Source organism: Pseudomonas fluorescens, assembly GCF_001307155.1.
GTDB classification, from domain to species: Bacteria; Pseudomonadota; Gammaproteobacteria; order Pseudomonadales; family Pseudomonadaceae; genus Aquipseudomonas; species Aquipseudomonas helvetica.
In genome coordinates this window covers 1,582,157-1,639,827 of record NZ_CP012830.1, presented here as the reverse complement: position 1 = coordinate 1,639,827, position 57,671 = coordinate 1,582,157, and the positions used below count along the sequence as shown (strand labels likewise).

Annotated in this window: 49 protein-coding genes and 1 tRNA gene (2 of these 50 running past the window's edge); 19 read left to right on the top strand and 31 right to left on the bottom strand. The window is 58.9% G+C overall.

The features are described 5' to 3' along the window. The 17 genes from pqqE to rpsU all read right to left on the bottom strand — a co-directional run. Positions 1-450 carry the start of a pyrroloquinoline quinone biosynthesis protein PqqE gene (pqqE, locus tag AO353_RS07450; RefSeq protein WP_054594333.1) on the bottom strand. It extends 726 nt beyond the left edge of the window, so only the first 450 of its 1,176 coding nucleotides appear in the window; its start codon is at positions 448-450; the stop codon falls past the left edge of the window. Then, positions 422-697 carry a pyrroloquinoline quinone biosynthesis peptide chaperone PqqD gene (pqqD, locus tag AO353_RS07445; RefSeq protein WP_054594332.1) on the bottom strand — a complete coding sequence of 92 codons (276 nt, stop codon included), beginning with the start codon at positions 695-697 and terminating at the stop codon, positions 422-424. The genes pqqE and pqqD overlap by 29 nt, the downstream gene beginning before the upstream one ends. Next, on the bottom strand, positions 694-1,446 hold the full coding sequence (pqqC, locus tag AO353_RS07440; protein ID WP_054594331.1) for a pyrroloquinoline-quinone synthase PqqC: 753 nt from the start codon (positions 1,444-1,446) through the stop codon (positions 694-696). Before pqqC ends, pqqD begins: the two co-directional genes overlap by 4 nt. Before the next feature lie 165 nt (positions 1,447-1,611). Continuing rightward, positions 1,612-2,523 (bottom strand): pyrroloquinoline quinone biosynthesis protein PqqB, encoded by a 912-nt coding sequence (gene pqqB / locus AO353_RS07435; RefSeq protein WP_054594330.1) that lies wholly within the window; start codon positions 2,521-2,523, stop codon positions 1,612-1,614. 85 nt (positions 2,524-2,608) lie between these two features. Next, positions 2,609-2,683 carry a pyrroloquinoline quinone precursor peptide PqqA gene (pqqA, locus tag AO353_RS29560; protein ID WP_003194766.1) on the bottom strand — a complete coding sequence of 25 codons (75 nt, stop codon included), beginning with the start codon at positions 2,681-2,683 and terminating at the stop codon, positions 2,609-2,611. Between the two features lie 138 nt (positions 2,684-2,821). Continuing rightward, positions 2,822-5,305: a pyrroloquinoline quinone biosynthesis protein PqqF gene (pqqF, locus tag AO353_RS07430; RefSeq protein ID WP_054594329.1), complete on the bottom strand. Its 2,484-nt coding sequence runs from the start codon at positions 5,303-5,305 to the stop codon at positions 2,822-2,824. Positions 5,306-5,353: 48 nt separating this feature from the next. After that, entirely contained in the window at positions 5,354-6,148 is a 795-nt protein-coding gene (locus tag AO353_RS07425) for a carbon-nitrogen hydrolase family protein (protein ID WP_054594328.1), read from the bottom strand. Positions 6,149-6,160: 12 nt separating this feature from the next. After that, positions 6,161-7,843: a flavin monoamine oxidase family protein gene (locus AO353_RS07420; protein ID WP_054594327.1), complete on the bottom strand. Its 1,683-nt coding sequence runs from the start codon at positions 7,841-7,843 to the stop codon at positions 6,161-6,163. A gap of 140 nt (positions 7,844-7,983) precedes the next feature. Continuing rightward, complete coding sequence (locus AO353_RS07415) at positions 7,984-8,445, bottom strand: Lrp/AsnC family transcriptional regulator (protein ID WP_008067391.1); 462 nt, start codon at positions 8,443-8,445, stop codon at positions 7,984-7,986. Positions 8,446-8,552: 107 nt separating this feature from the next. Further along, a complete protein-coding gene (locus tag AO353_RS07410) occupies positions 8,553-9,347 on the bottom strand; it encodes a hypothetical protein (protein ID WP_054598193.1) in 795 nt (264 codons plus the stop codon). A gap of 1,085 nt (positions 9,348-10,432) precedes the next feature. Further along, on the bottom strand, positions 10,433-10,675 hold the full coding sequence (locus AO353_RS07405; RefSeq protein ID WP_054594326.1) for a hypothetical protein: 243 nt from the start codon (positions 10,673-10,675) through the stop codon (positions 10,433-10,435). A gap of 10 nt (positions 10,676-10,685) precedes the next feature. Continuing rightward, on the bottom strand, positions 10,686-11,186 hold the full coding sequence (locus AO353_RS07400) for a hypothetical protein (RefSeq protein WP_054594325.1): 501 nt from the start codon (positions 11,184-11,186) through the stop codon (positions 10,686-10,688). Between the two features lie 346 nt (positions 11,187-11,532). Beyond that, a tRNA-Ile gene (locus AO353_RS07395) sits at positions 11,533-11,609 on the bottom strand. 15 nt (positions 11,610-11,624) lie between these two features. Beyond that, positions 11,625-15,368, bottom strand: a complete 3,744-nt coding sequence (locus AO353_RS07390) for an EAL domain-containing protein (RefSeq protein WP_054594324.1) — start codon at positions 15,366-15,368, stop codon at positions 11,625-11,627. Between the two features lie 123 nt (positions 15,369-15,491). Further along, on the bottom strand, positions 15,492-17,339 hold the full coding sequence (rpoD, locus tag AO353_RS07385) for an RNA polymerase sigma factor RpoD (protein ID WP_019693936.1): 1,848 nt from the start codon (positions 17,337-17,339) through the stop codon (positions 15,492-15,494). A 67-nt stretch (positions 17,340-17,406) separates the two neighbouring features. Next, complete coding sequence (gene dnaG / locus AO353_RS07380) at positions 17,407-19,368, bottom strand: DNA primase (protein ID WP_054594323.1); 1,962 nt, start codon at positions 19,366-19,368, stop codon at positions 17,407-17,409. Between the two features lie 489 nt (positions 19,369-19,857). Beyond that, entirely contained in the window at positions 19,858-20,073 is a 216-nt protein-coding gene (gene rpsU / locus AO353_RS07375) for a 30S ribosomal protein S21 (RefSeq protein ID WP_002551877.1), read from the bottom strand. A 199-nt stretch (positions 20,074-20,272) separates the two neighbouring features. On the opposite strand from rpsU, the gene tsaD reads away from it, so the two are divergent. Continuing rightward, positions 20,273-21,298, top strand: a complete 1,026-nt coding sequence (gene tsaD, locus AO353_RS07370; protein ID WP_054594322.1) for a tRNA (adenosine(37)-N6)-threonylcarbamoyltransferase complex transferase subunit TsaD — start codon at positions 20,273-20,275, stop codon at positions 21,296-21,298. 36 nt (positions 21,299-21,334) lie between these two features. Here the strand turns inward: tsaD and plsY are convergent, their stop codons facing one another. Further along, positions 21,335-21,904 (bottom strand): glycerol-3-phosphate 1-O-acyltransferase PlsY, encoded by a 570-nt coding sequence (plsY, locus tag AO353_RS07365; RefSeq protein WP_054594321.1) that lies wholly within the window; start codon positions 21,902-21,904, stop codon positions 21,335-21,337. A gap of 74 nt (positions 21,905-21,978) precedes the next feature. On the opposite strand from plsY, the gene folB reads away from it, so the two are divergent. After that, the gene (folB, locus tag AO353_RS07360; RefSeq protein WP_054594320.1) at positions 21,979-22,332 is read left to right on the top strand and encodes a dihydroneopterin aldolase; all 354 of its coding nucleotides are present in this window, start codon (positions 21,979-21,981) and stop codon (positions 22,330-22,332) included. Beyond that, complete coding sequence (folK, locus tag AO353_RS07355) at positions 22,323-22,841, top strand: 2-amino-4-hydroxy-6-hydroxymethyldihydropteridine diphosphokinase (RefSeq protein ID WP_054594319.1); 519 nt, start codon at positions 22,323-22,325, stop codon at positions 22,839-22,841. Before folB ends, folK begins: the two co-directional genes overlap by 10 nt. A gap of 107 nt (positions 22,842-22,948) precedes the next feature. On the opposite strand, the gene AO353_RS07350 is transcribed toward folK, so the two are convergent. The 11 genes from AO353_RS07350 to AO353_RS07300 all read right to left on the bottom strand — a co-directional run bounded on the left by AO353_RS07350 (position 22,949) and on the right by AO353_RS07300 (position 37,132). Next, positions 22,949-24,178, bottom strand: coding sequence for a multifunctional CCA addition/repair protein (locus tag AO353_RS07350; RefSeq protein WP_054594318.1), 1,230 nt, complete (start codon positions 24,176-24,178; stop codon positions 22,949-22,951). Between the two features lie 63 nt (positions 24,179-24,241). Then, on the bottom strand, positions 24,242-25,804 hold the full coding sequence (locus tag AO353_RS07345) for a SpoVR family protein (RefSeq protein WP_054594317.1): 1,563 nt from the start codon (positions 25,802-25,804) through the stop codon (positions 24,242-24,244). Beyond that, positions 25,801-27,072: a YeaH/YhbH family protein gene (locus AO353_RS07340; protein WP_054594316.1), complete on the bottom strand. Its 1,272-nt coding sequence runs from the start codon at positions 27,070-27,072 to the stop codon at positions 25,801-25,803. The genes AO353_RS07345 and AO353_RS07340 overlap by 4 nt, the downstream gene beginning before the upstream one ends. A 207-nt stretch (positions 27,073-27,279) precedes the next feature. Beyond that, the gene (locus tag AO353_RS07335; RefSeq protein WP_054594315.1) at positions 27,280-29,202 is read right to left on the bottom strand and encodes a PrkA family serine protein kinase; all 1,923 of its coding nucleotides are present in this window, start codon (positions 29,200-29,202) and stop codon (positions 27,280-27,282) included. A gap of 287 nt (positions 29,203-29,489) precedes the next feature. Further along, a complete protein-coding gene (gene glpE / locus AO353_RS07330) occupies positions 29,490-29,819 on the bottom strand; it encodes a thiosulfate sulfurtransferase GlpE (protein ID WP_054594314.1) in 330 nt (109 codons plus the stop codon). Between the two features lie 33 nt (positions 29,820-29,852). Next, positions 29,853-30,734, bottom strand: a complete 882-nt coding sequence (locus AO353_RS07325) for a symmetrical bis(5'-nucleosyl)-tetraphosphatase (protein WP_054594313.1) — start codon at positions 30,732-30,734, stop codon at positions 29,853-29,855. Beyond that, the gene (gene apaG / locus AO353_RS07320) at positions 30,734-31,114 is read right to left on the bottom strand and encodes a Co2+/Mg2+ efflux protein ApaG (protein ID WP_054594312.1); all 381 of its coding nucleotides are present in this window, start codon (positions 31,112-31,114) and stop codon (positions 30,734-30,736) included. Before apaG ends, AO353_RS07325 begins: the two co-directional genes overlap by 1 nt. Before the next feature lie 118 nt (positions 31,115-31,232). After that, positions 31,233-32,051, bottom strand: a complete 819-nt coding sequence (rsmA, locus tag AO353_RS07315; protein WP_054594311.1) for a 16S rRNA (adenine(1518)-N(6)/adenine(1519)-N(6))-dimethyltransferase RsmA — start codon at positions 32,049-32,051, stop codon at positions 31,233-31,235. Next, positions 32,048-33,037, bottom strand: coding sequence for a 4-hydroxythreonine-4-phosphate dehydrogenase PdxA (gene pdxA, locus AO353_RS07310; RefSeq protein WP_054594310.1), 990 nt, complete (start codon positions 33,035-33,037; stop codon positions 32,048-32,050). The genes rsmA and pdxA overlap by 4 nt, the downstream gene beginning before the upstream one ends. Next, complete coding sequence (surA, locus tag AO353_RS07305) at positions 33,034-34,356, bottom strand: peptidylprolyl isomerase SurA (RefSeq protein WP_173859940.1); 1,323 nt, start codon at positions 34,354-34,356, stop codon at positions 33,034-33,036. Before surA ends, pdxA begins: the two co-directional genes overlap by 4 nt. Then, complete coding sequence (locus AO353_RS07300; RefSeq protein ID WP_054594309.1) at positions 34,331-37,132, bottom strand: LPS-assembly protein LptD; 2,802 nt, start codon at positions 37,130-37,132, stop codon at positions 34,331-34,333. The genes surA and AO353_RS07300 overlap by 26 nt, the downstream gene beginning before the upstream one ends. A gap of 130 nt (positions 37,133-37,262) precedes the next feature. Here AO353_RS07300 and AO353_RS07295 point away from each other — a divergent pair, with 130 nt between their 5' ends. The 3 genes from AO353_RS07295 to AO353_RS07285 are packed head-to-tail and all read left to right on the top strand — an operon-like array spanning position 37,263 to position 39,725. Next, a complete protein-coding gene (locus AO353_RS07295; protein WP_054594308.1) occupies positions 37,263-38,288 on the top strand; it encodes an aminoglycoside phosphotransferase family protein in 1,026 nt (341 codons plus the stop codon). After that, on the top strand, positions 38,285-38,956 hold the full coding sequence (gene murU, locus AO353_RS07290) for an N-acetylmuramate alpha-1-phosphate uridylyltransferase MurU (RefSeq protein WP_054594307.1): 672 nt from the start codon (positions 38,285-38,287) through the stop codon (positions 38,954-38,956). Before AO353_RS07295 ends, murU begins: the two co-directional genes overlap by 4 nt. A gap of 1 nt (position 38,957) precedes the next feature. After that, positions 38,958-39,725 (top strand): TerB family tellurite resistance protein, encoded by a 768-nt coding sequence (locus AO353_RS07285; RefSeq protein WP_054594306.1) that lies wholly within the window; start codon positions 38,958-38,960, stop codon positions 39,723-39,725. Positions 39,726-39,912: 187 nt separating this feature from the next. On the opposite strand, the gene AO353_RS07280 is transcribed toward AO353_RS07285, so the two are convergent. Then, positions 39,913-40,905: an alpha/beta hydrolase family protein gene (locus AO353_RS07280; RefSeq protein ID WP_054594305.1), complete on the bottom strand. Its 993-nt coding sequence runs from the start codon at positions 40,903-40,905 to the stop codon at positions 39,913-39,915. A 74-nt stretch (positions 40,906-40,979) separates the two neighbouring features. Between AO353_RS07280 and AO353_RS07275 the strand changes: the two genes are divergently transcribed. The 10 genes from AO353_RS07275 to trpE all read left to right on the top strand — a co-directional run bounded on the left by AO353_RS07275 (position 40,980) and on the right by trpE (position 53,527). Further along, the gene (locus AO353_RS07275; RefSeq protein WP_054594304.1) at positions 40,980-43,370 is read left to right on the top strand and encodes a PAS domain-containing sensor histidine kinase; all 2,391 of its coding nucleotides are present in this window, start codon (positions 40,980-40,982) and stop codon (positions 43,368-43,370) included. An 83-nt stretch (positions 43,371-43,453) separates the two neighbouring features. Then, positions 43,454-44,083 carry a response regulator transcription factor gene (locus AO353_RS07270; RefSeq protein WP_054598191.1) on the top strand — a complete coding sequence of 210 codons (630 nt, stop codon included), beginning with the start codon at positions 43,454-43,456 and terminating at the stop codon, positions 44,081-44,083. A 416-nt stretch (positions 44,084-44,499) separates the two neighbouring features. Beyond that, a complete protein-coding gene (locus tag AO353_RS07265) occupies positions 44,500-45,624 on the top strand; it encodes an ABC transporter ATP-binding protein (RefSeq protein ID WP_054594303.1) in 1,125 nt (374 codons plus the stop codon). A 47-nt stretch (positions 45,625-45,671) separates the two neighbouring features. Further along, a complete protein-coding gene (locus AO353_RS07260; RefSeq protein ID WP_054594302.1) occupies positions 45,672-46,712 on the top strand; it encodes an ABC transporter substrate-binding protein in 1,041 nt (346 codons plus the stop codon). 195 nt (positions 46,713-46,907) lie between these two features. Then, positions 46,908-48,155, top strand: a complete 1,248-nt coding sequence (locus AO353_RS07255; protein ID WP_054594301.1) for an ABC transporter permease — start codon at positions 46,908-46,910, stop codon at positions 48,153-48,155. 13 nt (positions 48,156-48,168) lie between these two features. Then, the gene (locus AO353_RS07250; protein ID WP_054594300.1) at positions 48,169-48,993 is read left to right on the top strand and encodes an ABC transporter permease; all 825 of its coding nucleotides are present in this window, start codon (positions 48,169-48,171) and stop codon (positions 48,991-48,993) included. A gap of 257 nt (positions 48,994-49,250) precedes the next feature. Continuing rightward, a complete protein-coding gene (locus tag AO353_RS07245) occupies positions 49,251-50,399 on the top strand; it encodes an iron-containing alcohol dehydrogenase (protein WP_054594299.1) in 1,149 nt (382 codons plus the stop codon). Positions 50,400-50,491: 92 nt separating this feature from the next. Further along, on the top strand, positions 50,492-51,166 hold the full coding sequence (gene rpe / locus AO353_RS07240) for a ribulose-phosphate 3-epimerase (RefSeq protein ID WP_019693907.1): 675 nt from the start codon (positions 50,492-50,494) through the stop codon (positions 51,164-51,166). Next, positions 51,163-51,981 carry a phosphoglycolate phosphatase gene (locus tag AO353_RS07235; protein ID WP_054594298.1) on the top strand — a complete coding sequence of 273 codons (819 nt, stop codon included), beginning with the start codon at positions 51,163-51,165 and terminating at the stop codon, positions 51,979-51,981. Before rpe ends, AO353_RS07235 begins: the two co-directional genes overlap by 4 nt. Positions 51,982-52,051: 70 nt before the next feature. Next, on the top strand, positions 52,052-53,527 hold the full coding sequence (trpE, locus tag AO353_RS07230; protein WP_054594297.1) for an anthranilate synthase component I: 1,476 nt from the start codon (positions 52,052-52,054) through the stop codon (positions 53,525-53,527). A gap of 175 nt (positions 53,528-53,702) precedes the next feature. Here trpE and estP read toward each other — a convergent pair whose 3' ends face one another. Then, positions 53,703-55,613, bottom strand: coding sequence for an esterase EstP (gene estP / locus AO353_RS07225; RefSeq protein ID WP_054594296.1), 1,911 nt, complete (start codon positions 55,611-55,613; stop codon positions 53,703-53,705). Positions 55,614-56,013: 400 nt separating this feature from the next. On the opposite strand from estP, the gene AO353_RS07220 reads away from it, so the two are divergent. The 3 genes in view from AO353_RS07220 to trpC are tightly spaced (at most 9 nt apart) and all read left to right on the top strand, a layout consistent with a single transcriptional unit that may run on beyond the window. Beyond that, positions 56,014-56,607, top strand: coding sequence for an aminodeoxychorismate/anthranilate synthase component II (locus tag AO353_RS07220; RefSeq protein ID WP_019693903.1), 594 nt, complete (start codon positions 56,014-56,016; stop codon positions 56,605-56,607). A gap of 9 nt (positions 56,608-56,616) precedes the next feature. Continuing rightward, a complete protein-coding gene (trpD, locus tag AO353_RS07215) occupies positions 56,617-57,666 on the top strand; it encodes an anthranilate phosphoribosyltransferase (protein WP_054594295.1) in 1,050 nt (349 codons plus the stop codon). Then, positions 57,663-57,671, top strand: the 5' portion of a protein-coding gene (gene trpC, locus AO353_RS07210; protein WP_054594294.1) for an indole-3-glycerol phosphate synthase TrpC. 828 nt of this gene lie beyond the right edge of the window; only the first 9 of its 837 coding nucleotides appear in the window; it begins with the start codon at positions 57,663-57,665; its stop codon lies off the right edge, out of view. Before trpD ends, trpC begins: the two co-directional genes overlap by 4 nt.

The following is a 57,671-nucleotide window of genomic DNA, read 5'->3' as shown; positions in this document are numbered from 1 at the left end:
GAAAGCTTTTTTCGAACCGGCCAACAAGTTATTCACCTGTTCATCGCTGGCCTGGAAACTGATCTGGATGTGATCGAGACCGGCCTTCTTGAAGTCGCTGATTTTCTGCTCGGTGAGGCCAATCCCCGAGGTGATCAGGTTGGTGTAGAAGCCCAGTTTTCGAGCCTCGGCGATCAGCTCGGCGAGGTCCTGACGCACCAAGGGTTCGCCGCCAGAGAAACCCAACTGCGCCGCGCCCATTTCCCGTGCCTCGCGAAACACCTTGAGCCACTGCTCGGTGCTGAGCTCTTTGCCTTGCTCGGCGAAGTCCAGCGGGTTCGAGCAGTAGGGGCATTGCAGCGGGCAGCGGTAGGTCAGCTCGGCGAGCAGCCATAGCGGCAGGCCGATCTCGGGTTTGGGCGGCAATGGCAGCGCCGCTGATTCAGGCAAGCTCGATCCAGTGCTCTGCACGGGCGACCTCCATGAATTGCTCGATGTCGTCACCGAGTTCGGGGACGCCGGGGAACTGGGCGTCCAGTTCGGCAATGATCGCCGCGACGTCACGTTTACCGTCGATCAGGCCACCAATCAGCGCGGCGCTTTCGTTGAGTTTGATCATGCCTTCCGGGTACAGCAGCACGTGGCCTTTTTGCGCCGGTTCGTACTGGAAGCGGTAGCCGGGACGCCAGCGCGGGGTCTTGCTGCGGTCGAAACTCATAAGGCGATCCCTTTATGCCAGACCCGTTGCTCAGTCACGCTGTGATAAGGCGGGCGGTTCAGTTCATAGGCCATGCTCATGGCATCGAGCATGCTCCAAAGGATGTCCAGTTTGAACTGGAGAATTTCCAGCATGCGCTGCTGGCCTTTATAGGTGGTGTAGTGCTGCAGGGTGATTGCCAGACCGTGCTCGACATCGCGCCGCGCCTGACCCAGCCGGGTGCGGAAATACTCATAACCGGCCGGATCGATCCACGGGTAATGCTGCGGCCAGCTGTCCAGGCGTGACTGGTGGATTTGCGGCGCAAACAGTTCGGTCAGCGAGCTGCTGGCGGCTTCCTGCCAATTGGCCCGGCGGGCGAAGTTGACGTAGGCATCCACCGCGAAACGCACGCCGGGCAACACCAGTTCCTGGGAACGCAGTTGGTCCGGGTCCAGGCCAACGGCTTGGCCGAGGCGCAACCAGGCTTCGATACCACCGTCCTCACCGGGCGCGCCGTCGTGGTCGAGCAGGCGTTGAATCCACTCGCGACGGACTTCACGGTCCGGGCAGTTGGCCAGAATCGCAGCGTCCTTGAGCGGGATATTCACCTGATAGTAGAAACGGTTGGCAACCCAGCCCTGGATCTGCTCGCGGGTCGCCCGGCCTTCGTACATCGCCACGTGATACGGGTGATGGATGTGGTAGTAGGCGCCCTTCGCCCGAAGCGCCTGTTCGAACTCGGCGGGAGAGAGTGGTGTGTCAGTCATTTCGGTTCTCCGGGGAATAACCGTTGGATTCTGTGGTGTCTGCTCTGGCCTCATCGCGGGCAAGCCTTGCTCCTACAGTATTGCGTCGCACGCCATTTGCGCGCTCGCCAAAGGTCTCGTAGGAGCAAGGCTTGCCTGCGATAGACCGCGTAGCGGTCTCCGTTCTTACAACTCGATACTCATGCCATCGTAGGCCACTTCAACATTGCGTCGAACCAGTTCGGCGCGCTCGACCGAGTCCTCATCGAGGATCGGGTTGGTGTTGTTGATGTGGATAAGCACTTTGCGCTGCTGTGGCAGTTGTTCCAGCACTTCGAGCATACCGCCGAGGCCGTTCTGTGCCAGATGCCCCATCTCCCGACCGGTGCGGGTGCCGACGCCGCGGCGCTGCATTTCATCGTCGTCCCACAGCGTGCCGTCCACCAGCAGGCAATCGCTGCCCGCCATGATCTCCAGCAACGGCGCATCGACCTTGCCCAGCCCTGGCGCATAGAACAACTTGCCGCCGGTACGCAGGTCTTCGACGATCAACCCGATGTTGTCGCCCGGGTGTGGGTCGAAGCGATGTGGCGAGTAGGGCGGTGCGGCGCTACGCAGCGGCAGTGGGGTAAAGCGCAGGTTCGGGCAGGCCGGGACGGTGAAGCTCTGGTCGAGCTCGATGCGGTTCCAGTTCAACCCGCCGTTCCAGTGGGTAAGCATAGTGAACAGCGGGAAGCCGGTGCTGAGGTCTTCATGGACCATGTCAGTGCACCAGACCTGATGCGGGCAGCCTTCGCGCAGGCTCAGCAGGCCGGTGGTGTGGTCGATCTGGCTGTCCATCAGGATGATTGCGCTGATGCCGGTATCACGCAGGGCGCGGCCGGGTTGCATCGGGGCGAAGTTCTGGAGCTGCGCGCGAATGTCCGGCGAGGCGTTGCACAGGACCCAGTTCACGCCGTCATCGGAAATAGCGATAGACGACTGGGTACGCGCTTCGGCCCGCAGGCTACCGTCGCGAAAACCTGCGCAGTTAACGCAGTTGCAGTTCCACTGCGGAAAACCACCGCCGGCGGCGGAACCTAGAATCTGGACAAACATGGTTGCTCCATCACTTCAACGCTGAAAATAAAAACGCCCCGGACGGGCCGAGGCGTTGTACCGCATGTTCTACCCAAGGGCAGTATCAACGGCTGGCGAAGTACATGGTGACTTCAAAGCCGATACGCAGGTCGGTGTAAGCAGGTTTGGACCAAGTCATAAAAACGTTCCTTCAGGCTCGTGAGAAAAATTCACTCTATACCTATAGCCCACCTCCCGCAGGAGATGTTCAGAGGTTTGCCGGGCTATGTTACTGAAACGTTTCTGCAAATTGGAGACATCTCTCGAAGAAAGCCCATTACAACCCCGGTAATGATCGGGCTGTCGGTTGCCAGGTGCCGTCCGGGCAGGCATTGGTGGCCAGGCATCTGCGGCCACCTGCTGCGTGAATCAGGCGCTTTGCTGCATCGAGCAACGCTGTGCGATTCAGTAGCAACACGGCCTGTTGCAGCTCAGGCAGGTAATCCGACGAATGGCCGCCCAGTTTGCCCTGCCACACTAGTTCAAAGGCTTGGGCAAACGGGATGAGATTGCCGTCGAGCTGCTCGGCCAAGGTCTGGCGCTGATTGATCAAGGACGCATCATCGAGCGTCGAGATGAGTTCAGGCAGTTGCTTCAGGAAGGCTTCGATGTGTTCGAGGATCTCTTTCACCGATGCGCTCGGCGATTGCACGCCGAATAGCAGCCCGGTCAGCCCATTGATCTGACGGACCCCACTGAACACTGCGTAACCCAATTGCAGTTCGACCCGCAGGCGCTGATAGAACGGCGTTTGGCAGAGTTGCGCGAGCAGGCGCCACGCGGCTTCGTCGGCCAGATCCTGAGTGGGCGTCGGGCAAAACAGCAATAGTGCATTTTCGTTGGCGTCACTGGGCACTTCGCTCCAGAGGCGTGGACCGGCAATGGAGGCGGGCGCGGTCATCTCACTGTCAGGAATGCCAGGCACGCGGCTCAAGGCGCGGGTGATCGCTGTTTGAACGGTCGCCGGCAGACCTGCGGCCAATCCATCCCAGCGTGCAGTGGCCCAGATCTGCTGTAGGACATCAGCACCGGCAGGCTGCGATGTCGGCTGCGAATCCTGTCCCAGGCAATGTGCTGGCAACACCTTAAGCAATTGCCGGATCGCGATCAGCGGTGCTGACGACTCGGTACTGAGCCAGGCATCGGCGGCGGGATTCATCAGACACAGCAGCGCCTGTTCGAGAATCGCCGGCATCGGCTCATGCCGTCCGCTCATTTTCAGCAACCATTGATTGCCCGTTTCGCTGAAGGACAGCTCGACGCATGCCTGACTGGCGTCATCGCACAGGCCTTGCAGGCTGCGGGCCAGTGTCGGCTGAAGATTGGCTGGCGGTGCGGAGTCGAGGCGCCAACGCAGGCAAATCGCCGCTTCGCCATTATCGTCTGCGAGACCTTGGTTGAACTGCATCGGCGAGCGCTCACGGCGACCGCGCGTGCGATCCTGGGCAAACGTGCGCAAGCCGCGATGGGCGCTGGTTTGTCCACGGATCAAACCGGCTGGTGCTGGCACTTCGGCCGAACGCAGGAACGGATTGGCGGGTGGCAGTTGCCAGACGACATCCAGGTTATCCACAGGTGTCGGGCTCATCTGCTGAACTATGGCTTTAAGCGCAATGGCACCCGAATCCGACAGTTCTGGTTCAAGCTTCTCACTGTCCAGTCGGGCAAGTGCCAAGGCGTTGCTGGTTTGACGCTTTTGCTGTTGCAGCAGGGCATATTCTTCGCGCAGCTTCGACCAGTCGGCAGCGTCGGCGAAGAAGCTCAGCCAATCACCCAGCAGCTCACGGATTATCCCGGCCTGCGTTGCGGCACTGGCTGTCAGGTTGAACTCAACCTGCAGCAGTGCTTGTCCGGCGAATTGGTACAGCGGCGCCGCCTTCAGGTTGTCGATCAATTGGCGATGGCGTAACTCGGCGAAGACGCCTCCCGGTTTCGACGTGTTCAGCCAGGTGCAGAGAAAATCCAGCGCTTCACGGGATGCGTTCGGCAAGGCTTCGAATGCAAACAGCAGGTTGAGTCTGCGTTCGTCGGCCAGTTGATAGCTGTTGTTTGCGGTTGCCATCAACGCGGGCGGGGCGCTTTGCGGTTGCTGTTTACCGACGGCGAAGGCGCTGCTCAAACGCTCGGCCAGGCTACGCAACTCATCCACAGACTGCGGACCGGCAAGGCTCAGAGTTATTTGACCGGTTTGGTAGAAACGCTGATAGAACGCGCTTAAGGCCTGTTGAAACTCAGGCTGCTGTACCGCCAGGCTGTCGCGATTGCCGGCATGGAAACCGCGCAACGGATGATCTGATGCAAGCCCATCGAACAATGCGACCTGTCGTTGCGCCTCAGTATCCTGAGACCAGGCAATGAACTCGGCTTCCAGTACTTCCCGTTCACGCAACTGATCATCCGGATTCAGGCGCGGGTGGGCGAGCATGTCGCACAAACGCTCAAGCCCTCCGGCGAAGTCCTGAGGCGGCAGTTCGAAGAAGAAGTCGGTGGTGCGCTCGCGGGTGCTGGCGTTCAGTTGCCCGCCGTGACGTTGCACGTAGGCCATCAACCCATCGTCAGCAGGAAAGCGTTCGGTGCCGAGAAAGAACAGGTGTTCAAGAAAGTGCACCAGCCCAGGCCAGGCCAGCGGCGCATCGTGACTGCCAGCAGCAACCCGTAAAGCCGCGGCGCAGCGTTTCAAACCGGGCGCATGACGAAGCGAAACCCGCAGGCCGTTGGCCAGGGTTTCGACGTGAGGGAGAAGGTGGGTCGGCGCAGGCATGAGCACTTCCGCTACTTAAGATGTGCTCATGCTAGCGAAAACATGGGATCAGCGCTTGTTCAGCTCGCCGTAGAGTTCTGGTCGACGATCGAGAAAGTAGCGATTGGCGGCACGAGAATCGACCATCAGTTGGCGATCCAGCGTACCAACGATCAGCGCTTCATCCAGGCCGGCCTGGGCGATGCGACTGCCATCCGGTGCGGCGATGCTGCTTTGACCGCAGTAGTGGATCTCGCCTTCGTGACCACAGTAATTGGCGTACGCCACGTAACATTGGTTCTCGAAGGCCCGTGAGCGCACGGTGACATCGGCGATGAAGTCGTAGGGAATCATGTTCGCCGTCGGCACCAGAATCAGCTCGGCGCCGGCCAGCGCCAGGCGCCGGGCGTTTTCCGGAAACTCCAGGTCGTAGCAGATCAAAAAGCCCAGCTTCCAGCCGTTGAGTTCCACCAATGGAAACTCATCCGGTCCAACGCTGAACATCGAATGATCGAGCTCGCCGAACAGATGAGTCTTGCGGTAGTTGGCCAGACGCTGGCCCCGGCTATCGATCAACTGCACGGCGTTATAGATCTGCCCGTCCTCGGCGCGTTCCGGATAGCCATACACAATGGCGATACCGGAGGCCTTGGCGATGCTCGCGATGTACTGCGCGCAAGTGCCGTCTTGCGCCTCGGCCAACGCGCCAACCGCTTCGGCGCCGATGTTGTAGCCGGTCAGGAACATCTCCGGGAACACCAGCAGATCGGCGCCTTTGGCCTCTGTCGCAAGCTTTTGCAGGCGCTGCAGATTGCCGGCAACGTCGAGCGGCAGCGGCGGGCATTGGTAGAGCGCTACGCGCATTTCGGAGTCCTCTTACTCGGGCAGGGCAATCGGGCCGATTTCATGGAACACATCGCCCGGGCCTGGGTTTTCAACGTGGGTCTTACCTCCGAAGTGATTCATGATGCCCCATACCGCGTTGAGCGAGGTCTGTACCGCGCCTTCGACCCAGGCCGGTGTCCACGAAACATCGTCGCCAGCGATAAAGATCCCACGCTGTTCGGCGGGCATGTCTTGTTGCATGAAGTGTGCATACATCCGCTGGTTGTAGCGATAGTGACCGGGCAGGGCGCCTTTGAATGCACCGAGGAAATGCGGGTCGGCTTCCCAGGACACAGTAATCGGGTCGCCGATGATGCGCGCAGCGATGTCGACTTTTGGATAGATCTTCTTCAGTGCATCCAACGCCAGCTTCACGCGTTTTTCGATCGGTTGCGGAAGCATTTTCAACGCGTCGCTCATCCACGAATACGACAGGCAAATCACGCCCGGCTTATCGTCGCCGTTATCGAAGAGGTAGGTGCCACGGGTCAGGCGATCGGTGAGGGTCATGCTCATCAGGTCGCGACCGGTTTCCGGGTCTTTGTCTTTCCAGAATGGCCGGTCGACCATCACGAAGGTTTTCGACGATTGCATGTAGCGGGTGCGGTCCAGGGCCATCCACATTTTTTGCGAGAACAGCGACTCTTCGCACTCGATCTGAGTGGTCAGCAACCAGCTCTGGCAGGTGGTCAGCACAGCGGCGTATTCGCGGGTATCACCCCAGTTGTCGGTCACGCTGAAGCGGCCATCGGCGGCGCGCGCGATGCGTTTGACCCCGGTGCGCGGTGCACCGTTGTGCAGCGAGCTAAGGCTGGTGCCTTCCGGCCAGTGAGCGCAGCGCTTCGGCACATGGCGCCAGATGCCCAACGGCACCTGCTCTACACCGCCGACCACCAGGTGTTGGTGATCGTCGCAGTTGGTCATGACTACGCGGAAGATTTCCAGCATCGAGTTCGGGAAGTCCGAGTCCCAGCCACCGGTGCCGAAACCGACCTGGCCAAACACTTCGCGGTGGTGGAACGACAGCTTGGCGAAGGCTTTGGAGGTGGCGACGAAGTCGTAGAAGGTCCGGTCATCCCACAGCGGAACGAGGGTGTTCCACAGCTCTTTGAGGCGCGGTACATCGCGATCGCGGATCGCTTGCTGAATTTCGCCAAAGCGTGAGCCGTCTTCCAGTGCATCGGCCCAGGCGTCAGCCACTTCCTGGAACAGTGCAGGAAGGTCGGCGAGTTTTTGTGCGTAATGGGTTTGGCCTTCCAGGTCGATGACGGTGCTGCCGGAGGCAGGGGTCAGCGGGTTAGGGAAAGGCTTGGTCTCAAGACCGAGCTTGTCGACGTAGTGATAGAACGCAGTGGACGACACCGGGAAGCGCATGCCACCCAACTCGGCGATGATCCCTTCAGCGCCTTCGAAGGCCTGGGAGCGCAAGCGGCCACCCATTTTCGAAGCTTCATAGACGACCGGCTTGAGGCCCAGTTTCATCAGCTCGTAAGCGGCCACCAGCCCCGCGATACCTGCGCCGACAATCGCCACTTCCGCGCCGTGGTTGTGCGCAGGAATACTGCCTAAGCCAGCCGGGTGCTCGATCCAGTCGTCAAAGGCGAATGGAAAGTCCGGGCCGAAAATGGTGACTGGTTTTTTACCGTCTGCAGGATGGCGATTGTTCTTGTTCATGGCTGACCTTGCTGGGGACTCGCACTCGGTGCTGAGTATAGGAAAAGACTGTCGCCATTCTAGGGAGCGTAGAGCACGTTAATAAGACGCAATGTGTCGTCGTTCTGCATATTGTTTGTGCAATATGACGAGATGATCGATCAAACTGGCTGGCCACGGTCAATTTTGCTGCTGAGGATGATCGACGTGGTGGTTTTTTCTACGCCGTCGACACTGCCGATCTGGTCGAGCAACTGGTCGAGCTGTTCCGGTGAATCGGTACGCAGCCAGGCCACGTAATCGAATTCGCCGCTGACCGCACACAACTGCTGAACCTGCGCCATGGCGCTGAGCCGACGCAGTACTTCCTTGCCGGAGCGCGGTTGCACGGTGATCCCGACATAAGCCTGCAAACCGCCATCGACCACTCGCTGCCCGAGTCGCACGCCGTAGCCGGTAATGACCCGGGCCTTTTCCAGCCGCGCCAGGCGTGACGTCACTGTCGTGCGTGCAATCCCCAATTGCCGGGCGAGCATGGCCACGCTTTCACGAGCATTGATTTGCAAGGCCGCGATCAGTTGGCGGTCGATTTCGTCGAGGACGGGAGGGCGGGTATCAGGCAAGGTCATCTCCGGCGGCACATTTCGGTGGCGAGCATGTTACCGACTGGTGAGCCGTAAAGGGCTGTGCGATGGATCGGTTTACACGCAGAACGCCTGCATGATGCAGGTCATTTGACCAAGGCCCTGACTTCTTGAATTTTTATATTGGGTATCACGCTGTCGGGGATTCTAGAGTTGCCAGAGAGGTTGTAGACAGAGAAGTTCTTGTTCATGACTTTTTTCGACATCAACTTCAATGACGGAAGAATTCGGGTGTGGAAATGTTGATCGAGTTCACACGGGGATATGCGGCTATCAGCCGTTTCATAGAACCGACCACTGGATTGTTGCAAGTCAACCCCGACCAGGATCACCTTGGTGAAACCGGCATGGTAGGCAAGTTGTAGAGCAAGATAAGCCACGGTGCGGGAGTCGAAAAAGCCATCGCTGAGATTTTTGCTAAACCCGATGCTCTTTCTTCGGTGGCCAAAAATAGAACGACTGCGTACGAGATCGTTGTTCTTTTTGAAGATCGAATCGACCCAGGATTGTTTAGCTGCCGACTTTAGCGCGTATAGCTTGCCGTGAGGTCGAATGCTGTTTCGCCGGATGAATTCCTCCCACAAGGCGACTCGCTGGCTAATCTGCATCGCGTGCGAAAATAGTTCGGGCTGCTGAGTCGGGAAGCTCATGTCCGTACAAGCGTAGAAAAACGGCTGGATCGCGGTGCCCTCGAAAAGTGCGACCGCGCCGTTCATTGTGATCATCGGAACATGAGCGAATTCTTCAATGGGAAAGTCTTTGGCGGAACTGCCGGAGGCAATGATGAAAACAGTTCCTGTTTCTATGTTGTGACACTCATTGAACCCGTTCACATAACTAAGTTTGTTATCGATCATGAAATATTTTTCGCTTGCGTTCATCAGGTGTCCGTTGGTCATGCCAATGGCATCGATTGTTTATTCTTGTCGGTGATTGGCATCGATACCGAATTTCAAGATATCTGATAGCGCGTCATTCGTCATGGGGCTTCGATGTAGCGCTGATGAGCGCTTGATATCGAATGTGGGTCAGGAAAGGGTCTCGAATACCAAGCCCGACACGCTCGTGCGACGTGGGTTTTCTATCGAGCCGACCGATGACCTGCTACTTGCGCCAGGGCGCGCGAACTCAAAAATGCACAAGACATTGCGCTGGGTATGTATGGCGTCATGCAATCGTGAACTGTAGACGTTTTTTTCGCCAAATGCATGGCGTAAATGCCATGGGCTTGGTGTCCCGGACTTCTCATGGTTACAGAAAAGCCGCGCAATGCGCGGCTTTGAGTTTGGTGGGCCCACACGGACTTGAACCGTGGACCAAAGGATTATGAGTTGCTGGGCGAGCTGATATGCCTAGAGAAAGCGTTCGTAGGCGAACGTAGGTTGGCATAGCTGGAGGCCCTGTAATACGTGGTGTTAAGCGTAATTTTGAGAAGGTTGCTCAAGCTGAATACTGTACCGTGGTTGTACTGATTTTGCAGTCTTTGAGTTTCGCAATTCGCCCCGCAGTGAATTCTTCGCCCACGATCTTCTGTAGTGCCCCCGGGCTAATTCTCTCGCAGCTCCAAACCACGTTCCATTCACAGATCGAGAAGCAAAACGCGGCTTGGCCTAAGGCATGCGTATAGTCTGACTTTAAAGGTTGGCGATTGCGGTGACCTTTCATGTGCGCTAGATCCGTGCTGTCTAGGATCAGAATTAGGCCGCGCCCGCAGAGTTGGCGAGGCTGGTCAATGTGGCATTACACATTTCCGACTGCACCTGACCTGCGTTACAGCCGCCACCCATCATTTAGCAGTGATTTTGGCGGCATCTAACCTACGTTAGGAGTTACCAGTATGTTCAAAGTAACCCCCCAATCCGCCGGCAAGGTCCAACGCTAAGATCATCGATCAACGCGCTGTTGATCGACTGTTGTCCCATATGATTTTGGGTCAGAGACGGCACCGAGAAATCGTGCCAGGGCTTCAGTCCCCCTCCGTGAACCGCCGCCGCGTCAGGAAAAGCACCACGCCCAGCGGCACGGCCAGCAGTGCTAGCAGCTCCAGGTCAAAGCCCAGCACCTGCTGCTCACCAACCTTGAAAATGCTGACCAAGCCCGTTGCCAGCAGCGCCAAACCCAGCCACTTGCGCAGCGGGTATGGTTTCAGAAACTGAACGAGGATCGCGCCCAGCACCAGAAGGACGACAGTTTGCATGATGTAGGGCATGTGCAGTTCCTCAGACCTTGATGACCAGCGTCACGACAGAGCGCTGTGGGCCAATCCCGCCATGGACCTCTCCCTCGATGCTGACCAGCACGTCACCTGCATGCAGGCTCGGCAGGGCCCCTTTGAGGTACCAGTTGACACCTGTCGTCACGACTGCACCTGAAGCCCAGCCAATGAGCGGCCCGCCCAACGCACCTACCTTCCCGGCAACGCCACCTGAGGCCGCAGCAATTCCCTTGGCGACGTTGCCGCGCATAGTGCTGATAGCATCGGCCTGCTGCCGGGTCAGGGGATTGGAAATGCAGACTGTCAGCAGGCATGGCAGGTTTCGAGCCTGCATTCGGTCGTACATATCGACGACCATGCTGTTGACTTGGTAATGGGCGCGTTTCGCTTCGCCAAAGTGCAGCTCGCGCAGGCGACCTCGGTCGCTTTCCATGAGGGTGATTTGAGACAGATTGAAGACGATCCCTTCCTCGGACCTGTACTGCGTGGTCTTCTCGAACTTCATGCGCGTATCCATTCGTGCAAAAAGACGATGATCTTCTACAAGCGGTGACTAAGATGCAAACGGTCTGTGATGTGAGGCCCCGGGGAATTTGACGTCTGCACGGGTCTCATCGCCAGCAAGCCAACTCCCCGGCAGATAGCACCTCAAACGGGTGTCATGTATCTGTGGAGATCGATGGTGAGGATGTTGAGGGGTGGGTATACCGTCCATTCACGCTCGGTATCTGATAGGGCCAGCGGTCTCTGTGGACGTTTTGTGGACACTGATAGTGAATTGAAAGGAAATGATCCATCGAGAGTGAATGTCTCAGATGCACAAAAGCCGCGCAGTGCGCGGCTTTCGAGTTTGGTGGGCCCACACGGACTTGAACCGTGGACCAAAGGATTATGAGTCCTCTGCTCTAACCAACTGAGCTATAGGCCCTCAGTAGGCCGCGGATTATAGCGATGGTTTCCCGGCTGTGCTATCCGAAAAGTCTGAAACTGCGATACGAAGAAAGGTTGCGGCGAATTCGTCGGCGGGTAGAGGCAGACTGACGATGTAGCCCTGGATCTGTTCGCAACCCTCGGAAGTCAGGAATTGCTGCTGCGCGTGGGTTTCAACGCCTTCGGCTATGATCGTGAATTGCATGCTGCGGCCCAGGGCAATAATTGCGCGGACAATGGCGGCATCGTGCGGGTCGTCCGGCAGTCCGCGGACAAAGGACTGGTCAATTTTCAGGAAATCCAGCGGCAAGCGTTTGAGGTAGCTCAACGAGGAATAACCGGTGCCGAAGTCGTCGATGGCCAACTGCACGCCCAGACGTTTGAGTTGATGCAGGACTTCAAGTGCCTCTTCGGCTTGGCTCATGATGAAGTTTTCGGTGATTTCCAGTTGCAGGAAGCCCGGTTTGAGGCGGTTGTCCTTGAGCAGTTGTTCGATGCGGACCAGCAGGTTCGGCTGGCGTAGTTGTGCTCCGGCCAGGTTGACTGATAGCGGGCCGAAACTTTCATAGCGCTGGTTCCACTCATGCATCTGCAGGCAGGCCTGTTCCAGTACCCAGTCACCGATTTGCAGGATCATGCCGTTTTCTTCGGCCAGCGGGATGAAGTGCTCGGGCGGAACATCGCCGAAAGCTGGATGCCGCCAGCGGATCAGGGCTTCGGCGCCTACCAGGCGCGGATGGTTGAGACTCACTTTGGGTTGATAGAACAGCGTCAGCTCATTGCGCTCGATTGCGCGGCGCAGTTCATGCTCCAGTGCCACGCGTTCGCTGGCTTGTGCGGTCAGGTCGCGGGTATAGCTTTCAACCCTGTTGCGACCTTTGGCTTTGGAGCGGTACATCGCGGCATCGGCGTTTTTGACCAGCGTGGCGACGTCGATGCCGTCATTGGGGTAGAGGCTTGTGCCAATGCTGGCGCTGATGAAGAACTCATGCTCGCCAGCCTGGAAGGGCGCGGTGAAGCAGTTCAGCAGCTTGTTGGCAATATGGTCGGCGTCGCTGGCTTGCTGCAGGCCCGGCAGCAGGATGATGAACTCGTCACCGCCCAACCGCGCCACGGTATCGATGTCCCGAAGTTGCTCTTTGAGCCGCACCGCGATGCCTTTGAGCAGCAGGTCGCCAACCGGATGACCCAGGCTGTCGTTGATGTGTTTGAAGCGATCGAGGTCAAGGAACAGCACTGCGCCCTGGCCACCGTTTTCTTGCTGGTTGTTGAGTGCGGTCAGCAGGCGGCTTTCAAACAGCGTCCGGTTTGGCAGCCCTGTCAATGGATCGTGGTGGGCCTGATAGTCGAGTTTGGCCTGAGCGTGCTTGAGGCTGGAGATGTCGGCAAATACCGCAACGAAGTGGGTGATGAACCGGTCTTTATTGCGCACCGCGCTGATGGTCAGCCAGCTGGGGTACAGCTCGCCATTCTTGCGCCGGTTGGAAATTTCGCCCTGCCAATGCCCTTCGGCGGTCAGTTGATGCCACATCGCCGCGTAAAAGGCGCTGTCATGCAGGCCTGAGGCGAGCAACCTTGGCGTATGGCCCAGGGCTTCGGTTTCGCTGTAGCCGGTGATCTCGGTAAACGCGCGGTTGACGGCACTGATGTGCTGTTGGGTGTCGGTGATCAATACGCCTTCTGCGGTGCTCTCGAATACCGTGGCGGCCTGTTGTAGTTTTTCCTGCATCAGATGCCGCTCGGTGATATCCCGGGCGATGGTCAGCATGCAATCGTCATCGCCAATCGGCAGCGGCCGGCTGGACATCTCGCAGAGACGGATCTGCCCATCGTTGCGGCGTATATGGCAACTGAAGTCACGCACGAAGCCGTCGCGTTTCAACAGGTCGAGCATCTGCCTGCGTTCATTCAGGTTGACCCAGATGCCGAGGTCGAAGGTCGAGCGGTCCAGCGACATTGCGCTGTTGAAGCCGGTGATGCGGCTGAAGCCTTCATTGACCTCGATCAGCAGGCCGTCGCTCACGCGTGACAGCAACAAGCCGTCAGGCGAGGCATGAAAGGCTTTGGCAAATTTCTCTTCAGAGGTTTGCAGTTGTTGTTGGGTTTCCTTGAGCTGGCTGATGTCACGCACTACCACGACCAGTGCGGGGGTGGTGTCGAGCTGGAAGGGTTCGGCGGAGATCAGGCCGGTGAACACCTGGCCATTACTGCGACGAAAGGGCATCTCCAGATTGCGGATACTGCCGGCTTGCAAGCGCTGCAAGAGCCCGGGGCCGACACCGGCGATGCCCCAGATGTTCAGCTCGGTGGCGGTCCGTCCGATCACTTCTCCGGCAGTGAGGCCGATTTGCTCTTCGAACGCCTCGTTGACCTCCAGCAGGCAACCGTCGGACAGGCGTGCAATGACCAGAATGTCCGGGCATTGCTGGAACACCGAGGCAAACTTCTGCTCGGAGAGGCGCAAGGCTTCTTCGGTTCTTTTGGCTTCGCTGATGTCGATCATCAGCCCGCGCAGTATTGGCTCGTGGCCGTGCTCTATCAGGCTGACGATGTCGCGTACCCAGAGGCAGCGTCCATCGGCAGTGATCACCCGGTAATCGAGGCTGTAATCGCGTCCGGCAAGTACTTCGTGATCACAAAATGCCTGGGAGCGCGTGAGGTCGGCGGGGTGGATGATGTTGCGCCAGAAACCCGGAATCAGCCAATGGGACAGGGGGTAACCGAGCAGGCCTTCGGCATGGGGAGATACGTAGCTGTACGTAAAATCGCTGATTCGCGCTTCCCAGGCTATTGCCGAAAGGCTCTCCACCAGGCCGCGGTAATGGTATTCGCTGGTGCGCAGCTCCTGTTCCAGGGCTACCCGGCGGGAAATTTCCGAGCTCAAGCGGCGATTGATGCGAATTACCACGACCAGAACGGTGACCAGCAGCAGTACGCCGGGCAAGCCGTACATCAGCAGGTCGGACCAGAAGGTGCGGTGGTCGAGGACATTCCCGACCCAATGCTCCTGGATGGCGCTGATTTCACCCGGGCTCATGTCCGCCAGTACTTTATCCAGAATACCGACCAGCATTTTGTCGTCTCGCGGTACGCCCATCGCCAATTGGTAGCGATACGGCGTTTCGCCGCTGACGTAGAGCCCGTCGAGTTTGAGTTGGCGAAGGCTCCAGACGCTTGAGGCCAGATCGCCGACTACCGCGTCGACCTCGTCGGTGGCCAGCGCCTGCAAGGTCGAGCTGACATTGGGCATGGGGACCAGATTGAGGTCAGGATGGTGGGTGCGCAGCAGTTCATGGGGGGCGTAGTTTTCCACGACGGCAACTTTCAGGCCGTAAAGGTCTTCCAGCTTGTGCGGCTGTGCACCTTTCACATGGGCCAGGATGACGATCGGAAAGTCCAGATAGGGCCGCGTGAACGCGAGGTAACTCTGCCGTTCGGGCGTCGACATGACTCCGGGCAAGAGGTCCAGCTTGCCCTGTTTGGCCTGTTTCAGGACTTCGGTCCAGCTTACAGGCTCAATGGGCGTGACCTTGATTGCCAGGCGATCACGCACGATGTTGATGTAGTCAGCGGCAAGGCCTTGGTATCGGCCTTGCTCGTCGCGAAATTCAAACGGTGGCCAGGAAGCGTCGACACCCAGGCGAAGTTCCGGGTGAGCCGCAAGCCAGACACGTTCTTCGTCGCTCAGAGTCAGCGCGCCAGCCGTTGTGGTCCAGGTCATCAGCAATAGCAAAAGCACGGCCGGCAGTCTGGGCATAACGGTCTCGTTATGGCTTGGGGGGGAATGTTTCGAGTGTAGACGGGCTAGACGGCGGGAGCGAAGCGAAGGGAATTTAATCTACAGAAAGCAAAACCCCCGGCAGGGCCGGGGGTTTTGTGATCACTCGTCGAGGAAGGAGCGCAAATGCTCGCTTCTCGTCGGGTGGCGCAGCTTGCGTAGCGCCTTGGCTTCGATCTGACGAATCCGCTCACGGGTAACGTCGAACTGTTTACCAACCTCCTCGAGGGTGTGGTCGGTATTCATGTCGATACCGAAGCGCATGCGCAGAACCTTGGCTTCACGGGCAGTGAGGCCGGAAAGAACTTCGCGAGTCGCTTCTTTAAGGCTCTCAACGGTAGCAACATCGATTGGCGACTGCATGGTCGAGTCTTCGATGAAGTCGCCCAGATGGGAGTCTTCGTCATCACCGATCGGGGTTTCCATGGAGATCGGCTCTTTAGCGATCTTCAATACCTTGCGGATCTTGTCCTCAGGCATTTCCATGCGTTCGCCCAGCTCTTCCGGAGTCGGTTCGCGACCCATTTCCTGCAGCATCTGACGGGAAATACGGTTGAGCTTGTTGATCGTCTCGATCATGTGCACCGGAATACGGATGGTGCGGGCCTGGTCGGCGATCGAGCGAGTGATCGCCTGACGGATCCACCAGGTGGCATAAGTCGAGAATTTGTAGCCGCGGCGGTATTCGAACTTGTCTACCGCTTTCATCAAACCGATGTTGCCTTCCTGGATCAGATCGAGGAATTGCAGGCCACGGTTGGTGTACTTCTTGGCGATCGAGATCACCAGACGCAAGTTGGCTTCGACCATCTCTTTCTTCGCGCGGCGGGCTTTGGCCTCACCGATCGACATACGACGGTTGATGTCCTTGATCTCGGCAATCTTCAGGCCGGTTTCGGCTTCAAGTGCGGTCAGCTTCTGCTGGCAGCGAACGATGTCGGCCTGCAGGCGACCAATGGCTTCAGCGTATTTGCTTTTGCCTTTGGCCAGTGCTTCGGTCCAGCTTTCGTCAACTTCGTTGCCCGGGAACTGGCGCAGGAAGTCGGCACGCGGCATGCGTGCATCACGAACGCAAAGTTGCATGATCGCGCGCTCTTGCTGACGCAGACGATCCAAGGCGCTACGTACACGCTCAACCAGGCCTTCGAATTGCTTCGGAACCAGTTTGATCGGCATGAACAGCTCAGCCAGCGCCAACATCTCGGCAATGGCCTGCTTGTTTTCACGACCGTGCTTTTTCAGCGCCTTGCGGGTGATTTCCATCTGATCGGCCACAGCGCCAAAACGCTGTGCTGCGATGACCGGATCCGGACCGCTTTCGGCTTCTTCTTCGTCGTCACTGGCTTCAGCGTCGTCGTCATCGGTGTCGTCATCCGCTTTCACGGCTTTCGGGTCGACAGGCGGCGGCACTTCTGCAGCAGGCGGCGCAATGCCGTCGTCCGGGTCGATATAACCGCTCAGGACGTCGGACAGGCGGCCACCTTCGGTGGTGACGCGAGTGTATTCGGAGAGAATGTGGTCAACCGTGCCAGGGAAGTGCGCAATTGCGCCCATCACTTCACGGATGCCCTCTTCAATACGTTTGGCGATTTCGATTTCGCCTTCACGTGTGAGGAGCTCTACGGTACCCATTTCGCGCATGTACATGCGCACTGGGTCGGTAGTGCGACCAATGTCGGTCTCAACCGCTGCCAACGCTGCCGCCGCTTCTTCTGCGGCTGCTTCGTCGGTATCGGCGTCGGCCAGCATAAGGGAATCCTTATCTGGCGCAACCTCGAATACGTTGATCCCCATGTCATTGATCATGCGGATGATGTCTTCCACCTGTTCCGGATCTGAAATATCCTCCGGCAGGTGGTCGTTGACCTCCGCGTAAGTCAGGTAACCCTGCTCACGACCAAGGGTGATCAACTCTTTGATACGAGACTGCTGTTGCGCTTTTCCGGACATAACACCCTATCCACTGAAGGTCTTGGCGGGCAAAAAACAAGCCGAGGATTATACCTTAGCTATGACCTCACGCGCCACTTGAGGTCGGGTTTGATGCGGAAACATTCCGTTTTAGTAGGTCGCGCATCTGATTTGCTATTTGATTCGCTTCCTCGGCAGTCAATCCTGGCTGCCGTGCTTTCTTGATGAGGTCGTCGAGGGTCTGCGTGTGCTGACCCGCTGATAACCTAGTAATGGTGTCTAAAAACTGTTGTTCAAGGTTGTCACCTTCAATTAACCACTCCTTTTCCGCGAGTGCTTTAAGCAGGCGTCCTTGCTCGGTTCCATGCCAGCGGGCCATTAGCTGGATAGAGTTTAGCTTAGGATTTTTTTGCACGGCCTCGATCAGGGCTATTAGCAGTTGCGCATAAGTGTTGCTTTCATTTGCGAAGTGGTCGGCGGTCTCAACTTTGCCGGCCAGTTGCGGATGATGAATTAGTGTGCGCAGCGCAATCAAGGTGGGGGCCTCGACAGCAATCGGGGTGCGGGGTGGACTCCGCTCGTCGCGTTTGCCTTTCTTGTCCCAGGGTTTGTTATCCCATTTCTTGCCGCCGCTGCCCGGTTTTTTCGGCGTCCACTCCTGCTGAGGTACATAGGCCTCTTGCGGTTGGTGGTAGTCGGAATAGTCCGGCATGGCGTCGTAATCGATGCCGGGGTCGTAGGCGGGAGGTGCATCCTGTGGCGCGCTGTGCACCAGCTGACTGACTGCCTCGCTGTTCAGGCCGGTAATTTCGGTCAGGCGCTGGCGCATCAGAGTGCGCAGGTTGGCTCCCGGGACTTTGTCGATCAGCGGCGCGGCGAGGGTGGCCATGTGGGCCTTGCCTTCGAGCGAGCGCGGATCGGACTCCTCGATCAACTGCTGAAAAAAATAGTCTGCCAATGGCTGGGCGTGTTGATTGATCCGCGCGCGAAAGGCGTCGGTGCCTTCAGAGCGGATCAGCGTGTCCGGGTCTTCGCCCTCGGGCAGGAACAGGAAGCGCGCACGCCGTCCGTCTTGCAGGCTCGTAAGCGTTGACTCCAGGGCGCGCCACGCGGCATTGCGGCCAGCCTGGTCGCCGTCGAAGCAGAACAGCACGTTGGGCACCACGCGAAACAGCCGCTTCAAGTGTTCTTCGCTGGTGGCGGTGCCGAGTGTGGCGACGGCATTGCGCAGGCCTTGCTGGGCCAGGGCGATGACGTCCATGTAGCCTTCGACGACGATGATCTCGTCGAGATTGCGGTTATTCTTGCGTGCTTCATACAGGCCGTAGAGTTCCTGGCCTTTATGAAATACCGGGGTTTCCGGTGAGTTCAGGTATTTCGGTTTGTCGTCGCCCAGTACTCGGCCGCCAAACGCGATGATGCGCCCGCGGCTGTCGCGAATCGGGAACATCACGCGGTCGCGAAAGCGATCGTAGCGTTTGCCGGTTTCGGCGTTCTCGATCAGCAGGCCGGCGTCGATCATGGCCTTTTGTTGCAGGGTGTCGCTGCTCAGATGCTTGAACAGATTGTCCCAGCCCGGAGGTGCGAAGCCGAGGCCGAAATCGCGGGCGATCTCGCCGGTCAGGCCGCGACCCTTCAAGTAGTCGACAGCTGCTTTTCGCGCCGGATGGCTTTTCAGTGCCTGGCGGTAGAAATCAGCAGCGGCGGTCAGCAGTGGGTAGAGCGGCGAGTCGGTCGGTTGTCGCGGTTTATGCGGGCGACCGCTTTCCTCGCGGGGGATTTCCATGCCGGCGGCTTTGGCCAGTTCTTCGACAGCCTGGGGAAAATCCAGGTTGTCGTGGTCCATGATGAAGCCGAGGGCGTTGCCACCAGCGCCGCAGCCAAAGCAGTAATAGAACTGTTTGTCCGGGCTGACGCTGAAGGAGGGGGTTTTTTCTTTGTGAAATGGGCAGCAGGCGGTGTAGTTCTTGCCGGCTTTTTTCATTTGCAGGCGCGAGCTGACCACATCGACGATGTCGGTGCGGTTCAGAAGGTCGTCAATAAAGCTCTGGGGAATTAGCCCGGCCATGGCGTTCTCGTCATCACTGCGCTGAAAATCTAACCCGCGCGAAAGGCGGCCTGATGCTGGTCATTATGTTGAGGCGCGGAGGATGTGCGGCTCGACCAGGTATCGTCTGCGTATTCGCTGTCGGGAAGTGTATCTGCCGAAAATCCGCTGGCGTTAGTGCTCATCGGTATTCGACTGTTTGAAAGTGTTGCGCTGAGTCCGCATTGGCCAAAGGGAGGCCTCGGATAGCTCATAAGTGGGCACGCAAAATCGTGCCTTGGGCTGATCGTCGTGAGAGGAATCAGTAAAAGGTTGTGCTCGTCAGTAGCCTTGGAAGGCTCGTCAGAAGAGACGTGCACCGCTGGCAAAAGAGCCAGGTCTGACGTGTGAAACAGGTTTGTCTCGGTCGCGTCTGCGGCTTTGACAGTGAAGCATCAAGCGATATCCGCAAATGCCATAAGCCCGGCTGAGGGCCGGGCTTGGCAGAAGCTTGCTACGAACGTCTGCGTATTAGTACAGACGAACGGCGCGGCGCTGTTCGCGCTGAACTTTCTTGGCGTGACGCTTAACAGCGGCTGCTGCTTTACGTTTACGCTCAGAAGTCGGCTTCTCGTAAAATTCGCGGCTACGAACTTCAGCCAGAACACCGGCTTTTTCGCAGGAGCGCTTGAAACGACGCAGAGCTACGTCGAAGGGTTCGTTCTCTTTAACTTTGACGGCTGGCATCCAGAGCTACCTTCATTCATTACCGGGGTCAACATCCTCGCGGCAAAAGTGCACTTGAAGACGTCGGTTTTTAAGGGTTGCGGATGTTAACCCCTCATCGCTCGGAATGCAAAGCCTCTGATCGAAAACCGCTGGTCGGGGCATCACGTGGCGACTATTATGCGCGCCTTCGAATTTAGCCTAAACAAGGCGCAAACCCATGCTAGTACTGGGATTAGAAACCTCCTGCGACGAAACCGGCGTCGCACTTTACGACAGTGAAAAAGGCCTGTTGGCCGATGCACTGTTCAGTCAGATCGACCTGCATCGCGCCTATGGTGGTGTGGTGCCGGAGCTGGCTTCGCGTGACCACGTCAAACGTATGCTGCCCTTGATTCGTCAGGTGTTGGCTGAAGCCGACTGCGTGCCGACCGAGATCGATGCCATCGCCTACACCGCGGGTCCTGGCCTGGTCGGGGCCTTGCTGGTGGGGGCGTCCTGCGCTCAGGCGCTGGCGTTTGCCTGGGGTATTCCAGCCTTGGGTGTGCACCACATGGAAGGTCACTTGCTGGCGCCGATGCTGGAGCCGCAACCGCCCGAATTTCCGTTCGTCGCTTTGTTGGTGTCCGGTGGTCATACCCAGCTGGTTCGAGTCGATGGTATCGGTCAATACGAGTTGTTGGGCGAGACGCTGGATGATGCTGCCGGTGAGGCGTTCGACAAGACGGCGAAGATGATGGGCCTCAATTACCCTGGTGGTCCGGAAATCGCACGATTGGCCGCGCAAGGCGTCGCCGGACGTTTCGTGTTCCCGCGTCCGATGTGTGATCGACCGGGTCTGGACTTCAGTTTCAGCGGCTTGAAAACCTTTGCCTTGAACACGTGGCAGCAGTGCGTCAGCGCTGGGGACGACGGCGAGCAAACACGCAGCGACATCTCGCTGGCCTTCCAGCAGGCAGTGGTGGAGACTCTGACCATCAAGTGCAAGCGTGCCCTGAAGCAGGCGGGCCTCAAGCGTCTGGTGATCGCTGGCGGCGTCAGTGCAAACAAGGCTTTGCGTGTGTCCCTGGAGAAAATGCTTGGCGACATGAAGGGCGACGTTTACTACGCACGTCCGGAGTTCTGTACCGATAACGGCGCAATGATCGCTTTTGCCGGGTGCCAGCGGTTACAGGCCGGTCAGCAGGAAAGTCTGGCGATCAGCGTGCAGGCGCGTTGGCCGATGGAGCAGTTGTCACCTGTGTAAAGACGGGTGAGTCAGGGGCGTACTCGGCAAGAGTATTTAAAAATGCCGTTCGCGCCCGGCAAACAGGTCGCGTAGATTGCCGCGATGGCGCCAGACGATCAGTGCTGTCAGTGCGCTCATCGGCAGCAATGCTCCCGGCTCCTGCCAGGCCAGCAGTGGCAGGGTCAGGGGCGTGGCGATCAGGGCGGCCAGCGAGCTGGTGCGTGTGAGGTAGAAGGTCAATAGCCACGCGCCGATTGCGAGGAGCGCTGCCGGAGGGTAAAGCCCCAGCAGCATGCCGGCAGCCGTTGCAACACCTTTGCCGCCGCGAAAGCGGAAGTACAGCGGATACAGATGGCCGATCACGGCATAGACGCCGACCCAGGCCTGTTGCTGTACCGAGAGGCCCGCAAGCCCTGCAATCAACACGGGTAGCAGGCCTTTGCAGAGGTCGCCGAGCAAGGTCAGGACGGCGAGTTTTTTGCCGGCCAGGCGTAACATGTTGGTGGCGCCGGCATTACCCGAGCCACTCATTCGCGGATCGGGGTTACCGGTCAGGCGGCTGAGCAAAATGGCAAAGGACAGAGAGCCAAGCAGGTAGGCGAGGATCGCCAGTAACCAAAACATGCTAACTATTCCGGGCGAGGACGCCCTGATTCTAACGGCGCATTGCGCCCTTGTCGTGCTGCGGAGAAGAGTGCTTGGACAGAGTGTTTATCGAGGGCCTGGAAGTCGACACGGTGATCGGTGCCTACGACTGGGAGCGCGGCATCCGTCAGTGCCTGCGTCTTGATCTGAATTTCGCCTGGGACAATCGCCCGGCAGCGGCGGGTGATGACCTGGCCCTGGCGCTCGACTACGCCAGCGTGACAGCACGTATTCAGGCGTTTGCCGAGCAGGCGCAGTACCAACTGGTTGAAACCTTTGCCGAGCGTCTGGCCGAAGTCTTGATGAGCGAATTCAAGATTACCTGGCTGCGCCTCAAGCTGACCAAGCCGGGGGCTATCCCGGCTGCAACGGGCGTGGGCGTGGAGATCGAGCGCGGATGTCGCTAACTCAGGTATTTCTCGGGCTCGGCAGCAATGTCGAGCGCGAAGTTCATTTGCAGGCGGGGCTGGAAGCGCTTGCCGGTTTTCTGGTGGATATACGCTGTTCGGCGGTGTTCGAAAGTCAGCCGGTGGGGATCAAGAGCGGGCCTTTTTTCAATTTCGTAGTGTCGGCGTTTACCGATCTGCCGTTGATGGAGCTGGACCGTCGGTTGAAGTTTATCGAGGCCGACAACGGTCGTTATGCCCCCGATCGCAAGGGCTTGCCGTTGGATATCGACGTGCTGCTGTATGGCGATCTGGTGGGTAATTTCGACGGATTGATCCTGCCTCGAACGGAAATCCTGAAAAATGCCTTTGTGCTGTGGCCGTTGTCGCTGATAGCGCCGGACAGGGTGCATCCGGGTGTAGGTAAAAGTTTTGCCTCTCTGTGGAGTGAGGCGAAGATTGATCAGGTATTGGCGCCGGTTGCGTTTGAGTGGCGCGGTGAGCAGTTGACCCCTTCGAATCTGCTGTGATCTTGATGACGCCATCGTGGGCAAGCCTTGCTCCTACAGTATTGTGTCGTACGCTATTTACGCGCTCGGCATAGGTCTCGTAGGAGCAAGGCTTGCCCGCGATGCTTTCAAGCAGACGCCGCTTCTTTGTAGGCCTTCAGAGCCTTGAGCCGTTCGCGCTTGAGCGCCTCGCCCAGCTCCGGGCCTTTGAATCCCAGCTCCAGCAATGGCTGAACCGCCACGGTGCGTGCGGCGGTCGCCGCGCCTCGCAAATAATCCGCTTGTGGATAACTTCTCTGCTCAAGGCCTTTGCGGCCGCGGGCGTCCATTTCGCAGGCGTTGATGAATTCTTCAAAGCGCTGCGGCCGTCGGTAAACGTCGAAGCTCTGCAGCAATTCCAGCAATGTCGACGGCTTCAGTTCCAGTGCGCGATGACCATGGGTATGGTATTCGCCAACCAGCAACGCCAGTTCCTGGCAGTCGCGCGGGGCCTTGAAGCGCTCGTTGACCGCTTTGATCAGCCTCAGGCCCTTGTGCTCGTGAGCGATGTGTCTGGGCCACTGGCTCTCAGGTGTCAGGCCTTTGCCCAGATCATGCAGCAGGCAGGCCCAGCGCACGGTCAGCGGCTGCTTGTGCAGGGCTGCCTGCTCGAGAACGCTCAGGGTGTGCACGCCGCTGTCGATTTCTGGGTGGTGGGCTTCGGGTTGTGGCACGCCGAACAGCGCTTCAACCTCGGGGATCAAGACGTTCAGGGCGCCACAGTCGCGCAGAACCTGGATGAATACTTGCGGCTGGTCTTCCATCAGGGCGCGGGAAATTTCTTTCCAGCTGCGCTCTGCGGTCAGCGCCTCAAGCTCACCTGATTCGCTGAGCTGACGCATCAGGTCCAGGGTCTCGGGGGCTACCGTGAAGCCGAGCCCGGCATAACGTGCGGCGAAACGGGCAACACGCAGTACACGGAGAGGATCTTCGGCGAACGCGGGGGAAACGTGGCGAAGCAGGCGCGCTTCAAGGTCACGCTGGCCGTGATACGGATCGGTCAATTGACCGTGATCGTCTTCGGCCATGGCATTGATCGTCAGGTCGCGACGAATCAGGTCTTCTTCCAGGGTGACTTCCGGACTGGCATGGAAGGTGAAGCCGCCGTAGCCGCGTCCGCTTTTGCGTTCGGTGCGGGCAAGCGCATATTCCTCGCCGCTTTTGGGGTGAAGGAATACCGGAAAATCGGCGCCTACCGGGCGATAGCCCTTGGCGAGCATTTCTTCGGTGCTGGCGCCCACCACCACCCAGTCGATGTCGGTAACAGGCTTGCCGAGCAGGCGATCACGGACCGCGCCGCCGACTTTATAAATCTGCATAAAAAACCTCCGTTAGCCCGACAGGATAACCCTTGCGTCGAACTTTCGGAGGTCCGGCTGACATCAAAGATGAATGACGGCGAGGTCCATCCGGCCGTATTCGCCCTCGCTATGCTCGCCTTTTGGCGGGACATGATGGGTTTTCATTACCTGGTCACCTTGCAGGGTTTCCAGGTGAATATCGAAGCCCCAGAGGCGGTGCAGGTGCTTGAGCACTTCCTCGGTGGAGTCTCCGAGTGGTTTGCGATCATGTTGCTGATGGCGCAGTGTCAGCGAGCGGTCGCCGCGCCGGTCGATACTGTAGATCTGTATGTTCGGTTCGCGGTTACCCAGGTTGTACTGTGCTGCCAGGGTTTCACGAATGGTCCGATAGCCTTCTTCGTCATGAATGGCTGGCACCAGCAGGTCGTCTTTCTGGTCGTCATCGAGAATGCTGAACAGTTTCAGGTCACGAATCACTTTGGGTGACAGGTACTGCAGGATGAAGCTTTCGTCCTTGAAGCTGCTCATGGCGAACTTGATGCTCGACAGCCAGTCGGTCCCGGCGATTTCGGGGAACCAGCGGTAATCCTCTTCAGTAGGGGCTTCGCACATGCGCCGAATGTCGCGGTACATGGAAAAACCCAGGGTGTAGGGGTTGATGCCGTTGTAGTAAGGGCTGTCGAACCCGGGTTGGAAGATTACGCTGGTGTGAGACGCCAGGAACTCCATCATGAAGCCGTCGGTTACCAGGCCCTCGTCGTACAAGTCGTTCATCAGGGTGTAGTGCCAGAACGTCGCCCAGCCCTCGTTCATGACCTGAGTCTGACGCTGCGGATAAAAGTACTGCGCGATCTTGCGCACGATTCGTACGATTTCCCGTTGCCATGGCTCCAGCAGCGGGGCGTGCTTTTCGATGAAGTAGAGGATGTTCTCCTGCGGTTCTGCCGGAAAGCGTGCGTTATCTTTCTCGTTGAACTTGTCTGCGCCTTTTGGAATGGTGCGCCACAGGTCGTTGATCTGCTTTTGCAGGTGTTCTTCACGATCCTTTTGCCGGCGTCGCTCTTCTTCCGCGGAAATCGGATAAGGACGTTTGTAGCGGTCGACACCGTAGTTCATCAGGGCATGACAGGAGTCGAGCAGGTCTTCCACGGCATCGATGCCATGGCGTTCTTCGCATTGCATGATGTACTGCTTGGCAAACACCAGGTAGTCAATGATCGAGCTGGCATCGGTCCAGGTGCGGAACAGGTAATTACCCTTGAAAAAGCTGTTGTGGCCGTAGCAGGCGTGAGCCACTACCAGTGCCTGCATGCAGATGGTGTTTTCTTCCATCAGGTAGGCGATGCACGGGTCCGAGTTGATCACGATCTCGTAGGCCAGTCCCATCTGGCCGCGACTGTAGGACTTCTCGGTGCTGAGGAAGTGTTTGCCATAGGACCAGTGGTGATAGCCCAGCGGCATGCCGACAGAGGCGTAGGCGTCCATCATCTGCTCGGCGGTAATCACCTCGATCTGGTTGGGGTAGGTATCCAGCGCGTAGCGGGCCGCAAGGCGGCTGATTTCCCGGTCGTAGGCCTGGATCAGCTCAAACGTCCATTCGGAGCCGGTGGATATGGGTTGGCGCTTCTGCTCTTTGGCGGTCATGTCACTAACCTGCGCTGGAAGAGTTCACGGAAAACCGGATAGATATCCCCGGCTGAAACCAGCTGTTGCTGGGCAAACGTATCGGAAAAGGCTTCACTGATACGCTCGTATTCGTACCACAGGGCCTGGTGTTCGCGGGGGGTAATCTCCACATAAGTGTAGTACTGCACAAATGGCATGATCTGGTTGATCAGGATGTCTCGGCAGATCGGCGAGTCATCGTTCCAGTTGTCACCGTCGGAAGCTTGCGCGGCGTAAATGTTCCAGTCGTTGCTCGGATACCGTTCGGCCATGATCTCCTGCATCAGTTTCAGGGCGCTGGAAACGATGGTGCCGCCGGTTTCGCGAGAGTAGAAGAACTCTTCCTCATCGACTTCCCGGGCGCTGGTGTGGTGGCGGATGAACACCACATCGATTTTCTCGTAGTTACGCTTGAGGAACAGGTACAGCAGGATGAAGAACCGTTTGGCGATGTCCTTGGTGGCTTGGGTCATGGAGCCGGAAACGTCCATCAGGCAGAACATTACCGCCTTGGAGCTGGGGTTGGGCTGCTTGATCAGCAGGTTGTACTTAAGGTCGAAGGTATCGAGAAACGGCACACGGTTGATGCGCGCGCTCAAGCGCTCGATTTCTGCCTCGATTTCCTGAATATCGCCGAAATTGTCGGGTTCTTCCTGTTTAAGTCGTGCCAGTTCCTCTTTTGCTACCCGCAGTTTCTCCCGGCTGCTGCCTGACAGTGCGATACGCCGAGCATGGGCCGAGCGCAGGGTGCGGATGATGTTGATCCGTGAAGGATTGCCTTCGTTGCTGATGCCGGCGCGCACGGTCTTGAAAGTATCAGTGCCGCTCAGGTTACGCTTGACCAGGTTCGGCAGCTCCAGGTCCTCGAACATGAACTCGAGAAATTCTTCCTGGGTGATCTGGAACACAAACTCGTCCATGCCCTCGCCGGAGTTGCCGGCCTTGCCGGGGCCTCTGCCGCCGCCACCTCCCGGTGGACGAGCAATATGCTCGCCGCTGGTGAACTCCTTGTTGCCGGGATGCACGATGGTCTGCTTGCCGCCGCGACCATGGTGAAGCACTGGCTCGTCGATATCGCGGCCAGGAATGCTGATTTGCTCACCGTGCTCCATATCGGTAATGGAACGCCGGCTGACGGCCTCTTCGACGGCCTTCTTGATGTGATCACGGTAGCGCCGCAGAAACCGCTGACGGTTTACCGTGCTCTTGTTCTTGCCATTGAGACGTCGGTCGATCACATAGCTCATGACTGCTCCTTAGAAGCTGTCTTGAGAAATCGCGAGCAAGTCTGGCGGTAATGGGCGCGGGGCAGGAGGCGCGATCTTGCGCCTCCCGTACCACCTGCGCGTTGCCTGGACTTCGCTGCCGATTTCCAAACACCTTCCTGAAACCTGTGTAACAGAATTTTATTACGCAGGCCCGGGCTAACGACAACCGGTCTGACCGGCAGCGTGTTACTGCGATTTCCTGACCCGCAGATACCACTCGGAGAGCAGTCGTACCTGTTTGTCGGTGTAGCCGCGCTCGACCATCCGTGTAACGAAGTCGTTGTGTTTCTGCTGGTCCTCTTTGCTGGCCTTGGCGTTGAAGCTGATAACCGGCAGCAGATCCTCGGTGTTCGAGAACATTTTCTTCTCGATGACCACCCGCAGCTTCTCGTAGCTGAGCCAGGTCGGATTCTTGCCGTTGTTGTTGGCACGGGCACGCAGGACGAAGTTGACGATTTCGTTGCGGAAATCCTTCGGATTGCTGATGCCCGCCGGTTTCTCGATTTTCTCCAGCTCTTCGTTGAGGGCTACGCGGTTGAGGATCTCGCCGGTTTCCGGATCGCGGTATTCCTGATCCTGAATCCAGAAGTCCGCGTAGAGCACATAGCGGTCGAAGATGTTTTGCCCGTATTCGCTGTAGGACTCCAGGTAGGCGGTCTGGATTTCCTTGCCGATGAACTCGATATAACGCGGCGCCAGGTACTCTTTCAGGAAGCGCAGATAGCGCTCGCGGGTTTCCGCCTGGAACTGTTCCTGTTCGATCTGTTGTTCCAGCACATAGAGCAGATGCACTGGGTTGGCGGCGATTTCATGCGGGTCGAAGTTGAAGACTTTCGACAGGATCTTGAAGGCAAACCGGGTCGAAAGACCGTTCATGCCTTCGTCAACGCCCGCAGTGTCGCGGTATTCCTGGATCGATTTGGCCTTCGGATCAGTGTCCTTGAGGTTTTCACCGTCATACACGCGCATTTTTGAGTAGATGTTCGAGTTTTCCGGCTCTTTGAGGCGTGAGAGCACAGTGAACTGAGCGAGCATCTTCAGCGTGTCGGGTGCGCAGTGGGCCTTGGCCAGGGAGCTGTTGAACAGCAGCTTGTCGTAGATCTTCACTTCGTCACTGACCCGCAGGCAATACGGTACTTTGACGATGTAGATCCGGTCGATGAAGGCTTCGTTGTTCTTGTTGTTGCGGAAGGTGTGCCACTCCGATTCGTTGGAGTGCGCGAGCAGGATCCCGGTGAACGGAATCGCGCCCAGGCCTTCGGTACTGTTGTAGTTGCCTTCCTGGGTGGCGGTCAGCAATGGGTGCAGCACCTTGATTGGTGCCTTGAACATTTCGACGAATTCCATCAGGCCCTGGTTGGAGCGGCAAAGTGCACCCGAGTAGCTATAGGCGTCGGCGTCGTTCTGCGGGAACTCTTCCAGTTTGCGAATATCGACCTTGCCCACCAGCGCCGAGATGTCCTGGTTGTTTTCGTCACCCGGTTCGGTCTTGGCCACGGCGATCTGGTTGAGGATCGACGGGTAGAGTTTGACCACCCGGAACTGGCTGATATCGCCACCGAATTCGGCCAGGCGTTTGGTCGCCCAAGGCGACATGATGGTGTTCAGGTAGCGCCGCGGAATGCCGAAATCCTCTTCGAGGATTGCGCCATCTTCGGTGGCGTTGAACAGCCCCAGCGGAGACTCGAACACCGGAGAGCCCTTGATGGCATAGAAGGGCACTTTTTCGATCAGCTGTTTCAGCTTCTCGGCCAGGGATGACTTACCGCCACCGACGGGGCCGAGCAGGTAGAGGATCTGTTTCTTCTCTTCCAGGCCCTGAGCTGCGTGGCGGAAGTAGGAGACGATCTGGTCGATGCATTCTTCCATCCCGTGGAAGTCTTCAAAGGCCGGATACCGACGGATCACCTTGTTGGAAAAGATGCGCGACAGTCTCGAATTGGTCGAGGTGTCGAGCAACTCCGGTTCGCCGATGGCCAGCAGTAGTCGCTCGGCGGCGGACGCGTAGGCGCTACGGTCCTTTTTGCACAGTTCGAGATACTCCTGCAGAGTGAGCTCTTCCTGCCGTGTGGACTCGAAGCGTTGTTGGAAGTGGCTAAAGATACTCATGACGTCACCTCGCTCGATACGTGGAGCCGACGTCGGATCAATCAGTGGATGCTGGCAAGCAACTGAAAGTGCAGTTGCCTTTTACCCCCCTGAACACCTTCAAAGCTATCAACCCTGAAAGCTACTTCCGATGATCCGTGCGCCGGTGTACCGGCTCTCCCCTGTTTTGGATGGCCTGAGGCTAAGGATAGTTCGGAATCCGCAAGGTAAGGGGCGTAATGCGTAGTTTTGTTATGACTACCGTTCGTCAGCCCGCGGCGGGCGTGGGCTGGAGCGTGTGAAAAAAATTATTCGGCAGTGCCTTGCGCTGTTTCCGAAGGATAAATCGTACGCCAAAGCTCGAATCCGCCGTCCATGCTGTAGACGTCGGAAAAGCCCTGGCTGACCAGATATGCCGCGGCGCCCTGGCTGGAATTACCGTGATAACAAACCACTACGGTCGGTGCGTCGAGGTCGGCGGCGGTGATGAATGCGTGCAGGGAATGATTATCCAGATGCTTCGATCCGCTGATGTGCAGTGCGGCAAAAGTTGCCGGATCGCGGACATCGACGACCACCGCGCCTTGTTCGCGCAATGCCTGGGCTTGTTCTGGGGGGATGCGTTTGAATTCGCTCATGGCGGGCTCCTGTGGCCTGACTGAAAGCGCAGCCTAGCGCTTGGCGCTGGCCGACAATAGTTCGGGGGTCGTTGGGGGGACATACGGCAAGGTGTGGCCCTGGGCATCGCATTTGCAATGCAGGCGCTCGCCGGTATCAACGTTCATCAAGGTCATCGAGCCACCCCAGACACAACCGCTGTCCAGGGCGAAGATGCCCGGTTCATTACATTTACCTTCGAGCGCGGCCCAGTGGCCGAAAATGATCTTCTTTCCGCGGGTCTTGCGTTGCTGGTGTGAGAACCAGGGGGCGTAACCGGGTAGCGCGCTATCGAGGCCTTCCTTGCTCTTGAGATCTAGCTTGCCGTCGCTGGTGCAAAAACGCATGCGAGTGAAGTAGTTGGTGATCACCCGCAGGCGGGCAGCACCTTTAAGGTCGCCGTCCCACTTAAGCGGTTCGTTGCCATACATGCCATCGAGGTAGGGCGCGATGCGGTTGTCGTCACGTAATGCTTCTTCGACTTCGGCGGCGCACTTCAAGGCTTTGCGCAGGGACCACTGCGGCGGTATACCGGCATGGACCAAGGCAATATCGCGTTGTTCGTCGTAGTGCATGAGCTTTTGCTGGCGCAGCCACTCAAGCAGGTCCTCGCGATCCGGGGCTTCGAGGATTTCACGCAGGGTGTCGGCTTTGCGCAAGCGTTCGATGTTGTAGCCGGCAGCCAGCAAGTGCAGGTCATGGTTGCCCAGTACGCACACCAGCGATTCGCGGATGCCATAGAGAAAGCGCAGGGTTTCCAGCGATTGCGGGCCGCGGTTGACCAGGTCGCCGACCAGCCACAGATGATCCGTTGCAGGGTCGAAGGCAACCCGCTTGAGCAGGCATTGCAGGGGCTCAAGGCAGCCTTGCAGGTCGCCGACGGCGTACGTCGCCATCAGTGCAGGGCTCCGGGCACCGCCAGGCGGAATGGTGCGATGATGGCGTCGAAGTGTTTACCGTCTTCAGCGAGCATTTGATAAGTCCCCTGCATGTTGCCAACGCGGGTAGTCATCACGGTGCCGCTGCTGTAGGTGTGGCTCTGGCCGACATCGATCAGCGGTTGCTGACCCACCACGCCTGCGCCGCGAACCTCTTCGACATGGCCGTCGCCATCGGTAATTACCCAGTGCCGCGAGAGCAACCTGGCCGGTAGCAGGCCGTTGTTATGTACGGTAATGGTGTAGGCAAAGGCAAAGCGGTTCTGCTCGGGTTGCGATTGTTCTGCCAGATAGCGGGTGACGACGCTGACGTCGACCTGATAGCGAGGATCGGACATGCAAGAGGCCTTAAAAGCTAAGCGGGGCGCGTAACTGATTGAGGTCAGTCTAGGCCAGGTACCGGGTAGTAAACCAGACTGGAAGGCTGGTGTCCTACCCGATAACGCTTCTGACCTGTCAGATGTCGGCAGGCTGCTCGGCGACTTGCTCGCTGAGCTTGTCAGCCAGACGGACGAAGGCCGCCAGATCGAGCTGCTCCGGGCGCAGGCTGCCATCGACGCCGGCGGCTTCGATTTCAGCATTGCTCAGCAGGGCCTTGAGGGTGTTGCGCAGGGTCTTGCGGCGCTGGTTGAAGGCTTCGCGAACGACGCGCTCCAGCAATCGATGGTCTTTGGCCGGGTGCGGCAGCACGGCGTGCGGTACCAGGCGGACGATCGCAGAGTCGACTTTTGGTGGCGGGTTGAAGGCGCTAGGGCCGACGTTGAACAAGTGTTCGACACGGCAGTGGTACTGAACCATGATCGACAGGCGACCCCAATCGCCACCGCCAGGACCTGCCGCCAGACGCTCGACCACTTCCTTTTGCAGCATGAAGTGCATGTCGCGGATGATGCCTGCGTTGTTCAGCAGGTGGAAAATCAGCGGTGTGGAGATGTTGTATGGCAGGTTGCCGACGACGCGCAGGCTGTTGGGTGCGGCATTCAAGCTGTTGAAGTCGAACTTCAGTGCATCGCCCTGGTGCAGGTTGAAATTACTCTTGCCGGCGAATTGCTGGTTGAGGATCGGGATCAGGTCCTTGTCCAGTTCAACCACGTCCAGTTGGGCTCCGCTATTGAGCAGGCCTTCGGTGAGCGCGCCTTGGCCCGGGCCGATTTCCAGCAGACGGTCATCGGGCTTGGCATGAATGGAGCGCAGGATACGGTCGATAACGCCAGCATCGTGCAGGAAGTTCTGGCCGAAACGCTTGCGCGCCCGGTGTTGGTAATGCTCGGTCATAAACGGGTCTCGGCCATCTGGTAGGCGGTTTCCAGGGCGACTTGCAGGCTGCCGGTGTCGATTTTTCCGCTGCCAGCCAGGTCCAGGGCGGTGCCGTGATCGACTGAAGTGCGGATGATCGGCAAGCCGAGGGTCACATTGACTGCCGCGCCGAAGCCTTTGTATTTCAGCACAGGCAGGCCCTGGTCGTGGTACATCGCCAGCACTGCGTCGCAGTGCTCCAGATATTTGGGGGTAAACAGAGTGTCGGCGGGCAGGGGGCCACGCAGGTCCATGCCTTCAGCGCGCAGACGCTCCAGGGTTGGTTCAATGATGTCGATTTCTTCGTGGCCCAGGTGTCCGCCTTCGCCGGCATGCGGGTTGAGTCCGCAAACGAGGATGCGTGGCCGGGCGATGCCGAACTTTTGTTGCAGGTCGGTGTGCAGAATCCGTGTAACCCGCTCCAGGCGTTCAGGGGTAATTGCATCGGCAATCTCCCGCAACGGCAGGTGCGTGGTAACCAGCGCGACTCGCAAGCCGTGTGTGGCGAGCATCATCACCACTTGAGGGGTGTGAGTCAGGTCTGCGAGGAACTCGGTGTGGCCGGAGAAGGCAATGCCCGACTCATTGATCACGCCCTTATGCACGGGGGCGGTGATCATTCCGGCGAAGTGCCCGTCCAGGCAGCCAACGCCTGCGCGGGTCAGGGTTTCCAGGACAAAGGCGGCATTGGCCTTGTCCAGCTGTCCGGCAGTAACCGGTGCGCTGAGCGGAGTATCCCAGACATACAGGCTGTTGGCCGGCGCAGGAACGTCCGGCCAGCTGTCCGGTGTTACCGGCAGCAGATCAACGACCACGCCCAGCTGCGCGGCCCGCTCAAGGAGCAGGTCGCGGCTGGTAATGGCAATCAGGGGATGTGGCTGGGCTTGCGAGGCGAGTAGCAGGCACAGGTCAGGACCTATGCCGGCCGGCTCGCCGGGTGTCAGCGCAAAACGCTTGGGGTTCACTTCGCCGCCTGGTCGACGCCAGGGAGCTTGATTTCAACGTAGGCTTCGTCACGGATCTGACGCAGCCAGGTTTGCAGCTCTTCGTCGTATTTGCGGTTACGCAGTACGGTCATGGCCTGCTGTTCACGGGCCTGGCTGGTGCTGTCGGTGGCGCGGCGGCCAAGGACTTCCAGAACGTGCCAGCCATATTGAGTCTTGAACGGCTTGGACAGCTGACCTTGTTGGGTCTTGGCCATTACTTCGCGGAATTCCGGCACCAGCGCGTTCGGGTCGATCCAGTTGAGGTCGCCGCCGTTAAGGGCAGAACCCGGGTCTTCCGAATAGCTTTTCGCCAGTTCAGCGAAGTCTTCGCCCGCAGAAATACGGGTGTAGAGCGATTGAGCCAGAGCCTTGGTTTTTTCTTCGTCGCGGATCGGGCTCGGTTTGACCAAAATATGGCGAACGTGTACTTCGTCACGCACCTGATTGCCGCCACCGCGTTTTTCCAACACTTTGAGGATGATGAAACCGCCCGGTGTACGTGCCGGTTGGGTGACATCGCCCACTGACATGGCGCTCAGCTCGCGGTCAAACGGAGGTGGCAGTTGAGCGGCTTTACGCCAGCCCATGTCGCCACCTTCCAGTGCGTTGTCGCTTGCCGATTTGGCGATCGCCAGTTGAGAGAAATCAGCACCCTGCTTGAGTTGCTGATAGATCTCCATAGCCTGGCGCGCAGCGTTCTGAATCGCTTCCGAATTGGCGCTTTCCGGTGTCGGGATCAGGATGTTGGCCAGGTGCAGTTCTTCAGAGAGTTGCACTTTGCCCAGGTCGGAGGCGAGGAAGTTTTTCACTTCCTGCTCGGATACCTGAATCCGTTCGGCCACACGACGCTGACGAACACGGCTGATGATCATCTCGCGACGGATCTGGTCACGAGCGTCGTCGTAAGACAGGCCGTCGTGAGTCAGTGCCGCACGGAACTGATCCACCGTCATGTTGTTGCGCTGGGCAATGGTGCCGACAGCCTGGTTCAGTTCTTCATCGCTAATGCGGATGCCGGAACGCTCGCCGATCTGCAACTGCAGGTTTTCGACGATCAGGCGTTCGAGCACCTGCTGTTCCAGCACGCTGGTTGGTGGTGTGCCGCCACCGCGCTTGGCGATGGTTTGCTGAACTTCATGAACCCGCTGGTCCAACTGACTCTGCATGACCACGTCGTTGTCGACGATAGCCACCACTTTGTCGATGGACTGTACCGCGGCGTTAGCCGCGGTACCCAGGAACAACGCGCCCAGCAGCAGCGGGCGCAGACAATCAGAAAGCTTGGTCTTCACGTTCACGATAACCTTGAATGCCTTTGTCGAGGAAGCTCTCTACCTTGGTGCCAGTAACGCCACCGAGACCTTTCAGGACAATTTGGAGGAAGACGCCATGGTCGCCTTTTTCGTTTTGCGGGGCTTCTTGACTGAACTCGTCATATGACACCCAGTAACGGTTGATCAGGCGCAGTTTCCAGCAGCAGTTGTCGTACTCGAAACCACCGAAGGCTTCCAGGGTGCGGTTGCGGTTGTAGTCGTACTGCCAGCGGCTGATGGCATTCCATTGCGGCACGACTGGCCAGATAACCGAGAAGTCGTGCTGTTTGATCTTGTAGTAATCCTTCACGAAACCAGGCGTGCCAGGGGTGCCATAGTCACCGCCACCCACAGTCCACTTACCAGTGGTCTGGTCATAGCGGACCTGGTCATTGCGATAGCGATAACCGGCGTTGATGACTTTGTTCGGATTGTCTTCCGGCTGGTAGTGGAACATCGCGCTACCCGAGCGAGGTTTGCGGCTGTCCGGGTCCCAGTTGTAGTCGGCCGTGGTCCGCCAATCGCGGTTCCAGCGATATTCGTATTCCAGAGCGTACGGCGAGACGTTGGAGTGCGCATCGGCACGGGTTTTTGCATCGATGCCCGGCAACTGAACTTCGCGGTCCTTGAAGTACATGGCCTGGCCAACGCTGATGCGTTGACGTTCGAAACCGTTGTCTTCGATCCAGCGGTTGGTCACGCCCAGCGACAGTTTGTTCTCGTCACCGATGCGGTCGGAACCGGTGAAACGGTTGTCGCGAAACAGCGAGGCGTAGTTGAACGTGCTTTCGCTGGTGTCGAATACCGGGATGTCAGACTGGTCTTTCTCGGGTACATAAAGATAGTACAGGCGAGGTTCCAGGGTCTGGCGATAGTTCTTGCCGAACCATTGGGTGTTACGGTCGAAGTACAGGCCGCTGTCGATGCTCGCGATAGGCACGCCGCGGTTCTGATTGCGGCTGTAGGTGCCGTTCAGGCGATCTGCATCCGCGCTTTGCGCAGCGATCTGGCTTTTACCGGTACCGTCGAGGTCCAGGTCATACTGGGTGTACTGATACTTGAGCGACGGTTTCAGGAAGCCGTAGGTCCAATTCATCGGCAGGCTGACTGCTGGCGCGAGGTTCAGACGATCACCGGTAGCACGTGCCAGACCTTGGACGTTGGTATCCAGGAAAGGTGACTGGAGACCATTTTCGTCAGAGAAGTTGCCGGTTCTCAGGTTCCGGTCAAACCGCACCAACTCGGTGTTGTAGGTCATGTCCAGGCCGCCAGGATGTTGCGGCAGGTAACCATTGAAGGTGATCTGCGGCAGGCGGTTGTACGGCGTAATGTTGGCGATCGTTGCCAGCTGATATGCCTGAGCATTCACGCGGGCGGTATAGGTATCGCCACGGTAGGTGACCGCACCTTGCTGATTCACGAAGTCGCGGCTTTGAACGCCTATCTGATCGGATTGCAGATCCTGGAAGTAATACGGGTCACTGATTTTGGTGTAGTCGACCTCGGTCATTACCCGCGAATCCAGCCCGCCTTTGTGCTGCCAGTTGAGCATGTAGCGGGTTTTTTCGTAGTCGGACTGCAACTTGCGTTCAGTGTCATCATCGTTGAGGTACGCGGCGCCGAACTGACCTTCGCTGGACTTGGTCAGGTAGCGGAACTCACCTTCCATCAACAGGCCGCGCTTGCTCATATAGCGCGGGTACACCGTGGCATCGTAGTTCGGTGCCAGGTTGAAGTAGTACGGTGTGACCAGCATAAAGCCGGTTTTGGTGCTGGTGCTGAAGCTTGGCGGCAGGAAGCCGGACTGGCGACGGTTATCTATCGGGAAATAGATATACGGGGTGTAGAACACCGGAATGTCCTTGACCCGCAGTGTCACGTTGGTCCCGGTACCGAAACCGGTCGCCGGGTTCAAGGTGATGTTGTTGCCCTTGAGCTGCCAGGCGTTGCTGTTCGGTTCGCACGTGGTGTACGTACCATCCTTGAGGCGGATGATCGCGTTCTCGGCGCGTTTCGCATACAGCGCGCTGCCGCGAACACGGGATTTGTGCATCACGTATTCGGCGTTGTCGACTTGGGCTTCACCGGTATCGAGCTGTACGTCAGCGTGGTCGCCGACGATCAGGGCTCCGTTATCGCGCAGGCGAACGTTACCGCTCAGCTCGCCACGGTTTTCGGCTTGATGGAGGCTGGCCTCATCGGCCTCGACCTGCATGCTGCCCTGGCGCATGACCACGTCACCGGCGAGGGTCGCCACCTGTTCTTCCTGCTGGTAGCGGGAGGCTTTGGCGCCGATAAACGTCGGGGCGTCACTTTTATTCGTCGTGTCATTCATGCCAGGACGAATTGGTTCGATATAGGAACCAGAGCAATAAGGACCTGTTTCGGCCAATTGGGCAGCGGTGAGCTTCTCACGCGGGACCCAGTCGAGGTGACTGTAGTCGGCGCTGCGAGACTTCAGGGCGCGGCCCTTGGCTTCGGTGACCAGCACAGGCTTGTTGGCGGTTTCGCCACCTGCAGTGCTGCTCTCGGCTGTTGACTCGTTGCCCGAACTGACCGCGCTGCCCTCATGTACAGGGCGCGGTGGTAATTGGGCTGCGTTGGCTTTTGGCGCGCAGTCCCAGGCACCCGAAGCAGAGACTGAGCAGTCATACTGTTCCGCGGCGACCACGAACGAAGTGGCTAGAGGTTGCAGGGCCAGCAAACTGCCGGTAACCAACAACGGAAATTTTTTACGAAACGCGGGGGATTTCAATGCCATCTTATTAGTCCGGGCTTCCTGCGTGCCATCTGCCCGCGGTGTGGGCCGCACGCCTCTCGATGGTCTGAAAAAGATGCTGGATAATAAAGCATGACCCGCTTGACGGCTAGCGCCGTCGGAGACCCTTGTAATGCCTGACCAAGATGTACGCTTGCAACACCTGAAAGTTTGGCTCGATGAGCAATTGGCAACGCTGTTTGCCACACAAGGTTGGGGCGCCGTCCCCTCGGCCACATTGACCGCGGCCAGCAGCGACGCGAGTTTCCGCCGTTACTTCCGTTGGGAAGGTGATGGTAGAAGCTTCGTCGTGATGGATGCTCCACCGCCCCAGGAAAACTGCAAACCCTTCGTGGATATCGCCTTTTTACTGGCGAAATCCGGAATTAACGTGCCAAAAATCTATGCACAAGACCTTGAGCGCGGTTTTCTTTTGCTCAATGACCTGGGCAACAAGACCTATCTGGACGTGATCGACAACGAAAATGCCGACGATTTGTTCAAGGATGCCTTGCAAGCGTTGCTGGCTTTTCAGCAGTTGCCGATGGATGCGCCACTGCCCAGCTATGACGTGGCACTGTTGCGCCGCGAGCTGGAACTGTTCCCCGAGTGGTACGTGAAGCGCGAGCTGGGCATCGAGTTCGATCCGGCGCAGCAAATGCTCTGGCAACAAGTCAGCGATAAGCTGATCGACAGTGCCCTGGCTCAGCCCAAAGTGCTGGTCCATCGCGACTACATGCCACGCAACCTGATGCTCAGCGAGCCTAACCCCGGCGTGCTGGATTTCCAGGACGCGGTGTACGGGCCGGTGACTTATGACGTGACGTGCCTGTTCAAGGACGCCTTCCTCAGCTGGCCCGAGGAGCGTGTGCGTGCTTGGCTGGCGAACTACTGGCAGCAAGCGGGGGCTCTCGGTATTCCGGTTCAGCCTGATTTCGAAGACTTCCTGCGCGCCAGCGACCTGATGGGTGTGCAGCGTCACCTGAAGGTGATCGGCATTTTCGCCCGCATCTGCCATCGCGACGGCAAGCCGCGCTACCTCGGCGACGTGCCACGCTTCTTTGCTTATATAGAGGCAGTGATCGCCCGTCGCCCTGAACTGGTGGAACTGGATGTGTTGCTGGCCAGTCTGCGCCAGTCGGTCGGAGTGACTGCATGAAGGCAATGATTCTGGCGGCCGGTAAAGGCGAGCGCATGCGCCCACTGACCCTGACCACACCCAAGCCGCTGGTGCGCGTTGGCGGGGTGCCGCTGATCGAGTACCACTTGCGAGCGCTGGCGGCGGCAGGTTTCAGCGAGGTGGTGATCAATCACGCCTGGCTGGGACAGCAGATCGAAGATTACCTGGGCGATGGATCGCGCTATGGCCTGAGCATCCAGTACTCGCCGGAAGGTGAACCGCTGGAGACGGGCGGCGGGATCTTCCGTGCCTTGCCGCTCCTCGGTGATGAGGCCTTTGTGGTGGTCAACGGTGATATCTGGACCGATTACGACTTCACGGCATTGCGTCAGCCGATGGTGGGCCTGGCCCATCTGGTACTGGTCGACAACCCGGACCATCACCCGAGCGGCGATTTCAGTCTGGTCGATGGTCAAGTGCGGGACGGCCAGCCAGGTACGCAAACGCTCACCTACAGTGGCATCGCGGTGCTGCATCCGAAGCTCTTCGCGGCGTGCGTGGACGGCGCCTTCAAACTGGCTCCGTTGTTGCGCGACGCCATGGCGCAAGGGCAGGTGAGTGGCGAGCAACTGCGTGGGCACTGGATCGATGTCGGCACGCATGAGCGTCTGGCGCAGGTCGAACACTTGATAGAAGCGAGCTACTGATATGTTGTGGCCAGGGACTCTGATCGGAGCCGGAGCGGGCTTTGCGATAGCCAGCATTCCGGGGGCCATACTCGGTGCATTGTTGGGGCAGGCGCTGGATCGGCGCTTGCAGGTGCAAAGCCTCGGGCAGTTGCGTGAGCGACTCGGCGGTCGGCCGATGTTGCGTAACGATGAATTACTGTTTGTATTGCTGGGACGCCTGGCCAAGAGCGATGGCCGGGTGGTGGATGGTCATATCCACCAGGCGCGTCAGGAAATGCGCTCGCTGGACATGAGCGAATCGGCGCAGAAACGTGCAATCGCGGCGTTCAATCGTGGCAAGTCGGGGCATGATCACTTGCGCAGCTACCTGCGCCGTTTAAGCGCGCAGCCGCATGCCGCCGAAGGTGTGTTGCGCGCCTGTTGGCGGATGGTCTGGGCCGACGGGCGTGCCGGAAGCGCGGAGTTTGAGCTGATTTTGCAGTGGGGCAAGTGGCTGGGCTGGACGCCGGAGCAGGTGCATGCCCTGGCCAGTGATTACGAGCCGCACAAAAAAACACTGGTAAACAGTGCCGCGGCTTATCAGGAGGCGCTGCGGGTGCTCGGGGTGTCAGCCACCAGTGAGCCGTCGCAAATCAAGCGTGCGTATCGACGTTTGCTCAGTCGCCATCACCCGGACAAGATTGCCGGCACGGGGGCGACTCCTTCCCAGGTGCGCGAAGCGACTGACAAAACCCGAGAGTTGCACAACGCCTATAAGTTGATACGCGAGCGGCGGGATTTTCGTTAACGGCTAATGGAGGGAAAACCCTGTGGCGAGGGAGCTTGCTCCCGCTGGGGTGCGAAGCGGCCCCAAAACGACCACCGCATTCCGTCAGGGATACCCAATGCGCAGAGTTTGCGACGGCTGCGCAGTCGAGCGGGAGCAAGCTCCTTCGCCACAGTTATAGGTCAGACGATAAATCTGTATCCGCCGATCAACTCCCGGTGTTCTGCGGATTCAACCAGCCGCGCACACGGCGGAACAATTGTTCCTGCTCGGCAGCGCTGTTACCTGGCAAAGTCTTGAGCGCCAGCTGATTGAACGTCGAGGCCTTCAGGCGTTTGCTGGCCTGCAAACGCTCCAGAGCAGCGCTCTGCACCAGTGCCTTGTCCTTGTAGTAGATGTCAAAGGTCGCCAGCTTCAAGGTGGTGGTCAACTCCGCCAGCCCGGGTTTCACTGTCACGGGTGTCTGCGCGGCGACCATCACGAATTTCGCGACTTGCGACGGTTGTTTTTCGCTCAGGTAGCGCGCGGCCCAATAAGCCCCTGTACCGTGACCGAGCAAGACGATGCTGCGAGCATTTTGTTGTTCGGCGAACGCAATGGCTGCGTCGATCCGTGCGTAGATCCGCTCGGCGTCAGCCTTGGCTTGCTCTTCGCTGGTCTCGGCAACTGCGCGATCGGCGATATCTCCTTCACCGCCGGCCACTTGCTCGATGGGGGCCGCGGTGCTGGCGTCTTTGCTGCCGGTCTCGGGTTTGGCAGGCGCGGGTGCGACGTTGACGACGCGCGCTTGCGGGGCATTGCTTTGCAGGTCTGGCAGAGTAAGACTCAGACTGCCCCAGTCGGCATCCGGTAGTTTTTGCCGCAAGGGACTGATCGCTTGAGGCCAATCAGCGGTTTCTCCAGCGCCGGGGATGATAATCACCGCACCTTTTGGGGTGCTGGTATTGGCCGGTTTCCACAGCGCGAGAAAGCTGTCACTGCCGGCCTGCAACGACTGTTGCTCTTGCGTGGGAACCGTTCGTTCGAGAGCGACGGCTTCTTCCTGGCTACGCTCTGGCAGAGGCTGGCGTTCGGCCGGTTTTGCTTCGGCGGGTTTTTCCGCGGTAGCGGATGCCGGGGCGGCAGCCTGAGCTGAAAAGGCACAAGGCAGGATCAGCGACAGGCACAATGCTGGCAGTGCCAAGCGGTAGACAGGGGGCATCGGATATTCCAGGCCAGAAGTAATCCCGGCAGCCTAATGGGTTGGTCAGTATTTGTCAGTGTGTGAGACTTCGGATGATGCGTTTTCGCTGCCTGTTGGTTATCGGCTGTTGCTGGCTTCCCTTGATGGCATGGGCGGCACCGGCGTTGCCTGCGCATGGTGCGCCGTTGAGCGTCGAGCAGCACCAGTGGCTCGCTGAGCACAGCGAACTGCGCGTGGGTGTGGTACTGCAAGCACCTTTTGCACAGTACGACCGGCGCTTGCAGCGGTTGTCTGGAGCCAATATCGAATTGATGCAGTGGCTGGCCCGTTCGCTGAATATCGAGTTCTCGTGGCGCCACTTTCCTGATGTCGCGCAGCTGGAAGAAGCCGTGCGCGAAGGTGAAGTCGACCTCGCGCCGGGTATGACCCAAACCCCCGCCGGCTTGCGTCTATGGCAATTCAGCGACCCGTACATGCGTGTGCCGCAACTGGTGGTTGGCGAACAGAAGGGCGCCGGTGCCATCGAATTGGAAAAAATCGACAGCCTTTCGCGGGTCGCTGTACGCATGCCTGGTGCGATTGCCGACTATCTACGCAACACTTACGGCAATCTCAACTTGCAAGGTGTGCCGACGGAGCGTGAGGCACTGCAACTGCTGCTGGCTCAACAGGCCCGCTACGCTGTCGTTGATGAAGCCCAACTCAGCCGTTTGTCGATCGAACCCGAATTCTCCGGGTTGGTGGTGGTCGGCGATATTGGCCTGCCGCAATTGCTACGGGTGGCGACCCGCCGCGACTGGCCGGAGTTGGCCGGCATCGTCGAAAGCGCCTTGCATGCGATTCCCGCCAAGGATCTTGAGCAGTTGCACGCGAGCTGGCTGCAACCCAAATACCCGCGCCTGACCGAGTCGCCGGGGTTCTGGCAAAACCTTTGCCTGTTGTTGGCTGTGTTGTTCCTCAGCAGCATGGCCATCGTGCTGTGGCAGCGCCGTCAGCAACATACCCTTGAGCAGCGTTTACTGGCGGCCCGCGAAGACATTGCCCTGCGCGAGGCCAGCGAAGAAGCGTTGCGCCTGACGCAGTTTTCGATTGATCAAAGCACGGTCGGGATCCTCTGGGTCAATTGGGACAGTCATGTGCGTTACGCCAACCGTGCGGCGGAGGCGATGCTCGGTTATGCACCGGGTGGCGTCATTGATCGGCCACTGATCGACTTCGAGCCCGGGTTGCACATGGACCGTTGGTTGAGACTGTGGAAGAGTGCCCGGGCCAGCGAAGACGCGCCACAAAGTTTCGAAACCAACTGCGTGCGCGCCGATGGCAGCATTTTGCCGGCCGACGTGTCGTTGAGTTTTCTGCGGTTTCGCGACAGCGAGTATCTGGTCGTTTACCTCAACGACGTTACCGAGCGCCGTCGGGCGTTGGCTGCCTTGCAGGAAAGCGAAGCCCGGTTGCAGGGGATTGCCGCCAACGTGCCGGGCCTGGTCTTTCGCCTGGAACGGGCGCCGGTGACCGGGCAAATCGACTTTGCCTACATCAGCGAGGGCAGCGAGAGCCTGGTGGGCTATTCACCGGCAACTTTGAGCCGTCGCGACATGGGCCTGCGCAGTCTGGTACATCCGGATGACAAGGCGAGTTATCACCAGACCCAGGATTACGCATTGGACACCGACAGTGACTGGTCGTGGCAAGGCCGGATTCTCACTCGCCAGGGCGAGGAGCGCTGGGCCGAGATCAAGGCCATCACGCGCCGGCTCGACGATGGCGCATTCGTCTGGGACGGGATTGTCTGGGACATCAGCGAGAGCAAACGCATCGAGCTGGAACTGGCCAGCTCCCGCGAGCAATTGCGTGAACTGTCTGCGCACCTGGAAAGCGTGCGGGAAGAGGAAAAGGCCCGGATTGCCCGTGAAGTCCACGATGAGTTGGGTCAGATGCTGACGGTGCTGAAGCTGGAAACCTCGATGTGCGAATTGGCCTACGCCGAACTCGATCCGGGCTTGAGTGAGCGTCTCAACAGCATGAAACGCCTGATCGCCCAACTGTTCCAGCTGGTACGGGACGTGGCCACGGCCTTGCGCCCGCCGATTCTCGATGCCGGGATCGCGTCTGCCATCGAGTGGCAGGCCCGGCGTTTCGAAGCGCGCACGCAGATCCCGTGTCTGGTGCAAGTGCCGGATAACCTGCCGACCCTCAGCGATGCCAAGGCGATCGGTCTGTTCCGGATTCTTCAGGAGGCGCTGACCAATGTCATGCGCCATGCGCAGGCGCATACTGTTGAACTGACACTGGTGCAGGAAGGCGACGAGTTGTGCCTGACGGTCAGCGATGATGGCGTAGGCTTTGTCGCCCCCGAAGGCAGGCCGACTTCCTTCGGGGTGGTCGGCATGCGTGAGCGGGTGCTGATCATGGGCGGCCAGTTGTCGCTGGAGAGTGAGCCGGGCGAGGGCACGACCCTGTGCGTATGTGTGCCGCTGGATTGATGAAAGATCGGGGCGTCCCTCTGTAGGAGTTGCCGCAGGCTGCGATCTTTAACGGCGCTCAACCCATCAATGAGGAGAAAAGCGTGATCCGTGTACTGGTAGCCGAAGACCACACCATCGTCCGTGAAGGCATCAAACAGTTGATCGGCCTCGCCAAGGATTTGCTGGTGGTGGGGGAGGCGAGCAATGGCGAGCAACTGCTCGAGACCTTGCGCCACATTCCCTGCGAGGTGGTGTTGCTGGATATCTCCATGCCCGGGGTTAACGGGCTGGAGGCGATTCCGCGGATTCGCGCACTGAACAATCCGCCGGCGATCCTGGTGCTGTCGATGCACGACGAGGCGCAAATGGCGGCTCGTGCACTGAAGGTCGGCGCTGCCGGTTATGCCACCAAGGACAGCGATCCGGCGTTGCTGCTGACGGCGATTCGCAAGGTCGCGGCAGGCGGGCGTTACATCGATCCGGAGCTGGCAGACCGAATGGTTTTCGAGGTCGGCCTGACGGATTCGCGGCCGCTGCATTCATTGCTCTCGGAGCGCGAGTTTTCGGTGTTCGAGCGCTTGGCCCAGGGTGCCAACGTCAATGAGATCGCCCAGCAACTGGCGTTGAGCAGCAAAACCATCAGCACCCACAAGGCGCGGCTGATGCAGAAACTCAACATCACCTCCCTCGCCGAACTGGTGAAGTACGCGATGGAGCACAAGCTCCTCTGACACCACCCCTGATCTGCGTCCACCACACACTCGTAGCAGCTGGCGAAGCCTGCGTTCGGCGGCGAAGCCGTCGCAAATTCTGCAACCGCTTTCTTTCAGGCAGATCGCGTTAACCGGATTACGACTGCTGCGCAGCCGAACGCAGGCTTCGCCAGCTGCTACAGGAACGTGTTGGCATGTCCATTTGCGACATGATGAAAAGCCCGACCCCAGCGGCTTTTGTGGCTTGCAGCCTGATGCTGGCCACTATCGTTTATCGACATACCCAATCCCGCCATCCTTGTAGGGCAATCCCTACACCCAACCTTCCATCCGGCTGAGGCGATTCTCTCCTGCACCCCGATTTGCGCGGTCTGCAGGCTCCACTAGGCTTAGTCCTCAGCAGTCCTACATATAAAGAATACAAAGGTGCAGGTATGAGCGAGGTCGATTCAAGCGCTGGAGCGAATGATGTTCTGGTCAGCTTTCGTGGAGTGCAAAAGAGCTACGACGGCGAGAACCTGATCGTCAAAGACCTCAACCTGGAGATTCGCAAAGGCGAATTCCTCACCTTGCTCGGGCCGTCCGGCTCCGGCAAGACCACCAGTCTGATGATGCTCGCCGGTTTCGAAACGCCGACTGCCGGCGAAATCTTGCTGGCCGGACGTGCGATCAACAACGTGCCGCCGCACAAGCGCGACATCGGCATGGTGTTCCAGAACTATGCATTGTTCCCGCACATGACCGTGGCCGAGAACCTCGCGTTCCCGCTGACTGTTCGTGGCCTGAACAAAAGCGACGTCAGTGACCGGGTCAAGCGCGTGCTGAGCATGGTTCAGCTCGATGCGTTCGCCCAGCGTTATCCGGCGCAACTTTCCGGTGGTCAGCAACAGCGTGTGGCCTTGGCCCGGGCGCTGGTGTTCGAGCCGCAACTGGTGCTGATGGACGAACCGCTGGGTGCACTGGATAAACAGCTGCGTGAACACATGCAGATGGAGATCAAGCACCTGCACCAGCGCCTCGGCGTGACCGTGGTCTACGTGACCCACGACCAGGGTGAAGCCCTGACCATGTCCGATCGCGTGGCGGTCTTCCATCAAGGCGAAATCCAGCAGATCGCGCCACCGCGCGAACTCTATGAAAAGCCGAAAAATACCTTCGTCGCCAACTTTATCGGCGAAAACAACCGTCTCAACGGCCGTTTGCACAGCCACACCGGCGACCGCTGCGTGGTTGAGTTGGGGCGTGGTGAAAAGGTCGAGGCGCTGGCGGTGAATGTCGGCAAGACCGGCGAGCCAGTGACGCTGTCCATTCGTCCGGAGCGCGTGAGCCTTAACGGTTCCAGCGAATCGTGCGTCAACCGCTTCTCGGGAAGGGTGGCGGAATTCATCTATCTGGGCGACCACGTCCGTGTTCGCCTGGAAGTCTGCGGCAAGACCGACTTCTTCGTGAAACAGCCGATCGCCGAGCTCGATCCGGCGCTGGCGGTCGGAGACGTGGTACCGCTTGGCTGGCAGGTCGAACACGTTCGCGCGCTCGACCCACTTCTAGAGGCGAACTGATCGCCCCCGCTTCACCAACACCAACCCGCACGTGGAGAGAACAATAAATGTTGAGATCCCTGAAACTCACAGCACTGGCACTTGGCATGATGGGCGCGGCCCATGCAATGGCCGGCCCCGACCTGACCGTGGTGTCGTTTGGCGGCGCGAACAAGGCGGCGCAGGTCAAGGCCTTCTACGCACCGTGGGAAGCCGCGGGCAACGGCAAGATTGTCGCCGGTGAATACAACGGTGAGATGGCCAAGGTCAAAGCCATGGTCGACACCAAGAGCGTGTCCTGGGATCTGGTAGAGGTTGAATCGCCAGAACTGTCCCGTGGTTGTGACGAAGACATGTTCGAGCCGCTTGACCCGGCACTGTTCGGCAAGTCCGAAGACTACGTGAAGGGTGCCATCCAGCCATGCGGCGTGGGTTTCTTCGTGTGGTCGACCGTGTTGGCCTACAACGCCGACAAACTGGCAAGCGCTCCGACCAGTTGGGTGGATTTCTGGGACACCAAGAAATTCCCGGGCAAACGCGGCCTGCGTAAAGGCGCCAAGTACACCCTGGAATTCGCCTTGATGGCCGATGGCGTTGCGCCGAAAGATGTCTACAAAGTGCTGGCCAGCAAGGACGGTCAGGACCGCGCCTTCAAGAAACTCGATGAGCTCAAGCCAAGCATTCAATGGTGGGAAGCCGGCGCTCAGCCGCCGCAGTACCTGGCTTCCGGCGACGTGGTCATGAGCTCGGCCTACAACGGCCGGATCGCTGCCGTGCAGAAAGAAAGCAACCTGAAAGTGGTATGGAACGGCGGCATCTACGACTTCGACGCCTGGGCGATTCCAAAAGGCCTGGATAAAACCCGTGCCGCCGCCGCGAAGAAATTCATCGCGTACTCGGTCATGCCGCAACAGCAGAAAACCTACTCGGAAAACATCGCCTACGGCCCGGCCAATACCCAAGCCGTACCGCTGTTGTCCAAAGAGATTCTGAAAGACATGCCGACCACCCCGGAAAACATCGCCAACCAGGTGCAGATCGACGTCAGCTTCTGGGCTGACAACGGTGAGCAACTGGAACAGCGCTTCAACTCGTGGGCTGCGAAGTAAGCAGAGGGCTCGCCCTCCTGTGAGGGCGGGCTTTGTGGCGAGGGAGCTTGCTCCCGCTTGAGTGCGCAGCACTCACAAAATTGGTAGTTGTTAACAGAATTTTGGGGCCGCTTCGCAGCCCGGCGCGAGCAAGCTCGCTCGCCACAAAAGCTCGCTCCCACATTAACGATTGATCGAAGAATTTCGGAGTTCGCCATGGCCATCGCCGTTCCCCTGAACGAGGGCACCAATCGCACCTTGAAGCAGCGCCTTGCGCATGCCGAACGGGTCAACCGCTGGAAGGCCCAGGCCCTGATCGCGCCGTTGGTGCTGTTTCTGTTGTTGGTGTTTCTGGTGCCGATCGTGGCGCTGCTCTACAAAAGTGTCAGTAACCCGGAAGTGGTCGGCGGGATGCCGCGCACCGTGGCTGCCATTGCGACCTGGGATGGCCGAGGCTTGCCGGCAGATCCGGTCTTCAAGGCTGCCAGCGAAGACCTTCTTGAGGCCCGCAAAAATCAAAGCCTGGGCGATCTGTCCAAGCGACTGAATATGGAGTTGGCCGGCTATCGCAGCCTGCTGACCAAAACCGCGCGAGCGCTGCCGTTCAAAACCGAGCCGGCCTCCTATAAAGATGCACTCGAAGCGCTGGATGAACGTTGGGGCGACCCGGCCTACTGGCAAGCGGTACGCCGTAACACCAGCAGCATCACGCCGTATTACTTGCTGGCAGCGGTCGACCACCGGATCGACGACCTCGGCGAAATTGCCCCGGCGACCCCTGATCAGGCGATCTACCTCGAGATTTTTGCCCGGACCTTCTGGATGGGCCTGGTCATTACCGCGATCTGCCTGGTGCTCGCCTATCCGTTGGCGTATCTGCTGGCCAACCTGCCGTCACGTCAAAGCAACCTGCTGATGATTCTGGTGTTGTTGCCGTTCTGGACCTCGATTCTGGTGCGGGTGGCGGCGTGGATTGTCTTGTTGCAATCGGGCGGGCTGATCAACAGCGCATTGATGGCCATGGGCATCATCGATAAGCCGCTGGCACTGGTGTTCAACCGCACCGGGGTTTACATCTCGATGGTGCACATCCTGCTGCCGTTCATGATCTTGCCGATCTACAGTGTGATGAAAGGCATCTCGCCAACCTACATGCGTGCGGCGATTTCCCTGGGTTGCCATCCGTTCGCCAGCTTCTGGCGAGTGTATTTCCCGCAGACTTATGCCGGTGTCGGCGCTGGTTGCCTGTTGGTGTTCATCCTGGCGATTGGTTACTACATCACCCCGGCGCTGCTTGGCAGCCCGAACGATCAGATGGTCAGTTACTTCGTCGCCTTCTACACCAATACCAGCATCAACTGGGGCATGGCGACCGCACTCGGAGGGCTGCTGCTGTTGGCGACTGTCGTGCTCTATCTGATTTACAGCTGGCTGGTAGGCGCAAGCCGCCTGCGCTTGAGCTAAGGGGAGAATCGAAATGCTGAGTCCTTATGTGTCGCCCATCGAACGGGTATGGTTCTACAGCTTGCGCATTCTCTGCGGGCTGATCCTGTTGTTCCTTATCCTGCCGGTGCTGGTGATCATCCCGCTGTCGTTCAACTCGGGGAGTTTTCTGGTCTACCCGTTGCAGGGGTTCTCGCTGCACTGGTACCAGGACTTTTTCGCCTCGGCCGAATGGATGCGTTCGCTGAAGAACAGCATGATCGTCGCCCCGGCGGCGACGGTGTTGGCGATGGTCTTCGGCACGCTGGCGGCGATTGGCCTGACCCGTGGTGATTTCCCCGGCAAGGCGCTGGTGATGGCGCTGGTGATCTCGCCGATGGTCGTGCCGGTGGTGATCATCGGTGTGGCCAGCTACCTGGCCTTCGCGCCGCTGGGATTCGGCAACAGCTTTGTCTCGCTGATCGTCGTGCATGCGGTGCTGGGTGTGCCGTTCGTGATCATTACCGTATCGGCGACGTTGCAAGGCTTTAACCAGAACCTGGTGCGTGCTGCCGCCAGCCTGGGGGCTTCGCCACTCACGGCGTTCCGCCGCGTGACCTTGCCGTTGATTGCACCGGGGGTGATTTCCGGGGCGCTGTTTGCCTTCGCGACATCGTTCGATGAGGTGGTCGTCACGTTGTTCCTTGCCGGCCCTCAACAGGCGACATTGCCACGGCAGATGTTCAGCGGCATCCGCGAAAACCTCAGCCCGACCATCGCCGCCGCGGCAACGCTGCTGATCGCCTTCTCGGTGTTCCTGCTGCTGACCCTGGAATGGCTACGTGGCCGCAGCGAGAAACTGCGTACCGCACAGGTGTAAGGATCTGCTTTAGTGGCGAGGGAGCTTGCTCCTGCTGGCTGCGGAGCAGCCCCAAAAGCAACCGCTACGGTTCATCAGAAAGTCCGCGTTGGCAGGCTTTACGACTGCTGCGCCCGAGCGCGGACCGGCCGACGGGAGCAAGCTCCCTCGCCACAGGTTTTAGGAGTAACCCGCTCTTTCATTCGCGCAATAACAGACAAACCCCAATCCCCAGCTACTATTGTGCCCAGCTCCCCTATTCATAAGAGGCTGCGCACATGAGTATTTCCTCTTTCAAAATTGCTCACAAACTGCTCACCGGTGCAGGCGCCATCGAGCAGTTGGCCGCCGAGCTGACCCGTCTGGATGTCGATAACCCACTGATTGTCACCGACGCCGCGCTGGTCAAGTCAGGCACGGTGGAGCTGGCGCTGGCGCAACTGGGGGGACGTACTTACGAGATTTTCGATCGGGTGTTGCCCGACCCGGAAATCGCCATCGTTGAAGACTGCATGCGCGTCTACCGCGAAGGCGGGCATGACGGCCTGATCGGACTCGGCGGCGGCAGCGCCATCGACATCGCCAAAAGTGTTGCAGCCTATGCCGGTTACCACGGCGCGCTCGAAGACTTGTTTGGTATCGATCAGGTGCCGCGCAAAGGCCCACCGCTGATTGCGATTCCGACCACCGCCGGCACCGGTTCGGAAGTCACCAACGTGGCGATACTGTCCGACAGGGTCGCGCAGCTGAAGAAAGGCATCATCAGTGATTATCTGTTGCCGGACGTGGCGCTGGTCAGCCCGCAAATGACCCTGACGTGCCCGCGCAGCGTGACGGCCGCCAGTGGCGTCGATGCGCTGGTGCACGCTGTCGAATCCTACCTGTCGCTCAACGCCTCGCCGATCACCGACGCACTGGCCATCGGCGCTATCAAGCTGATCATCAAGGCATTGCCCAAGGCCTACACCAATCCTTCGAACCTGCAGGCCCGTGAAGACATGGCCACCGCCAGCCTGATGGCCGGCATGGCGTTCGGTAACGCCGGGGTCGGCGCGGTGCACGCCTTGGCGTATCCGCTGGGCGGACGCTTCAACGTGACGCACGGTGTCAGCAACGCCTTGCTGCTTCCGTATGTCATGGCCTGGAACAAAATGGCGTGCATCGAGCGTATGCAGGATATCGCCGAGGCGCTTGGGGTGAAAACGGCGCAGTTGAGCGCTGAAGAGGCGGCAGATAAAGCGGTCGAGGCCATGGCGCGACTCTGTGCCGCAGTGGAAATCCCCCAAGGCCTGCATAGCCTCGGCATACCAGAAGATGCAATCCCGGCGATGGCTGTGGAGGCCGCAGGAATAGAGCGATTGATGCGCAACAACCCGCGTAAATTGAGCACCGCCGATATCGAGAAGATCTATCGAGCGGCCTACTAGGACCAGACCCAATCATCGCGGTCACGGTGCGCGCGTCAAAGCATGAGGTATACAATGCGCGCCATCGTGATTCTGCTCAAAAAAGGTGCGTCATGCAGCCCTTCGCTATTGCTCCGTCGATTCTCTCCGCTGATTTCGCCCGTCTGGGCGAGGAAGTAGACAACGTTCTGGCCGCTGGCGCCGACATCGTTCACTTTGATGTCATGGACAACCACTACGTGCCAAACCTGACCATCGGGCCGATGGTTTGCTCGGCATTGCGCAAATACGGCATCACCGCGCCCATCGACGCTCACCTGATGGTCAGCCCGGTAGACCGCATCATTGGCGACTTCATCGACGCCGGCGCGACCTACATCACCTTCCACCCGGAAGCCACGCTGCATGTCGACCGTTCCCTGCAAATGATCCGCGAAGGCGGTTGCAAGGCGGGCCTGGTGTTCAACCCGGCGACCCCGCTGGACGTGCTCAAGTACGTGATGGATAAGGTCGACATGATCCTGCTGATGAGCGTCAACCCGGGCTTCGGCGGGCAGAAGTTCATTCCCGGCACTCTCGACAAGTTGCGTGAAGCGCGCGCGCTGATCGATGCCTCGGGCCGTGACATTCGTCTGGAAATCGACGGTGGCGTGAATGTGAACAACATCCGTGAAATCGCCGCCGCTGGCGCTGACACCTTCGTCGCCGGTTCGGCCATCTTCAATGCGCCGAACTACCAGGAAGTGATTGAAAAGATGCGCTCCGAACTGGCGCTGGCTCGCCCATGAGTGGTTTTGAGCAGTTGTTCCCGGGGCGTCTGCCGCGGCTGGTGATGTTCGATCTGGATGGCACGTTGATCGATTCGGTGCCGGACCTCGCAGTGGCTGTGGATAACATGCTGCTCAAACTCGGGCGTGCCCCGGCAGGTCTCGACGCGGTGCGCGAATGGGTGGGCAACGGTGCGCCGGTGCTGGTCCGTCGTGCACTGGCGGGCAATATCGATCACGCAAGTGTCGATGATGTCGAGGCCGAGCACGCGCTGGAGATCTTCATGGAAGCCTACGCGGACGGCCATGAACTGACGGTGGTTTACCCAGGTGTACGCGACACCCTGAAGTGGTTGCACAAGCAGGGCGTCGAAATGGCGCTAATCACCAACAAGCCGGAGCGCTTCGTCGCGCCGTTGCTGGATCAGCTGAAAATCGGCCGCTACTTCCGCTGGATCATCGGCGGCGACACCCTGCCGCAGAAAAAGCCTGACCCGGCGGCGCTGTTTTTCGTGATGAAAATGGCCAATATTCCGGCCTCGCAATCGTTGTTTGTCGGTGACTCGCGCAGCGACGTGCTCGCGGCCAAGGCGGCCGGCGTGAAGTGCGTAGCCCTGAGCTATGGCTATAACCATGGCCGGCCGATTGCCGAAGAGTCCCCGGCGCTGGTGATTGACGATCTGCGCAAGCTAATTCCCGGTTGCCTGGATCCAGCCGCTGAGATAACGTTGGCCGACGCTGTTCAATCCCCTCCTGGAAACTCCATCGTGGTGGTCACTCGCAAACTCTGGATGAAAGTCATCAAGGCCCTGGCCCGCTGGCGTTGGCGCGCCTGACTCGATCCTGGCCGGCTATCCGGCGCGTTTGCACACCTGACTGTTAGACCCTCACGCCACGAGGCACCTCATGATCCGCGAAGAATTCCTGCGTTTGGCCGCTGCCGGCTACAACCGCATCCCGCTTGCCTGCGAAACCCTTGCCGACTTCGACACGCCGTTGTCGATCTACCTGAAACTGGCCGACGAGCCCAATTCCTATCTGCTGGAGTCGGTGCAGGGCGGTGAGAAATGGGGCCGTTACTCGATCATCGGGCTGCCGTGCCGTACGGTGCTGCGGGTGCATGATCATCACGTCAGCGTGACGGTCGATGGCGCCGAGGTAGAAAGCCACGAGGTTGAAGACCCGCTGGCCTTCGTCGAAACCTTCAAAGCGCGCTACAACGTGCCGACCATCGCCGGTCTGCCACGCTTCAACGGCGGGCTGGTGGGCTACTTCGGTTATGACTGCGTGCGTTACGTGGAGAAGCGTCTGGGCAAGTGCCCGAACCCGGATCCGCTGGGCGTGCCGGACATTTTGCTGATGGTCTCCGATGCGGTGGTGGTGTTCGATAACCTGGCCGGCAAGATGCACGCCATCGTGCTGGCCGACCCGTCGCAGGACAACGCCTTCGAGCAAGGTCAGGCGCGTCTGGAAGAGCTGCTGGAAAAACTCCGTCAGCCAATCACTCCGCGTCGCGGCCTGGACTTCAGCAAGCAACAAGCGGCTGATCCGGTGTTCCGTTCCAGTTTCACCCAAGACGATTACGAGCGGGCGGTGGACACCATCAAGGAGTACATCCTCGCCGGTGACTGCATGCAGGTGGTGCCATCGCAACGGATGTCCATCGACTTCAAGGCCGCGCCGATAGATCTGTACCGGGCGCTGCGCTGCTTCAACCCGACGCCGTATATGTACTTCTTCAACTTTGGCGACTTCCATGTCGTTGGCAGTTCGCCGGAAGTGCTGGTGCGAGTCGAAGACAACCTGATCACCGTGCGCCCGATCGCCGGCACCCGCCCGCGCGGTGCCAACGAGGAAGCCGACCGGGCGCTTGAAGAAGACCTGCTGTCGGACGACAAGGAAATCGCCGAGCACCTGATGCTGATCGACCTCGGCCGCAACGACACCGGTCGCGTGTCGGAAATCGGTTCGGTGAAACTCACCGAGAAAATGGTCATCGAGCGTTATTCCAACGTGATGCACATCGTCTCCAACGTCACCGGCCAGTTGAAAGCCGGCCTGACAGCGATGGACGCACTGCGGGCGATTCTGCCGGCAGGTACGTTGTCGGGTGCGCCGAAGATTCGCGCAATGGAAATCATCGACGAACTGGAACCGGTCAAGCGTGGCGTCTACGGTGGTGCGGTCGGTTACTTCGCCTGGAACGGCAACATGGACACCGCGATTGCAATCCGCACTGCGGTGATCAAGAACGGCGAACTGCATGTGCAGGCCGGTGGTGGCATCGTGGCTGATTCGGTGCCTGCGCTCGAATGGGAAGAAACCCTGAACAAGCGCCGCGCGATGTTCCGCGCCGTGGCCCTGGCCGAGCAAACCCCATAAGACTGAGCTGTAACGAAGGCGCTTGTTGTGGCGAGGGAGCTTGCTCCCGCTGGCCTGCGTAGCAGGCCCCTTCATGGCGACTGCTTCGCAGCCGAGCGCGAGCAAGCCACTTCAGAGAGCCCCCCAAAAATAACGCTGCCCCCGTGAGGAGGCAGCGTTTTTTATGGCCTGCGGTTTAGAAGTCCAGGCTGACACCCACGTTGATGCCTTGTTGGGTGAAGTCGTCATCCTTGCGAATGTTGTAGCTGGCACGTAGCGCCAGGTCTGGAGTCAACTTCTGGCTCACGCCCAGGTTCAGGCGGTTCAGGTTGGTTTGCGGGGTGTAGCCCTGCAGGGTGAAATGGTTGTCGGGCAGGCTGTTGAGGTTCATGGTCAGGTCCTGGGCGTCGTCCTTATATTCGCGTTCGTGGGCGAACTCGCCGAACACCTGAGTTTGCGAGGTGATCTGATACTTGCCCTGCAAACCGACGCCGAGGCGCTTCGAGGTGCGCTTCTGGTCACCGAAGGTCAGTGCCGTGGAGTCGTTGCCGTTCTCCGAGTAACCGTCGACTTGCACCTTGGCGTAGTCGGCGCTGATAAATGGCGACAAGTGCCACGGGCTGCTTGCCTGCTGCGCGATGTCGTAACCCAGGCGACCGGTGACCGCCAGCACCGTGCCATTGGTACTGCCTTTCTCCCCGCGTTCGTTGACGCCCAGGTCGAACTTGCGTTTGAGACTGTCGTAGTCCAGATGCCCAGCCGTCATTGCCGCGTCAGCCCACCAGCGATTTTGCTGATATTGAGCGAACGCCGTACCCATGTACGTGTTGAGTTTGTACTGCGAGTTGTCGTTGCCCGCTTCCAGCTTCTGACGATAGAAACCGGCAGCCACGCCAACACGCCAGGCCTCGTCGAGACGATAGCTGCCGCCAATGTTCAGGTTGTAGCCGTTGCCATCGGCACTGGCTGCACTGCGTTGATCATCAAAATTGAGGTGCTGACCGCCACCGGCGACAATCGCACGCCACTGACCGACGTTTTGCCAGTTTTCCCAGTCGGATTGCCATTGGTTGCGCAGTTCATCCTGATGCGCGCGCAGGGTGGCATGGGCCATTTCCGGTAACAGCGTCATCTCCCAGGGGGCTGCCAGTATGGAATACGCGTAATCGGCGATCAGGCGTTGCCCGGTTTCGGTCGGGTGCACCGAGTCGTTGTAGATCAGCTTGGTCGGGTCCGGCGTGGCGCTGTTGATCCCGTACCGGGCGTTTTCCGTACAGCTGTCACCGCTGAAGCAGGTTGCGGTGAGGTTCTGGTCGGTGGCCAGGCCAAATTGCGCCGGGTTGGCGAAGGTCTCTTTGAGCAGCACCGGAATATTCAACGGGATGACTTCGGCATTGACGTGCTGCAACTGGCTGACCAGTTCAGTGTTGAACTGGGCGCTGAGCTGGGAGGTAAAGGCCTGCAACGGGCTGCCATTGATCGCCGGGGTCAGCCCGATATCTGGCAGTAGCCAGACCATGATGTATTTGGCGCCGGCCTGTTGCAGCGTTTGCACACTGCTGACCAGCCGATCGGCTGCGGCATTGGCCTGATCAAGACTCGTTACCCGGCCCTGGAGGAAGTCATTGCCGCCACCGGAGAGGTAATAGAGCGCGTTCGGGTCAGCGCGAAAGTTGTTGCTCGGCAGATAACCGGGCCGACTGCGCTCACCAGTGTCCGATATGGTGGTGATCGAGTCGAGGATCTGATCGGTACGGTATCCACCTACCGCCCAGTTGTTACCGTCTGGCAGGCCTTCACTGGCGCGGACCGCCGAGGTCGAAGCGGCCGTTTGATCGGGTGAAAACCCCAGTTTCCCCCCCAGTAACTGCGTCGAGTTGGTGGCGCGAACCTCGCCGTTGCCATCCTTGTAGGTCGGTCCGACGCGGTTGGTGAACCGCTCGGTTGCGCCTGCGGGGCCGCCTGTATCGGTAAATTGCCCGGCGTCGTTCAGGCTGTCGCCAAAGACAATGAATTTCGTATAGGGAGCGGGGGCCGCAATCGCCTGGGCGCAGGCCATTGCAAGAACACAACTGGCGAGCGGTACAAACATCGTCTGTTTGATCATGAGCAAGTCCATTTATTTTATTGTTGTAGTGAACGGAACGACAGTACCAAAAACTTTCGCGTTTTAGCTATGGCTAAAGGCTGCATCGATTGCTTGCTCTGCGCCATATTGCACCCTCTGCTCAGCTAAGTTACTGTGCGGGAACGTATGAATGAGACCTTTCCCGTGTTGATCGTCAGCAAACTCTTGGATCAAGTCATCAAGGCCCACGCCCGTTGGCGTTGGCGCGCCTGAACTTTCTCTGCCGGCCCGGCCGGACCTGTGCCTGTTTGCCTTCTTTACCCGTATGAAATGCCGCTTTTGCCGGTTCCATTCCAGCAACTGACCGAGCGTTGCAAGACTGCGGGTAAATCATTCGAAGGCCGTCTCAAAAGTCAGTGAATTCAAGAGGTTTCAAACCATGTTGCTGATGATCGATAACTACGACTCTTTTACCTACAACGTTGTGCAGTACCTTGGTGAGCTAGGCTCCGAGGTCAAGGTTGTGCGCAACGATGAGCTGACCATCGCCGAAATCGAAGCGCTCAAACCCGAGCGCATCGTCGTCTCTCCCGGTCCATGCACCCCAACCGAAGCCGGCGTGTCCATCGAGGCCATCAAGTATTTCGCCGGCAAGCTGCCGATTCTCGGCGTTTGCCTGGGTCATCAATCCATCGGCCAGGCGTTCGGTGGTGATGTAGTGCGCGCCCGCCAGGTTATGCATGGTAAGACTAGCCCGGTATTCCACGAGGACAAGGGCGTGTTCGAAGGTCTGAACCGTCCGCTGACGGTCACCCGCTATCACTCGCTGATTGTGAAGCGTGAAACCTTGCCCGATTGCCTGGAACTGACCGCCTGGACTCAGCTCGAAGACGGCTCGGTCGATGAAATCATGGGCCTGCGCCACAAGACACTGAACATCGAAGGGGTGCAGTTTCATCCTGAGTCGATCCTGACCGAGCAGGGCCACGAGCTGTTCGCCAACTTCCTCAAACAAACCGGCGGCACGCGCTAAGGACTTTCCATGGATATCAAGACTGCCCTGAGCCGTATCGTCGGCCATCTGGACCTGAGCACTGATGAAATGCGCGATGTGATGCGCGAAATCATGACCGGGCAATGCACAGATGCGCAGATTGGCGCGTTCATGATGGCCATGCGCATGAAAAGCGAGAGCATCGACGAGATCGTCGGCGCCGTTTCGGTCATGCGTGAACTGGCGGACAAGGTCGAGCTGAAAACCCTCGACGGTGTTGTCGATGTAGTCGGCACTGGCGGTGATGGTGCGAACATCTTCAACGTTTCGACGGCTTCCTCGTTTGTGGTGGCGGCGGCGGGTTGCACCGTGGCCAAGCACGGTAACCGTGCGGTATCGGGCAAAAGCGGCAGCGCCGACTTGCTGGAGGCGGCCGGGATCTACCTGAACCTGACGCCGGTTCAAGTGGCGCGTTGCATTGACAATGTCGGCATCGGCTTCATGTTCGCCCAATCGCACCATGGTGCGATGAAACACGCTGCCGGCCCGCGCCGCGATCTCGGCCTGCGTACACTGTTCAACATGCTCGGCCCGCTTACGAATCCGGCCGGCGTGAAACATCAGGTGGTGGGCGTGTTCAGTCAGGCGTTGTGCCGACCGTTAGCCGAAGTCTTGCAGCGCATGGGCAGCAAACATGTGCTGGTGGTGCATTCGAAGGATGGTCTGGACGAGTTCAGTCTGGCGGCGCCAACCTTTGTCGCGGAATTGAAGAATGACCAGATCAGCGAGTATTGGGTCGAGCCTGAAGACTTGGGCATGAAGAGCCAGAGCCTGCACGGCCTGGCGGTGGAAAGCCCGGCGGCTTCGCTCGAACTGATTCGCGATGCCTTGGGACGGCGCAAAACCGAGAACGGTCAGAAAGCTGCAGAAATGATTGTGCTCAATGCCGGTGCTGCGTTGTACGCCGCTGATCATGCGGTCAGCCTGAAAGAGGGCGTTGCCCTGGCTCATGACGCGCTGCATACCGGCCTTGCGCGTGAAAAGCTTGAAGAATTGGGTGCGTTTACCGCGGTATTCAGAGTGGAGAATGAGGCATGAGTGTA

Bases quoted from the DNA above. Each gene is read 5' to 3' on its own strand.
- pqqD (WP_054594332.1), bottom strand. From the start codon at position 697: ATGAGTTTCGACCGCAGCAAGACCCCGCGCTGGCGTCCCGGCTACCGC.
- AO353_RS07295 (WP_054594308.1), top strand. From the start codon at position 37,263: ATGCCTGACCAAGATGTACGCTTGCAACACCTGAAAGTTTGGCTCGAT.
- AO353_RS07260 (WP_054594302.1), top strand. From the start codon at position 45,672: ATGTTGAGATCCCTGAAACTCACAGCACTGGCACTTGGCATGATGGGC.
- rsmA (WP_054594311.1), bottom strand. From the start codon at position 32,051: ATGACCGAGCATTACCAACACCGGGCGCGCAAGCGTTTCGGCCAGAAC.
- folK (WP_054594319.1), top strand. From the start codon at position 22,323: ATGTCGCTAACTCAGGTATTTCTCGGGCTCGGCAGCAATGTCGAGCGC.
- AO353_RS07390 (WP_054594324.1), bottom strand. From the start codon at position 15,368: ATGCCCAGACTGCCGGCCGTGCTTTTGCTATTGCTGATGACCTGGACC.
- AO353_RS07280 (WP_054594305.1), bottom strand. From the start codon at position 40,905: ATGCCCCCTGTCTACCGCTTGGCACTGCCAGCATTGTGCCTGTCGCTG.
- apaG (WP_054594312.1), bottom strand. From the start codon at position 31,114: ATGTCCGATCCTCGCTATCAGGTCGACGTCAGCGTCGTCACCCGCTAT.
- dnaG (WP_054594323.1), bottom strand. From the start codon at position 19,368: ATGGCCGGGCTAATTCCCCAGAGCTTTATTGACGACCTTCTGAACCGC.
- AO353_RS07275 (WP_054594304.1), top strand. From the start codon at position 40,980: ATGATGCGTTTTCGCTGCCTGTTGGTTATCGGCTGTTGCTGGCTTCCC.
- AO353_RS07220 (WP_019693903.1), top strand. From the start codon at position 56,014: ATGTTGCTGATGATCGATAACTACGACTCTTTTACCTACAACGTTGTG.
- AO353_RS07285 (WP_054594306.1), top strand. From the start codon at position 38,958: ATGTTGTGGCCAGGGACTCTGATCGGAGCCGGAGCGGGCTTTGCGATA.
- estP (WP_054594296.1), bottom strand. From the start codon at position 55,613: ATGATCAAACAGACGATGTTTGTACCGCTCGCCAGTTGTGTTCTTGCA.
- AO353_RS07420 (WP_054594327.1), bottom strand. From the start codon at position 7,843: ATGAACAAGAACAATCGCCATCCTGCAGACGGTAAAAAACCAGTCACC.
- pqqC (WP_054594331.1), bottom strand. From the start codon at position 1,446: ATGACTGACACACCACTCTCTCCCGCCGAGTTCGAACAGGCGCTTCGG.
- AO353_RS07410 (WP_054598193.1), bottom strand. From the start codon at position 9,347: ATGAACGCAAGCGAAAAATATTTCATGATCGATAACAAACTTAGTTAT.
- AO353_RS07265 (WP_054594303.1), top strand. From the start codon at position 44,500: ATGAGCGAGGTCGATTCAAGCGCTGGAGCGAATGATGTTCTGGTCAGC.
- pqqF (WP_054594329.1), bottom strand. From the start codon at position 5,305: ATGCCTGCGCCGACCCACCTTCTCCCTCACGTCGAAACCCTGGCCAAC.
- tsaD (WP_054594322.1), top strand. From the start codon at position 20,273: ATGCTAGTACTGGGATTAGAAACCTCCTGCGACGAAACCGGCGTCGCA.
- AO353_RS07425 (WP_054594328.1), bottom strand. From the start codon at position 6,148: ATGCGCGTAGCGCTCTACCAATGCCCGCCGCTGCCGCTCGACGTTGCC.
- AO353_RS07325 (WP_054594313.1), bottom strand. From the start codon at position 30,734: ATGGCGACGTACGCCGTCGGCGACCTGCAAGGCTGCCTTGAGCCCCTG.
- trpD (WP_054594295.1), top strand. From the start codon at position 56,617: ATGGATATCAAGACTGCCCTGAGCCGTATCGTCGGCCATCTGGACCTG.
- AO353_RS07350 (WP_054594318.1), bottom strand. From the start codon at position 24,178: ATGCAGATTTATAAAGTCGGCGGCGCGGTCCGTGATCGCCTGCTCGGC.
- AO353_RS07255 (WP_054594301.1), top strand. From the start codon at position 46,908: ATGGCCATCGCCGTTCCCCTGAACGAGGGCACCAATCGCACCTTGAAG.
- AO353_RS07245 (WP_054594299.1), top strand. From the start codon at position 49,251: ATGAGTATTTCCTCTTTCAAAATTGCTCACAAACTGCTCACCGGTGCA.
- glpE (WP_054594314.1), bottom strand. From the start codon at position 29,819: ATGAGCGAATTCAAACGCATCCCCCCAGAACAAGCCCAGGCATTGCGC.
- plsY (WP_054594321.1), bottom strand. From the start codon at position 21,904: ATGTTTTGGTTACTGGCGATCCTCGCCTACCTGCTTGGCTCTCTGTCC.
- AO353_RS07250 (WP_054594300.1), top strand. From the start codon at position 48,169: ATGCTGAGTCCTTATGTGTCGCCCATCGAACGGGTATGGTTCTACAGC.
- rpoD (WP_019693936.1), bottom strand. From the start codon at position 17,339: ATGTCCGGAAAAGCGCAACAGCAGTCTCGTATCAAAGAGTTGATCACC.
- trpE (WP_054594297.1), top strand. From the start codon at position 52,052: ATGATCCGCGAAGAATTCCTGCGTTTGGCCGCTGCCGGCTACAACCGC.
- pqqB (WP_054594330.1), bottom strand. From the start codon at position 2,523: ATGTTTGTCCAGATTCTAGGTTCCGCCGCCGGCGGTGGTTTTCCGCAG.
- AO353_RS07335 (WP_054594315.1), bottom strand. From the start codon at position 29,202: ATGAGTATCTTTAGCCACTTCCAACAACGCTTCGAGTCCACACGGCAG.
- AO353_RS07340 (WP_054594316.1), bottom strand. From the start codon at position 27,072: ATGAGCTATGTGATCGACCGACGTCTCAATGGCAAGAACAAGAGCACG.
- AO353_RS07405 (WP_054594326.1), bottom strand. From the start codon at position 10,675: ATGCCCTACATCATGCAAACTGTCGTCCTTCTGGTGCTGGGCGCGATC.
- AO353_RS07345 (WP_054594317.1), bottom strand. From the start codon at position 25,804: ATGACCGCCAAAGAGCAGAAGCGCCAACCCATATCCACCGGCTCCGAA.
- AO353_RS07235 (WP_054594298.1), top strand. From the start codon at position 51,163: ATGAGTGGTTTTGAGCAGTTGTTCCCGGGGCGTCTGCCGCGGCTGGTG.
- murU (WP_054594307.1), top strand. From the start codon at position 38,285: ATGAAGGCAATGATTCTGGCGGCCGGTAAAGGCGAGCGCATGCGCCCA.
- rpsU (WP_002551877.1), bottom strand. From the start codon at position 20,073: ATGCCAGCCGTCAAAGTTAAAGAGAACGAACCCTTCGACGTAGCTCTG.
- AO353_RS07400 (WP_054594325.1), bottom strand. From the start codon at position 11,186: ATGAAGTTCGAGAAGACCACGCAGTACAGGTCCGAGGAAGGGATCGTC.
- rpe (WP_019693907.1), top strand. From the start codon at position 50,492: ATGCAGCCCTTCGCTATTGCTCCGTCGATTCTCTCCGCTGATTTCGCC.
- AO353_RS07300 (WP_054594309.1), bottom strand. From the start codon at position 37,132: ATGGCATTGAAATCCCCCGCGTTTCGTAAAAAATTTCCGTTGTTGGTT.